This is a genomic window from Nocardia violaceofusca NBRC 14427 (assembly GCF_963869435.1).
GTDB lineage: Bacteria > Actinomycetota > Actinomycetes > Mycobacteriales > Mycobacteriaceae > Nocardia > Nocardia aobensis.
Genome location: NZ_CAWMPM010000026.1, coordinates 56931 through 111263, shown reverse-complemented (window position 1 = coordinate 111263; position 54333 = coordinate 56931). Strand labels below are relative to the sequence as shown.

Genomic DNA, 54333 nt, shown 5'->3' with positions numbered 1-54333 from the left:
GTGCCTCGGCCCGCTTGAGCTCCGCCGTGAGCTCGGCGAACGCGGCGCCGTCACCCTGGGTCGATTCATGGAACGTCGCGGCGAAGCAGAGGCCGACTTCGCTGGCCAGGGTGCACATCGCATCCTCCAGCTCGGCAGCGTGACCGTCGGCTAAGTCGTCACGCACGTATCCATAGATCAACGCTTCCACCCGAACCTCCGTTTGGATGTGTAAGGGACTCGCTGTTCTGTTGTGGATCACCTGCTTGTGGATCACCCGCTGTGGACGGGAAAACCGCCCGAATCGAGCATCCGTCATCTGCAAATGCAATTGCAGATGTCAATGACGGACAACCGCGTGCCCTATCGGGTCCACCGGCGTTAACTGGTGGGATACTACAGACGTGGCCGTGAGTGACGATCGACCCGTCTGGGCTGTCAGGATGCGCTCCGAACGAGACGCGCGGGGGTGGTCCCAAGCGGATGCCGTCCGCGCGATGCGCGCGAAGTCATCCCACAACCTGCCGACAGACAGTACCCTCCTACGCAATTGGCGCCGTTGGGAATCGGGTGAGTCGCGCCCGGACGATTTCTACGCGCCGATCATCGCCGCGGCGTTCGACACCGTCACCGCGGCGTTTTTCCCCAAGGCGCGCCCGAATCGGGACGACGAACTTTTGTCGTCAACGGGAATGGACACGCTCGAGTTCATCGGCCGGCTGCGGATGTCCGACATCTCTTCGGCCACACTGGATGCCATTCGCATCACCGCCGAGCGACTGTGCTGCGAATATCCCTTCGCCGACCCGCACGAACTGCATACCGAGGGCACCGCGTGGCTGCGGCGCATCACCTCGCTGCTGGACGGACGGCTGACCCTGGCTCAGCATCGCGAGGTGCTGGTCCTCGCCGGCTGGGTGGCGTTGCTGGTCGGCTGTGTCGACTACGACCTGGGCCGGCGCACCGCCGCGGAGGCGACCCGCCGCGCGGCGCTGTCGCTGGGCCAGGAGGCCGAACATCCCGAAATCGTCGGCTGGGGTGCGGAAATGGCGGCGTGGTTCGCCATCACCCAGGGCAATTATCGCGGTGCGATCGAGGTGGCCGAGTCCGCCCTCGACAACTGCCGTGGCATGGGTGTCGGCGTGCAGCTGGCGGCGCAGCAGGCCAAGGCCTGGGCGCGCATCGGTGATCGCGAGGCGATGGAACGCGCGCTCGAGCGCGGCCGAGATATCTTGCGGCAATTGGACAATCCAGTAAATCTGGACAACCACTTCGTGGTCGACGCGCAGAAATTCGATTTCTACGCCATGGATTGCTGCCGGGTCGCCGGTGACAACCGCCCGGCGGAAGCCTATGCCCGCCAGGTGATCCGCAGCGCCACGGGCCTCGACGGTTCGGTCCGCCAGCCGATGCGCGTCTCCGAGGCACAGCTGACCTTGGCCGTGGTGGCGGTCCGCGATCGCGATCTGGAGCTCGCCGTCGACGAGGCGATGCGCGCGTTCGAGGGCAAACGCCGCTCGCTGCCGTCGCTGCTGTGGATCGCGGGTGAGGCGGCGCGGGAGATGATCGAACGCTATCCGTCCGATCCCCGCACCCGCACCTATCTCGAGCAGTTGCGGGTCCTGTCGATGAGCTGAGCGGATTGCGTTGCGCCGCTGAATTGCGTTGCTGAATTGCACAGGGCCGCCGGGGTTGTACGCTGCGACGAATGGACTTCAGTCTGCGCAGCTGCTCGTGGCACGGGCACGCGACCTACGCCCCCGACGAAGCGGAACTCGCTGCGCGCCTGCATGTTTCGACGGCCGCGGGCGAGGCTTGGCGGTGTCTGCGCTGCGGGAATTTCGTGATCGGCGAGCCGCGGGGGCGCGGCCCGGCCGATGCGGCGCCCGAGGTGCCGCGTGGGCGGCTGCTGCGCGACCGGCTGATCATGCGGCTGCTGGCCGCCGAGCGTGTGGTGCGCGGACTGGTGTTCGTGGTGCTCGCCGCCGGGGTGTTCAAGGTACGCAATTCGCAGGAGCAGTTGCATGCCGCCTTCGATCGGGAGCTGCCGCTGATCCGCCCACTCGCCGACCAGATCGGCTGGAATCCCGACAATTCCAAGATCGTCGCGTTCATCGAGAAGGGCTGGACGCTCTCGCCGGCCGTGCTCACCTGGATCGCGGTGGGGTTGCTGGCCTATGCCGTCATCGAATTCGTGGAGGCCGTGGGCCTGTGGTATGTGCAGCGCTGGGGCGAGTACTTCGCGGTGATCGCCACCTCGCTGTTCCTGCCGCTGGAAATCTACGAACTCACCGAGCGCATCACCGTCATCCGCGCCGGCGCGCTGGTGATCAACGTCGCCGCGGTGCTCTGGTTGCTGTGGTCCAAGCGGTTGTTCGGCCTCAACGGCGGTGGCGCCGCCTACCACCGCGAGCACAGTGAGGAGAGCCTGCTGACCGTGGAACGCTCCGCGGTCGCCACCGAAGCGGGGTGACGGCACGCCGAGGCCCGGGTGCGCCGCCGCGGTGCACGGGCAGGTATTACGCTCGTGCCGGTGACCGAGTCCGCTGACCGATTGCTGCCCGCCGAACCCGCACTGTTCGACGGCGTCTCCCCCACCCGGAGCGAGACCGTGATCGAGGGCGCGGACCGGCTGCGGTTGTTCTCCTTCGCCACCGCCGACAAACGCAACGACTATCTGTGGGTGCTGCGCGCGTTCGACCATGCCCGCGCTGCCTATGTGGTGCTGCTGCACGCCTCCGATGTGGCCGACACCCTGGCCCGGATGCCGGATGCCCCGCATCCCACCGCCACCGAGATCGGTCCGCTGCTCGAGCAGTTGCACACCTGGGGTGTGCTGGAACGCAGTTACGACGGCACCCGCGCGGCGACGCTCGCCGAATATCGCAACCGGCACTACGTCTATCAGTTCTCGCAGGCCGGATTTCAGGCGTACCGGGCGGTGAACGAGGTACTGGGCGCGCGCCTGGACGAGGCCTCGCTCTCGCGGCTGGTGCTTCCGGAACTGCTGGCCGATCTGCAGGCGCTGGCGCAGGCCAATCGCGACGGTGACGCCGAACGGGTGTATCGGATCCTGAAGCGGCTCGACACCGCGCTGTCCGAATTGGCCGACCGCGCGGCGCATTTCTACCTGACCCTCGGCGATCTGGTCCGCACGACCGAGGCCACGCCGGAAGCCTTTCTGGCACACAAGGATGCGCTGCTGGCGCATATGCGCGAATTCAGTATGGATCTGGCCCGCTACGCGCCCCGGCTGGCGGCCGCGATCGCCGAGGTCGACGACACCGGCGCCGAGTCGCTGATCAGCCGGGCCGCGTCCTGTGACGAGCGGGTGTTGCTGGACGTCGCTGCGCGCGAGGCCGATTGGCGGGCCCGTTGGCAGGGCCTGCGCGGATGGTTCGTCGCGGTCCGCGATCGCAGCGCGCCCGACCCCGGCGCCGAATCCGCGCCGGCGACCGAGGCCGAACGGTTGCGGGAGGCGACCATGAGCGCGATCGCCGCTGTGCTGTCGCTGCTGCGCCGCGTGACCGAAACGCGCAAGGGCGGGGTGAGCCGGGAGTCGGCGCTGCGGCATCTGGCCGGCTGGTTCGCCGCCGCGCCCACCACCGACAGTGCGCACGCCCTGTTCGACGTCGTGTTCGGATTGGGCAAACCGCGGCATCTGTCGATGGAACATCCCGACTCCGACATCATCCCCGCACACCGATCCTGGTGGGAGGCAGCGCCGCTGGAGATCGCGCGCACGCTCGCCGAAACCGGCCGCCAGCCCACTCCGGGCACGCCCGCGCGGCTGGTGCGCAACGATGCCGGGGTGCGGCGGCTGCGCCAGGCCCAGCTGGAGACGCAGCGGGCCCGCGCGGCGGCCGCGATGTCGCTGGCCGCCGCCGATGTGCACGACCGGGTGCTGGACGAACGCGAGACCGAGGTCCTGTTGCGACTGCTCGACGCCGCCTCCACGGCGTGGGTGCCGGTGAGCGGCCGGGTGAGCACGACCGGCTCCGACAGCGGCGTCACACTGACGGTCCGCGAACATCCCGGCTCCACGGTGGTGCGCACCGCCCAGGGTCTGCTGTATCTGGATCACCGCCGGCTCGAGGTGCGCGAGAACTCCCGCGCCCGTACCGCCTCCGGGCGGTCGTGATGCACGCGAAAACCATCGACCCGCTGGCGTTGGACAGCTACCAGCGCGCCGCGCGGGTCCTGCTGGCCAATCATCTGGTGACCCGGACCTTCCCGGATCGCATTGCGCTGCCGCTGATTCGGCGCTGGGCCACCGAACTGCGCGAGGACATGGCGGAGTTGCTCGGTTACCGGCTCGAGGTCACCGAGACGACGGCGCGGCTGTTCCCGATCCCGGACCGGCTCGACACCGGCCGTCCGGCCCGCACTCCCGCCGATCGTGTCTTCGACCGTCGCCGCTACGCGTATCTGTCACTCGCGCTCGCCGCGCTCGGTCGCGCCGGTGATCAGATCACGCTGTCGGAGTTGGCCGATCAGGTCGCCGCCTATGCGATGCGGGTGGAGGGGCTGGAACTGTCGACCGAACGGGCCGCCGACCGGGATGCGTTCGTGGACGCGGTGGCGTGGCTGGCCGCCCGCGGCGCGTTGTCGCTCGCCGACGGCGACGCCGGTGGCTGGGCGGCCGACCCGGAAGCGGGCGAGGCGCTCTACGACATCGACCGCTCGGTGGTGTTCGCGATCTTCCGGCCGCCGCGCGCCTTGCAGCACCTGCACAGCGTGCGCACCCTCCTGTCCGACGAGACCGACTCCGCCGCAACAACTTCCGTGCCGTCGCGGGCCGCGGCCGCGCGCCGGGTGCGGCGGGCGCTGATCGAACTGCCGGTCGTCTACACCGAAACCCTCGGTGCGGCCGGGCAATCCGCGCTGGGCAGCGAGAAGATCGTGGCGGAGGTGGAGTTGCTGACCGGGCTGCGCGCCGAACGCCGCGGTGAGGGTGTGGCCCTGATCGACACCTCCGGCCGGTTCTCCGATGTGCGGTTCCCCAGCACCGGAACGCTCGCGCAGGTGGCGCTGCTGCTGATCGGCGAGATCGCCGACCGGGTCCTCGACATCGACGATCCGCTACCCCGGCAACCGCGTCCGCCCGCCGCCACCGGTACGGCCGACGGTCTCGATGCCGCCATTCCGGCGGCGACCGTCTTCGCGCCGCTGGTCACGGCGCCGCAGGAGCCCGTCGACGCGGAAGATCCGGCCGGCGACGAGGAAGGCCGTGCGCCGGTCACTCATCCGTTCGTCGACGACGACTGGATTCGCGCGACGGTGCACGCCCTCGCCGAACGGTACGGTTCGACCTTCGCCGCCCAATGGCAGGCCGATGTGGGTGGGCTCACCACCGAGGTGGTCGGTCTGCTGGCTCGGTTGTCCCTCGTGGAGACGGTCGACGGCGGCGTCCTGGCCCTGCCCGCGCTCGCCCGCTACCGGGGTGCGGTGGTCACCGTGCGCACGCGGGCCGAATCCGAATTGTTCGCCTCGGCACGATCGCTGGGCGCGCACGCCACCGGGGAACCGGCGACCACACCGGCCGGCGCCGCGCGATCCAGTACCTCAGGAAAGGGGACGGAGTAACCCATGGACCTCATTCACGGTGGTGTCCGCTTCATTCCCACCCGCGCCGGGATCGTCAATCTGTGGGACTACCGGGATCAGGAATTCTGCTTCGCGGACGGACGGCTCGTGCTGCGCGGGCCGAACGGCTCCGGTAAGACCAAGGCGCTGGAGGTGTTGTTCCCCTTCGTCTTCGACGGCCGCATCGAGCCGCGCCGGTTGAATCCGTTCGCCGGTGAAGAGCGCACGATGAAGTCGAATCTGCTCTACCGCAAACAGGATTCGGCCTACTCCTACGTCTGGATGGAATTCGCGCGCGGGCGCTGGTCGGAGCCCGAGGTGGTGACCGTCGGCATCGGTATGCGCGCCACCCGCTCCTCGGACAAGGTGACACGGTGGTATTTCGTCGCCGACGGCCGGGTGGGCGTGGACTTCTCGCTGATCGGTCCCGACGATCGGCCCTTCACCCGCAAACAGCTGGCCGAGCAGATCGGCACCGACGCGATCGTGGACCGCCCGGTCGACTATCGCGCCGCGATCGACGCGCGCATGTTCGGCCTCGGCGTGCAGCGCTACGACCAGTTGATCAATCTGATTCTGACCCTGCGCCGCCCGCAGCTGGCCAAGAACCTCGATCCGCGCGGACTGTCGCAGGCGCTGACCGACGGCCTGCGCCCGCTCGACGATCAGCTGATCCTCGACGCCGCCCGCTCGTTCAGCGATATGGAGGAGGTCGGCCGCACGCTCGAGGGGTTGGTCGCCGCCGACTCCGCGACCCGTACCTTCGTCGACGTCTATCGCAAATACCTTGCGGTGCAGGCGAAGTCGGATGTGGATCAGGTGCGCTCCCGGTTGGACGCGGTGACCCACGGCAGCACCGCGCTGTTCGCGGCCGCGGCACTGCGGCAGCGTCGCGAGTCCGAGCGCACGGCGGCCGAGCATCGCGGCGAGGAGGCCGATCGCGCCTACGAGCAGGCCCTCACCGATCGGGAGACGCTGCAGCGTTCCAGCGCCTACGAGGGTAAGCAGCAGCTCGACGATCTGGCCGATGCGGTGCGGCGGCTGGAGACCTCGGCGGCGGTCCACCGCGACAAGGCGACCAAGGCCCAGCAGGCGGCCGACCAGCGCGGCGACGAATACGAACGCGCCACCGCCGCGGTCACCACCGCCGCCGCGGCCCTGGCCCGCGGCGAGGAAGAACTGCGCGCGGCCGCCGAGGAAGCCGGAATCGCCTGGGCCGCGCTGCCGGAACAGGCCCGTACCGGACAGCTCACCACCACCGTGCGCAGTCACGCCGAGGAACGCGACGCCGATGTGCGCGCGGTGCGCCAGGCGATGACGGTGGCCGATGCCGCCGCGGCCGACCGCACCCGCGCGGAACGAGCCGTGGAACGCGCGAGCCGCCACCGCGATACCGCCACCGCCGAACTGGCCGAAGCGGAGGCCGCGGTGGCGCTGGCGCGCGCCGATACCGCCGCCTCCCTGCGCAATTGGTGGGACACCTACAGCGACCTGCACTCCCCTGTAGCCGCCGGATTGTTCGAGGCGCTCGACGCCGCGCTCGCCGAGGCCGGCGGTGACGATGCGCCGCCGCTGCCGCAGGTGCTGGCCGAGCACGGTGAATCGCTCACCGAAACGCTGCGGGACCGCCGCCGGCAGGCGCGCGCGGCCGCGGATCAGGCGCGCGACCGGGCCGCGGCGCTGCGTGCCGAACAGCAGCGGGTCGGGGCCGAACAGGACGACGCGCCCCCGGCACCGCAGAGCCGCACCGGTTCCCGGGCGATGCGTGCCGGTGCACCGCTGTGGCGGCTGGTGCGCTTCGCCGACGACGTCGACGCCGAGCGTGCTGCCGGGATCGAGGCCGCGCTACAAGCCGCGGGCTTGCTCGACGCCTGGGTGGGAGCGAACGACGAAGCGCAGCAGACTGATTCGGACATCGTGCTGACCCCGCTGCCGCCCACCGCACGACCCGGCGGTCCCACCCTCACGCAGGTGCTGGTCGTCGAGGACGGTGTCGGCGACGATTCCGATGCGCCGATCGCCGCGGTCTCGCGTACCCATCTCGCCGACATCCTGGCCTCGATCGCACTGAGCGACAACCACTCCCCTGCGTCCGAGAATCTGGTCGCCGTCGGCGGCGACGGCGGCTTCCGGCAGGGCGTGCAGCTCGGGCGCTACCACAAGCCGCAGGCGGAGTTCATCGGCGCCACCGCCCGGGCGCGGCGCCGAGAACGGCGCCTGGCCGATCTGGCCGAGGAGATCGCCGCCGCAGAACAGGCCGAGCAGAGCGCCCGCGCGGACGCCGACGAGGCCTCCGGCGAGTTGGCCCGGCTGGCGGCCGCCGCGAAGGAATTGCCGCGCAGCAGTGCGGTGATCGCGGCGCTGCGTTCGGTGTCGGAGGCGGCGGGTGTGCTGCGCTCGCATACCGAGGCGGTGGCGCAGGCCGAACACGATCTGGACCAGGCAGTCTCGGCGTTCACCGCGGCCGACAAGAAGGTGCGCGCGGTCGCCGCCGCCCGCAACGCACCTCGCGATCCCGCGGAACTGGACGCGCTCGCCGCGGCGGTCCGCCATTTCGAGAACACCGGCACCGCGCTGCTGCGGCTGCGCGGCGACCAGCAGCGCGAGGCCGAACGCGCCCGTGAGGCGAACGACCGACTCGCCGAATCCCGGGATCTGGCCGAGGCTTTCGCCGAGGAGGCGGAGGCCGCCCGCGCCGGTTACGAGGAGCAGCTGCGCAAACTCGAGACGCTGCGCGAGGCGTTGGGCGCCGACGCCGCCGATATCGACCGCGAACTCGAGCAGGCCCGCGAGCGCATCGACGCCGCCCGCGCCGAACAGCGCGCCGCCCGCAAGGCCGCCGCCGAGGCGATCGAAGCGGTCGGGTCGGCCGAGGGCGCCTATCGCGCCGCCCACGAGTCGCTCGGCACCGCGCTGACCGAATTGCTCACCGACGTCCGCCACCTCGCCCCCTACGCGCGGCCCGATCTGCTCTCGCTGCTGGGTGCGCCCACCGAGAGCCGGTGGCCGAGTTCACCGGCGGCCTGGTCGACCGCCGATCAGCTGCTGTATCGCATCGAATCCGGCGGGCCGGAGGGTGCGACCGCCGTCCTGCCCGTCGAGGTGCAGGAGTTGTTCGACAACCTCTGCGCCGCCACCGCTTCCGTGCGCGCCGGGGAGTCCGCCCGCAAGTCGACCCGCAGCGCGGTCACCGCGGCGCTGCAGGAATTCGACGCCGCACTGGCCTCCGCTCGCCAGGACTACCGCCTGCAATGGGATGCCGCCGACGGCTTGACCGTGGTGCAGGTGCACGACGACAACGGAATGGCGGCGCTGGCCGATTTCGCCGACCGCATCGCCGCGGCCCGCGCCGATCAGGAACTGCTGCTGACCGATGCCGAACGGCGCATTCTCGAGGATGCGCTGCTGACCGGCCTTGCCCAGCAGATTCACGAACGCACTTGCGACGCCCGCGATCTCATCGCCCGGATGGGCGCCGAGATGAAGCAGCGACGCATGTCCTCGGGTAACACCATCGGTGTGCACTGGGTGCTGGCCGACAATCTGTCGGAGTCGGCGCGCGCGGTGTGCAAGCTGCTCGACCGGGCGGCCGCCGACCTCGGTCCCGGCGAATTAGCTACGGTGCGTGCGCATTTCGCAGCCGAGATTCGGGCGGCGCGGGCGGCGCATCCGGAACGGTCCTATCCGGAGATCCTGGCCACCACCCTGGACTACCGCACGTGGCGGGTGTTCTCGTTCACCCTGGTGACCGCCGACGGCTCCGAGGATCGGCTCACCGTGGCACGGCACAGCGCGCTCTCGGGTGGCGAACAGTCGGTGTCGCTGCATCTTCCGCTGTTCGCCGCCGCGCACGTGATGCTGGATTCGGCCGATCCGCAGGCGCCGCGGCTGCTCGCGCTGGACGAGGCGTTCGCCGGCGTCGACGACAACGGTCGCAGCGAATTGCTCGGCCTGTCGGTCGATTTCGATCTGGACCTGTTCATGACCGGCTACGACCTGTGGATCACCTACGATCACGTGCCCGCGTGCGCGCATTACGATCTCGCGCATTCGGCGGCCGAGAACACCGTGAGCGCGACGCTGCTGGTGTGGGATTCCTCGGCGCTGCTGGCCGAGCACGACGGCTCCGACCTGACCACCGCCCTGGGCTCCCCCAACCGGCGCCGCACCCCGCACACCGTCGAGGGCGGCATCACCTTCGACGAGGCACTGGAACCGACCAGCTGAGCGTGACCCGTTGCGCGCCGGGCACATTGGACCCGGCGGCGCTCAGCGGTCGCCGAATGTGACCGAGAGCGAATCCCGGTCGCCGGGTGCGACCACGACGGTCAGCGGCGGATCGGGAATCGGCCGGTCGGAGGCGGCGTAGCCGACCCAGCCGGTGCCGACGAAGACCGCGATGAGCAGTGCGGTGGGCAGTTCCGGCAGCAGCCATCCACACGGGATCGAGGCCAGGCCGGTCTCGGGGATCAGCTGGACCGTGGGTATCTCCGGTCCGGTCTCGCTGTGCACCGCATTGCCACGTATCGCACCGCTCCGCCGTACCGGAACCCGCCCTCGCACCCGAACCTCCATCGCTTCGAGCGTCCCGGCCCGTCTGCCGGGAAACCGCCAGACATTTACAGTGCCCCATCCGCGAGTGCGCCACACCGGTATTGGACAGGACAATCGGCGTGTCTCCGAAAGTTTGCTGAATACCGGTTGGTAGCTATCCGATTCGCGAGTTTCGCGCTATCGGTGCGGCCGAACGCTCGCGTCGGGCCACCGGGGCGGGCAGGCGCCGCCGGGGAGGGTCTGCAACTCGAAGTGCCACCACTCGTTGTCGAACGGCCTGCAGAGCCCCCACCGGTTCCCGTTGTCCTGCAGCCACTGTGCGCCCTGCTGCGGGCCGACGTCGATCGCCTTACCGGTCACGTGCGTGGATTCGTCCGGCGGCAGCACCCACCGCCGCGCGGCGTCGGGGCCGCCGTAGGTGGCGATGCCCTGCTCCCACAGCTGTTCCTGCTCGTCGCGGGTGCGGTGACCGGACACGATCTCGAGCGGCACGCCCTGCTGATGGGCTTGGCGTTCGGCCATCGTGTAGGCGGCGGCCAGCAGCGGATCCAGTCCTTCGGTGCCGGCGGCGAATGCGGTGTGGGTGGGTTCGGCCAGACCCGGTCCCGCGGCTCCGGCCAGAGCCACACCGAACACCACGGCTGTACCAGCAAGTCCTCGCAGCATGAAACCGATCGTAACCAGCGCCGATCCGCACACCGCGCAACCGGGTGCCGGCCCGCCGTCGCGCCCGCGAGCCGCCGGGAACACCACCGCCTGACATTCCGGGTGGCTGCGTCGTCGTAGAGGACGTACCAGTTTTCAGCCATCCAGGAGTTCCGGAAATGACCAGAATCGGCATCATCCTCGGCAGTACCCGCCCCAACCGCAACGGTGCGCAGGTCGCGCAGTGGGTTCTGGACTCGGCAGCGCGTCGCGGCGATGCAGAGTTCGAACTGATCGATCTGCGCGACCACCCGCTCCCGCATCTGGACGAGCCGGTGCCGCCGATGTTCGGTCCCTCGGTGCACGCGCACACCCGGGCCTGGGCCGAGCGGGTCGCCCAGTTCGACGGTTTCGTGCTGGTGACGCCCGAATACAACGGGGGTATGCCCGGGGTGCTGAAGAACGCCCTCGACCATGTGTTCGCGGAGTGGGTCGACAAGTCGGTCGGATTCGTCTCCTACGGCGCGAACGGCGGCGCCCGCGCGGTCGTGCAGCTGCGGGCGGTCTGCAGCTCGCTGGGCATGGCCGATGTGGGCTATCAGGTATCGATCTCGGTGCTCACCGATTTCGAGAACCACACCACGTTCATCCCGCGTGATCATCATGCCGCCGCGTTGGACAAGACACTGGACCAAGTCATCGCGTGGAGCACCGCGCTGGCCCCGCTGCGGGCCGGCGCCGAAACCACTCTCGCCAATTCCTGAGGAGCCGAACATGTCCGTATCCAACGACTTTCAGTCCCGCGCCGACCGCATTGCCTCCGATGAAGCCGAGATCCGCCGACAGATCGACCGGGTGATCGAGGGATTGCGCGCCAAGGATCTCGACGCGGTGCGCCGGGCCTACGCGACAGACGTCGTGTCCTTCGATGTCGAGCCGCCACTCCAGCACGTCGGGATCGCGGCCAAACTCGACAACTGGGCCAAGGTGTTCCTGTTCTTCGAGGAGGTGAACTACGACATTCGCGATCTGACGTTCACCGTGGGCGAGGACGTGGCATTCGGGCACGCGTTCGCGCGACTGCACGGCACGATGAAGAACGGGGTGGCCAACAGCGGTATGTGGGTCCGGGTCACCTACGGAATGCGAAAGATCGACGGCATCTGGCTGATCGCGCACGACCAGGTGTCGGTACCGTTCGACATCGCCAGCGGCACCGGCGTCGTCGACCTCGAGCCCTGACAGGGCTTGCGCGGTGTCAGCCGGAGGAAACGGCTTCCTCGTAGGCGCGCAGCGTCGTGATGACCAGGGCCCGCTGCTCCGCGGTCAGCGGGCCCAGCGCGGCGCGCCACCCCCGGTCCGCACCGCCGAGCCAGTCCGCCACGGCCGTTCGGTGCGCGTCGGCGATCGCGACGAGGGTGCGCCGCCGGTCGTTGTCGTCGGGGCGGCGTTCCAGGACCCCTTGGCGGCTGAGGTCGCCGATCATCAGGCTCACGGTGGTCGGCGCCACCTCCAGTCGCCTGGCCAGTTCGTTGACCGTGAGCGGCCCGTCGAACAGCACGTACGTCAACAACGACAGATGGCGCGGTGCCAGATCGAACGATCGCAGCGCCTCGGGCACCGGCAGGCGTTTCGCCCGGCCGACCAGTCGCGGCATGAGCAGCACCATCGCCCGGACGCCCTCGTCCAGGGACAGCCCCTCGTGCTCCGTTGACATACCTTTCTCCCTCAAATATCTTTGCTTTCAAAGCTAAATTGCCGAACAGGCCCATCGTCCCACGTCGACACGCTGTCACTTCCTTCCGGAGGAGAAACGATGACCGATCCCGCCGCCCGCCTTCGCGCATTGACGATCGGATTGCATCCACGAGCGCTGGACTACAGTCGTTTTCCCGATCTGGACGAGGAGCAACTCACAGCCAGGGTCGACGCCGCCAACGCCGCCCTTCGGGACACCGAATTCGACATCACACCGTGCCTGGTCTCCGCCTCACCCGACGAAGCCGAGAACGAGATCCGCGCGGCGCTGGCGAACCGATCGTTCGACCTCGTCATGGTGGGCGGGGCGGTGCGAGCCGTCCCCGAGCACACCCTGCTGTTCGAACGCGTCGTCAATCTCGTCGCGGAGGCAGCGCCGGGAATTCGCTTCTGCTTCAACACCTCACCCGAAACCACTCTCGACGCCCTCCGCAGAGCAGCCGCATTCGCCTGAATCCGCTGTCCAGGAGACCGCGGCTACCGTCACAGGCAGTCGTAGACGGCGGTGACCAGGTCGTAGGCGCGCCGGTCACCGGCGAGCCAATCGCGGCGCAGATTCGGAACGAAGGCGATCGCGACCCGGTTGTCGACATCGCCCATGCCGATCGAGCCGCCCGCGCCGGGATGCCCGAACGCGGTGGGGGTCGCGGTTTCCGGCAGCACGAAATTCTGCGACGGCAGCATGTATCCCCAGCCGAGCGCCGTCTCGAGTCGCAGCACCGCGTCCACTCCGCGCACCCGCTCCCGCGTGGCCTCCGCGAGGACCGCCCGCGGCAGCAGCGTTCCCGCGACGAGGTCGCGATAGAAGCCGGCGAGAGCGCGGGCGGTGACGACCAGACCCGATGCCGGCCACCCGCCCGCCAGCACATCCGAATTGTTGTATGCGGCAGCCGGATTGGATGAGGAGCGCATCAGCAGCGAATCCGGATCGCGATAGGCCTCCACCAGGCGGGCCGCCGTGGCCGCATCGATCGGCCCGCTGTCGTCCGTCCACACCATCTCGGCAGCGGGCGGGCGGGCCAGGCGCGCCGCCTGCGCGGCCTCCTCGGCGGAGACACCGATGCGCAGATCCGCGCCGAAGTGGCCGCGCACATACTCGCCGACCGTCGAATCAGTGTGGCGGCGAACGAATTCGCCCACGAGCCAGCCGAACGTCAGTGCGTGATAACCATGTTCGCCACCCGGCCGCCAGATCGGGCGCTGCGCCGCGAGAACGCGCGCCATCAGTTCCGGATCGGCGGCCTCGGCCACCGTGATCGGCCGCTCGAAGACGGGCAGCCCGGCCCGGTGGGTCAGCATGTCGGTGAGTGTCGTGGATTCCTTACCGGCGACGGCGTATTCGGGCCACCACCGCGCGACCGGCTCGTCCGGGTCGATGCCGACGTCCTGCGCGACGGCGAGGGCCGCCGTCGCGGTGAGCGCCTTCGTGCACGAGAAGACCACGCAGGCCGTGTCCTGCTCCCACGGTCGCCCGGTGCGTTCGTCCGCGACGCCGCCCCACAGATCCACCACGGGACGCCCGTCCACGCACACCGCCACCGAGGCGCCCAGATCACGCCCCTCGGCCAGGTTGGCCGAGAACACCTCCCGGACCGCCTCGAAGGCCGGATCCACCCATCCCCGCACGCCGGTCATGCCGAAATTAGAACACGTTACAGAGATCGTGGCCGGTGTTCACCGTCGAACGTCGGCGCGCCGGGCGAAATGCACGGCGGCGTGTCGCCCTGCCGTGCGTTCGAATCACCCGATAGCGTGCGAAGCGGTCGTGGGCTCTGTCGACCCGAGGACGAGGAGGCAGTCATGGCTCTTCCGCTGACCGCGAACGCTCTGGTGCCGCTGGCCGCTGCACTGGGGGCGAGCGCGCTGGTCGCAGTCGCCTCCCTGGCGCCGGGACGGACGCGAAGGATCCCCGCGCAGGCCGACGAGGTGACCCGGCTGCGCATGGTGCGCCAAGGCGGGGTCGCACCCAGCGGCCGGCACCGCGCGAAACGGTCCCGGTGGGGTGCGGCCACATCGACGTTCTAGTACGGATCACGAATCGAGCCATTGTTCGATCGCGTCCAGTTCGGCTGCACAGAAGACCTCCTCCCCGCTTTCCTTGTCCAGCAGTTTCCATTCCGGTTGCGGACGGACGCTGCGGAGGAGAACGTAGCCGATGGTTTCGGCGCGCGCGGTGAGCTCGCCAATTCGTTCCGTCATCGGATCTGCCTGCGCTGCTGCGGTATTCGCCTCGCGGTCACTCATCGTCTTCGCTCCTGAGGGTGTTCCGGCGGGTGGAATCGGGCCGAATGCGGCCGGCCGCGACCAGCGCGGCGAAAGCCTCCCGCTTGCGCGGGCAGTCGTGATCACGATGGATCTGCATCCAGTGGTGGGCCTCGGCCGTGGTGAAGGATCCGGCGGGCGGGGCACAGCTCCAGTCCGTGAGCCGCGCGATCGGTGGCCCGGGGTTCGCGCCGTTCCGTCGCTCGCCGTGCCCCGTACGTGGAGGATCATCGCTCGGCCAGAAGCACCCGACGGCGAGCAGCACGACGCCGCACCCCGACAGCACCGTGACGACGCTCGACAGGGCGGTCCAGGTTCCCATCGTTCACCGGTCACGAATGACGTTCGGGTGCATGCGATTTGCCAGTTCCGCCAACCCTGCGAGCACCTGCTGGAACGTCTCGATCGGCACAGCGTTATGACGTGGCGAAGCGGAAACACCCCTGCCTACCGGGAATTCGATGCCGCGCCGATGCGCACGCTCGCGCGGGCTCAACCGCGACGGCTCGATCCGCCGGAGATGCACCAGGGTCCGATAGGCCACCTGTTTCCACGCGCACTGTTCGATACGGCAGCATCGGTGCTGCTGCATCAGATCGTGAGCCAGTTCGATCCGCGTCAGATCGCAGATACCGGGTAGAACGAGGAGAGCATCCTCGTCGATCGGTGAGTACGGCACCGGTTGCATCTCCTTCGATAATGTTGGGCTGGAAGGCAATTCACGACTGACGCTCGCCGGGCCGGTACGACTCGGCTATCATGTGCGATAGCCGTGGCACAGGGGGCGCACTCCACCTGTAGCCGCACTAGCGATTCGTCAGGTTCCTCTGTTGATGTCGACCGCAGTAGCGGTCATGGTTTCGCGTCGGTCGTGGTCGCAGCACCAGAACACCATCGACCGGCCTGGTCCGCGTGCGCGACATGAAATCCCACCGGAAGTGCCGCAAAACGCCAGGACGGATTACAGGAATCCAGAGGCACCATTTCACTTCGCAATGAAACAGAAAGGGGGCATTCGATGGCCGAACCCGGGGAACCGCTGTCCCTGCCGAAACGCCAGCTCGGCTACTACCTCAGGCAGGCCCGGGAGGAAACGGGCATGAGCCTGGCCGAGGCGGCGGCACATATCGGACGCTCGGCACCCACGTTGATGCGTATCGAGAAGGGACTCACCCAGAAGCTGTCGATTCCCGAGATCGAGGCGTACTGCCGGTTGTACGAGTTCGATCAGGAGAAGATCGAGGCGATGAAAGGCCTTGCCCAGCAGGCCGATACAGAGAACTGGTGGCACGAATACGACGACCTGATCCCTGCCGACTTCGATATCTATGTGGGGTTGGAAACGGGAGCACAGGAGGTCGCCACGTACCAACCAGACCTGATTCCCGGTCTGCTGCAGCTCCCCGACTACGCCCGAGCACTGATGCGCAGCGCGCTGCCCGACGCTCCCGAGGAGGAAATCGACCGTCGCCTTCGGCTGAAGTTGCGGCGACAGCTTCTCATCACCCGTAAGGCGCGTCCCGCCGGACTTCAGGCGGTGATTCACGAGGGTGCGCTCCGGAGAATCATCGGAAACGCCAAAGTCATGGGCTCTCAGATTCGCCACGTCGCGGACATGAGCACCCGCGCGAACGTCGAGGTCCGAGTCCTTCCATTCAGCTCTGGAGTCCCCCTGGGTGATCCGGTCGGCGCCTTCGTCGTTCTGCGGTTCAACGATCGCGCACGGACTGTCGTCTATGTTGAAACCTTCACCGGCAACCTGTATTTGGAGAAATCGGCTACCGTCCGCCGGTACGCTGGAGTATTCGAGGAGATGCAGCTCGCCTCCCTGGATGCGACGGCCAGCAGGGCCTTGTTGCGGCAGGTAGCGAAGGAGTATTTGCGATGACGGTTGATCTATCCGGCGCGGAATGGTTCAAGAGCAGCCGAAGCACCGCCACAAGAGAATGCGTCGAAGTCGCATTCCTCGACGGCAGCATGGTCGGCATCCGCGATTCGAAAGACCCAGGTGGCCCCGCCCTCGCCTTCACCCCCGGCGAGTGGGACGCCTTCACCGACACCCTGCGCAACGGTGGGCTCGATCGGCCGTTCGCATAGACGAGACCGCGACATGAAGTGAACATCGACCCATCCCGAACACGGTCGTTCAAAAGCCCCGCGAGCGTTGCAACGAAGGATCGGGTCGAGGTCGTATTTCTGGAAGGCGGCCGGGTCGGCATCCGCGATTCGAAGAATCCGGACGGCCCGGCCCTCATCTTCGCTTCCGCCGAGTGGACGCCTTCACGGTCACCGCGCGGTTCCCCATGTGGTCCGCCCCGAGCTGACTTTCGACCACACTCACCAGAAAGAGACGCGTCATGACAGAAATCCATCCCGACGAGGCCGCCCTGCGCAGGCTCTATGAGCACATTTCGGGACGAACTGATCGACATCGTGGCCAGCGATCGCATCGGGGTCGCTATTGTTCGCCATCACCTCGAACGTGACGGCGGGAAGCTGAGCTACGTCCTGGCCCAGGTGTACCGTTTCGACAACGGAAAGCTCGTCGAGTATCGGGAGTATCCGGAGCCGGCCTTTTACCAAGCGTGGCGATGAGTTCGACTCAGATCTGTTGGGCGGCGCTGCGATTCGCAGGGTCGGCCGACTCCGGATACCTGACCACCCGCTACGACCCTACTGGGGAAGTATCCGGTCCCCCGACGTGAGCGAGGTGAAATGAAAATGAACCGGCGTCAGCGTTGGACGGCTGACGCGATACCGGATCAATCGGGGCGCACTGTCGTTGTAACAGGCGCTAATTCGGGTATCGGGTACGAGATCGCCGCTGCTCTCGCGCGTCGCGGAGCCCGCACGGTGCTCGCCGTGCGAGACATCGGCGCGGGAACCGAAGCTGCCGCCAGAATCGCCGACTCTCAACTCGGCGCTACCGTCAGCGTGCAGCAGCTCGATCTCGCATCCATGCGATCTGTCAGATCCGCGGCCGCCGAACTGCGCGCAAGCTACCCCCGCATCGACCTGTTGATCAACAACGCGGGGCTGGTCGCGTTTACGAAGGGATCCACCGAGGAGGGCTTCGAACTCCACTTCGGCGTGTGTCACCTCGGACACTTCGCGCTGACAGGCTTGCTCTTGGATACGCTGATGCACACACCCGGAGCCCGAATCGTGACCGTGAGCAGTTTCGGCCACCGCATGGCTGGTGACGGCATCGACTTCGCCGACCCACACTGGCAACGGCGTCCCTACGAGTGGGTACACGCCTACGGCCAGGCCAAGCTCGCCAACCTGCTCTTCACATACGAACTCCAACGTCGGCTGGCTGCGGCCTCAGGTACGAACGCCATCGCCGTGGCAGCGCACCCGGGCACGACGAAGACACGACTCGTCAGGGACGCCCCGATATCCATACGGCTGCAGAACAGACTGCTCGGCAGCTTGCGTCAAGGCGCTGCGATGGGAGCGCTGCCGATATTGCGCGCCGCAACGGATCCCGCAGTTGTGGGCGGCCAGTACTTCGGGCCCGGAGGACTGGGCGAACTACGAGGTCATCCCCGGATCGTCAGTTCGTCTGCCACCTCCCACGATGCCCTGCTTCAGCGCAGATTATGGGAGATGTCCGAGGACCTCACCGGTGTTCGGTATTCCGTATGACCACCGACGAAGCAGTATCCGAAGTCTTTCGGGGGACGGAAGCTCACATGTCGATGGAGAACCACCAACCGCAAGTGGTGTCTGAACCCGCAGCGCCACATCGGCTCTCGAAGCGATACATCGGGCCGTCGTTCCGATCATCGCTTCCGCCCACAATGACACGCTGTTCATCGCTCGCCGCTGTGTCGACGCCCATCCCGGCGTCGTTATCGACCCGACAGGCAACTGCACCCGCAAACAAGTCCGCGCAGCCGCTAGGTCGACCAGGCCAGCGAGTTGGCCGGGCGGCTCACAGTCGGCGAATCCGCCCAGGCCTACGCGCCGGAGCCGCCATGAACCTCGAAAGGTACTGGGCAGGATGGCGATTCACTGCAGGCGAGCAGATCCTCGCACCCGGCGGCCAGCGCGGCGCGCAGGGTGCCGCGGACCGCGCCGAGTTCGGCCAGCTTGGCATCGACCTCCGCGAGCTTGGCGTGTACACGGGTGCGCAAGCCGGCGTCGCGGCGGTGATGCCCGGTGCCGGAGAGCAGGTCGGCGACCTCGTCGAGGCTGAATCCGAGCCGCTGGGCCGCCTTGATCATCCGCAGCACCGTCACCGCCTCCTCCGGATACAGGCGGTGCCCGCCGAGGGTGCGCTGCGGTTCGGCCAGCAGGCCGCGGCGTTCGTAGTAGCGCAGGGTCTGGGTGTTCACTCCGGCCGCGGCCGCGAGCTCGCCGGTGCGCAGCGCGGTCACCGTGCACCGCCGGTGGCGCGGGCGGCGAATGCGTCGAGCACCGCCGTATAGGCCGGTGACACACCGATACTCAGCACCGGCCCTTCTTCGGTGGCGTCGAAGTCGAACACGAAGAACGCACAGCAGCTGGTCTCCCGCGCCGCGAGGTCCCGGGCGCGCGGCTCGGCGTCGGAGGCGAGAATCAGTTCGAGCCGATGCGGGTGCGGTCGACGGACAGCACGGACCGCATCAGCGAAGAACCGATCGAACTCGGTCACGCGGATCGGCTGCTCGACCGTGGGCAGGGTGCAGGCCGAGGGCACCCAGTCGTTCCGAGCCGGCGAAATCGTCATGGATCGACGGTAAACCTGTACCCCGGTACCGGATGCAACCTCTGGATTCACCCGAACACGACCACGGATGAATTCATGATTTTCTGTATACAGATTTCGATGTACCGTATGGGTATGCAGACCTTGCCCGTGGCCCATACCGATGCGCTGGCTCGTTTCGGGCACGCTCTGTCGGATGCGACCCGCACCCGGATTCTGCTGAGCCTGCGTACCGGCCCGGCCTATCCGTCGGAGATGGCCGAGCAGATCGGAGTCTCCCGGCAGATTCTGTCCAATCACCTCGCGTGCCTGCGCGGATGCGGCTTGGTCGTGGCGGTGCCCGAAGGCAGGCGTAGCCGTTACGAACTCGCCGACCGACGCATCGCCGCCGCCCTCGAGGACCTGCTCGGGCTGGTGCTCGCGGTCGATCCGGCCTGCTGCCCCGCCGCCGAGACCGAAGGCTGCTGCTGATGTCACAGTCGCTGGGCATGCCGGGCACACCGTCGGCCGTGGCGGTCGGTCCGTCGTCGCAGCGGCGCGCAGTGCTGGCGCGGCGGATCCGCTGGTTCGTGGCCGCGACCGTCTCCTACAACGTCATCGAGGCGATCATCGCCCTCACCGAGGGCAGCCGGGCGTCGTCGACGGCCCTGATCGGGTTCGGACTCGACTCGGTGATCGAGGTGTCCTCCGCCGCCGCGGTGGCGTGGCAATTCGCCGGACCGACCCCAGAGGCCCGGGAGAAGATCGCGCTGCGCATCATCGCGTTCTCGTTCTTCGCTCTCGCGCTCTACGTCACCGTCGACTCGATCCGCGGCCTGCTCGGACTCGGTGAAGCGCGCCACTCCCCCATCGGAATAGGTTTGGCCGCAATCAGTTTGGTGATCATGCCGGTGCTGTCGGCCGCGCAGCGCCGCGCCGGTCGCGAACTGGGTTCTGCCAGCGCGGTCGCCGACTCCAAACAAACCCTGCTCTGCACCTACCTATCCGCGGTACTGCTCGTCGGCTTACTGCTCAACGCCCTGTTCGGATGGTCGCGGGCCGATCCGATCGCCGCACTGGTCATCGCCCTGATCGCTGTGAAGGAGGGCGTGAACGCCTGGCGCGGCGACACCTGCTGCCCCACCCCGGACGCCCTCGGCGCACCGCAGGCCGGCCACTGTGACTGCTGCGACCACGGGCAACCCTGATCGCGTCGGTAGGTGGCCGCACGTCGGCGCGAAAAGCTGTTGCCGGGCAGCCGGGACCACTGCTACCTTTCCGGAAGCCGTGCAAGAGAACGAGGAGGTGGTACCCGTGAACGCAGTATCGACATGGGTGCTCCCCTCCGGGGTCACGGTCGGGCGATAGGTCGTCCGGGAGCGCCGCGCGAAAGCACTCCCGAAAGGCACGACCATGCACTTCATCTCCGAACAGCGTCTCGGCGACGACGTCCTCGAACGCGAGTTCACCCTCGGCGAGATCCCCGGCATTCTGTGGACACCCGTATCCGCCTCCGCACCGACACCGCTGATCCTGCTCGGCCATCCCGGCGGACTGGACAAGATGTATCCGCGTCTGGCGGGCCGGGCTCGGCACGCGGTGGCGGAAGGCTATGCCGCGGCCACCATCGAACTTCCCGGCAGCGGTGACCGGCCTCGTTCTGCCGACGCCGAGCAGGCCCGCGCCGACCTGCGCCGGGTCGTCCAGGCCGGCGAACCGGTCGACGACGAGATCGTGGACCGGCTCATCCTTCCGCTTGCCGACAAGGCGGTACCGGAATGGCGGGCCACCCTGGACGCACTCCTGTCACTGCCCGGGATCAGCGGCCCGGTCGGCTTCTCGGGAGGGGTGATCGGCATCGCAGTCCGGCTGGCGGTCGTCGAGCCGCGCATCGCGGCCGCCGTCCTGTTCGCCGGAAGTTACGTGCCCCGCAGCATGTTCGACGAGGCCCGGCAGCTCACCATCCCGCTGCTGGTCCTGCTGCAGTGGGACGACGAAGGAAACGACCGGCAGCAGGCCCTGGACCTGTTCGACGCCTTCGGCTCGAAGGAGAAGACGCTGCACGCCAATATGGGCGGGCACACCGGCGTCCCGCAGTTCGAGGGAGACGACGGAAGTCGTTTCTTCGCACGGCATTTGCAGTGAGAGCGGGCGGTCCGGCCGGCAGCGGCGAGGAGCTGCCGGCCGGACCGTCGATCAGTTCTCGAGCCGGGTTCGGACGACATCGTCGATGGTGCGCGTCAAACGCGGCGCCGCCTCGCCGATGTCGTGAGCCGACAAGGCCTGGTTGACAATCAGCCAATCCTCGATGTCGTCACCGCGGACATACTTGCGGAAACAGTTGTAGATCGCGTAGTAGGCGAACTCGACCGGATCGGGAAAGACGAGATCATCGTCCTGCATCGCGCAAATGGGTTCGAGATATCGGTCGGCAACACCCGCGAGATCCACACCGGCCCGAGCGGAGCGAAGGGCATCAGCCGGAAGCCCGATTTCCACCAGATGCCGCATCCCGACAACCGAGTCGCGATAGCGCAGCTCGCGGGGCTCTCCCCGGACGTAATCGCCCCAAATCGACAGCGCATCCTCGCACAGCGACAGATGAACCTCTCGTCTGTGCTCAGCTCCCAGCTGGAAGAAGAGATCGCTCGGCGTCATGAGCAACACTCTGCCAAGCCGCGCGCAGGGATACCGGTCACTCGGTGCAGATGGGGTGTCCTCGTAATAAGAAGCGCGCATGCCAAATTACCGCAACCGAACGATCGAGCGGTGTCGTTCTCGGTCTTGGTCATTTGACCTCGAGCGAGGTTGAGGTTCGAAGATGGTGGCATGACAACCTCAAACCTCGGTCGGCCCGAGGACATCGCTGCCATCCACGCCGTCGTGGCCTCGGTCGCCAAGGCTCAGCGCGCCGAGGACGCAGACGGCTTCCTCGCCCTGTTCCATCCCGACGCCATCTGGACCACCGGCGGCGGCAGATTCCTCAATGGGCTGAACGAGATCTCCGAATTCACCCGCGCCGTACTGCCCGGCGCCACCGAGGACGGCTACGCCACCTACGAGCCCTTCTTCATTCGCTTCATCCGACCGGACGTAGCCGTGGTCAAGGTCCGCCAGCAGTACTTCAACCACGCCGACGAACTCCAGGCCCAGGGCTCGCCGCTCTACGGCATGACCAAGGAAGAAGGCCGCTGGCTGCTCACCTTTTGCCAGAACACCCCCGTCGCCGACCACTGACGGACGTGACCGACCGCCTGCGGAGCGGGTCGGTACGAACCGCGAGATCGACTGTGGCACAGAATGTTCTCCAGTACTCATTAATCGCGTAACGGCGACCAGCGCGCTGAATCCACTCCGTGACGGCAGCCAGGCCGAGGCCGGTACCGCCGACACCGCCGCCCATCCGGCGTGACGGTGGTCGACATCGACTGCGCCGCTTACGATTCCGTCGACCGCTCGCTGCTGGTGGACTACTGGGCCGAGGAGTTCGCCGCGACCGGCACGGTGCCGCAGTTGGTGCAGCGCCTGCCGCCGGTACGACGCCGCATGCGGTGCCCGGGGTCGGGATGGCGTGCCCAGATCACTCGCAGTAGTAGACGTACCGCTACCGCGACCACAGTAGGTAGCACACGAACCAGTCAGGATCCCGAGCCTGATCGACGCGGCCGTTCACCGATCCTGTCCTGCGGGGATGCGTATGCAGAGTGTGTGGCGTGGAGGCACGTGATCCGAGTGGGGTCATCGGGCCGGTTGAGAGCGTGCTGCTGCACAATCACGGGGCTATGAATTTATTGTTTTCGATCGTTCCGCTGGCGGTGGTGGACTCCGCGAACGTCCTTGCGTTACTTGCGGTTTCCTTTGCATGGATATCGAGCGCATCGCGGTGGGCATATGCGAGGACAGCCGTGTCGTTCATGATCGGTGGGATCTGCGGGCTGGCGCTTACCCTGGTGTTCTCGTTCACGGTGATCCTGCAACTTGTGCACCGGGCCCTCAACTCTCTGTCTCCGGAGGCTGTTGCCGCGATCGTGGTGGTCATCGCGCTACTGGTCATCGCTGTGGCGGTGCATGGATTCGTCCGCCCACCGATGTCGCTGCCGGTGCATCACGATCTGCACCCGGTCGCAGCCAGCGCGCTCGGTCTGATCACCTGGACGGCCCAGTCGCTGACCTCGGCACCGTTCTACGGGGCCATCGCCGTCATGGCCAACGAGACCATCGCCTCGCGGCTGGGACTGTCCACGGTCTTTGTCGTGATCGCGGTTGCGCCCGTCACCGCACTCACGATCGCGCTCTTACTCTGTCCCACCACCGCCGGACACCGCATGCTCGGCTACCTGCAGGCAGCGCTGCCCATGACATCTCGGGTCCTCGCGGCAATCCTCATCGTCGCCGCCGTTGCCGCAGCCGCGATCGGGCTTACGATCATCCTCAGATAGCTGCGCGGGATCGGACGCCCATCAACGGGGCGGAGGGCTCGGCCCCCTTGACGGGGGCATCCCGGCCGGCCGGGAAACTCTCAGGCGCCCCAGACGGGCGCCTCAGGCGTATCTGCAGGAAGTACGCGACCTGAGCAGTGCCAACACGTGTAAAACAGGACTATTCATAGGGATTACGCATAACTGCTGTGTGGCGTGGTCTAGGCTGCGATTTGCTCGACGGATCTGTCCCACCGCCCGCCGACACCGAAAGGCACACACAGTGGTTCGTGGAAGACTTTTCGCTTCGATACTCGCGTTGACCGCCGCTGTACTGGTCAATGCAGCCGGACCGGCCAGCGCAACGACCAGCATATGGATCGGGAGAGCGTTCCCAGACGCACACGGCGACTACAGCTGGTGGGTCGTCGCCGAGATCAGCTACGTCTGCGAACCCGGCCAGGCCAACGCCCTGTGGGTCAAGGTCGAGTCCGAACAGTTCAAAAGCCCGGAAGGCCAACCCGTCCGCATGAAAGACGAGGCTCTGGATCGGGTGACCTGTGACGGCGAATCTCGGCAGGCGAAGGTCAGGGTGCCATTGGGCCACGACTACGGCGAGGGCCCGAAGCGCGCAGATGCTCACGACGGCGACGGCAATGAACTCATGACGCATTACTACGATGGCCATGCGGTCGAGATCACCGCCGCGTTCGCCTACCTGCCGCCTGACGCCGAGGACATGAGCCAGGTCGAGATCCATAAGGACACCACCGAGAACCAGACCCTGACTCTGACTCAGGAATAGCCCTCGGCCCGCCCCGGTCCGCACCGCTGCGTGCGATCCTGGAACGTGAGAACCGGCCAGATACCGCTGGCCGGTTCTCGTTGTGTTCGCGACGTGCCCGTTGCCCCGATCCGCACCGCAGCCGAAACCTCCCCTCAGGCCGCAGCCGCGGATCCTGCCCCCATCGCACGACGATGGTCCTCCGGATTGGTTGGCTGACAAGCCTTTACAGCGCATACGCGCCTCTGACGTGCCAGGATGAAGCGCATGACTCCGGTTCCCGAAGGCCATGCAGTTCCCGCCGATCCGACCCCGGTGAGCGGCTACGACAGCATCTCCGAGGGGTACGCGGCAGAAAACGAGACCGGCCTCCTGCACGCGTACTACAACCGGCCCGCGATCCTGGAACTCGCCGGGGAGGTGTCCGGGCGGCGAATCCTCGACGTCGGCTGCGGCCCGGGCCTACTGTTCGCCGCGCTGCGTGACCGCGGCGCGGTCGTGACCGGCATCGACGCGAGTACCCGGATGCTGGAGCAGGCCCGGCAGCACCTCGGCGCAGACGCGGATCTGCGAGTCGCCGACCTGGCCGACCCGTTGCCCTTTTCCGATGGCGAGTTCGACGACGTCGTCGCGTCTCTGGTGTTGCATTACCTGCGGGATTGGGGACCGGCTCTCGCCGAGTTGCGACGCGTGCTGGTCCCGGGCGGCAGGCTCATCGTCTCGGTCGAGCATCCTTTCGCCAACTTCCTCGGACAGCGGTTGGCCGGAGACTCGGCCGACTATTTCCAGACCCGCAACCGGATCGACGAATGGACCATGGGCGGCCAGACCGCCCGACTGAGTTTCTGGGACCGGCCGTTACACGCGATGACCGACGCCTTCACCGCGGCCGGCTTCCGCATCGGGGTCATCAGCGAACCGCCGGCCCTGCCCGCCGCTCGCGATCTGATCCCCGAGGTGCTCGGCGAGAGCACCGACAACAGATTCCTGTGCTTCCTGTTCTTCGTCCTGCACGCCGACTGACACTCGCATTCAGTCGTGAGCCGCGAAGGCAGGATGGTGCAACGACCAGCCGACCCGTTCGATGTGAAGGAGGCGACCTGAGATGACCGGACGCCCATTGTCCGTCGAGGAATGCGACCGACTCTGGAAAGCCTGGACGCCCAGCGAAGTCGCCGAACGACTGTCGGGCACCCCGACAGCCTGGTATGTGGCGGCCGGGTGGGCGCTGGACCTGTTCGTCGGCGGTCTCGAACGTGCGCACTCCGATCTCGAAATCGGTATTCCCCGTGAGCGATTCGACGAAATCGCGGACGCGTTCCCTGGCTACGAATGGGACGTCGTCGGCGACGGGCACGCCTGGCCATACCCGGAGGAAGCCGGCAACCACCATCAGACGTGGCTGCGAGAGCCGGCGACCGGGCTCTATCGCCTCGACGTATTCCGCGAGCCACATTGCGGCGGCCGATGGGTGTGCCGCCGCGACGCCTCGATCACCCTGTCCCACGACGAGCTGATTCTCCACACCGCCGACGGCATCCCTTACGTGATCCCCGAGGTCGTGCTCCTGTTCAAGGCGAAAGCCCGGCGAGCCAAGGACGAGGCCGACTTCCTGCACGCACTCTCCGCGATGGACACCTCACGGCGTTCCCGATTGTCCGGATGGCTGTCGCGAGTGCACCCCGGCCATCCCTGGTTGGAAACCCTCGCGAATTACGGCGCCCTCGAGCCGAATGATCACGTATCAAAAACAGAGTATTTATGAGACGGTCGGGCGATCGTGGGCGGTTGTGAGATTCCGGTAGACAGTTGCGCGGGATACACCCAGGGTCGCGGCGATCTCGTCGACAGTGTATTCGCCGGAATCCCGCATGTGCCGCGCGGACTCGACCATTTCCGGGGTCATCGCGCCCGGGCGGCCGCGGGCGGTCCGGGGTCGTGAGGTGGTGACGGGCCGCTCCGGTGTACGCGTGGTGTCACGAGGCGGCGGCCCACCCAGCAGTCGGTGCACGCCGTCGAGAATCGCTGCGCGCAACTGTTTTTCGGGTTGGTCGGCGAAGAACACCACCGGATCGCTCAGCGCCGCGTAGATCTGCGCGGCCCGTACCCGCGCGGTGAAATCGGCGTCGGGGCCGGCGAGTAGGTCCTGCGCGGTCAGGGCGATGTCGCGCAGCCGCCGATAGGTCGCGGTATCGGCCGACAGTGCCTGGTCCTGCATGTGGATCCGCAGCACTGACCGATGCCGGAGCCAGGTATCGAGGAGCCCTTCTGCCACCGCCCACCGTCGTGCATCCGCATTCCCGATGGACCGGACGGATTCGAGCATGGCCTCGGTGTCTGCCAGCAACGGTTCGACCAGAGCGACGACGATGTCGATCTTGCTCGAAAAGTGATAGAGCACAGCAGTTTTGGTCAGACCGACCTGCTCGGAGATTTCCCGCACGGATACCGCGTGGTAGCCACGTTCGGCGAACATCTCCAGCGCGGTGCGCAGGATTCGAGTACGCGAATCGTCAGTCACGGTTCCGAATTCTACCCCTTGACTGACCGGCGGTCAGCGACCTATCGTGGGATCACTGACCAATGGTCAGTAATTGTGAAACAAGGAGGACGCGATGAAGAACGAGCGGATTCTCATTTCCGGTGCCGGTATCGCCGGCCAGGTGTTGGCGTACTGGCTTGCGCGACACGGATTCCGGCCCACGGTGGTCGAACGAGCAGCCGGGCTGCGGACCGGCGGCCAAGGGGTGGATATCCGCGATCAGGCGATCGAGGTGGCCGACAAGATGGGAATCATGGCGCGGGTGCGGGATGCCGCGGCCGACGTCGCGGGAATGAGGTTCGTCCGCGCCGACGGACGCGACCTCGCCCGGATCGACATGCAGGGAATCAAGGACAAGTACGGCAGCACCGAGGCGGAGATCATGCGTGGCGATCTCGTCCGGATCCTGCACGACATCACCGAGGACAACGTGGAGTACATCTTCGGTGACTCCATCCGCGGACTCGCGCAGGACGACGGCGGTGTCACCGTCACCTTCGAACACGCGCCGATGCGACGGTTCGACCTGGTGATCGGCGCAGACGGCCTGCACTCGACGGTCCGGCGACTGGCCTTCGGCCCGGAGTCCGACTACGTCCGCCACATGGATCACTACTTCGCCTTCGGAAACACCGACTCGGCGCTGGGACCCGATCGATGGATGACGGTCTTCAATACTCCCGGACACTTCGCCGGGATCTACCGCTCGGGCAACCACCCTCAGGCCAAGGCGTATCTCATGTTCCGCAGTCCGCGGCGGGATATCGATCCGCGCGACCAGGAGGCGGCGCGGGCGCTGCTCGCCACCGAGTTCCGTGGCGAAAACGCCTGGCACGTACCGGAATTGCTGAAGGGTGTACTCGCCGATCCGGACGCCTACATCGACACCCTCGGCCAGGTCCGCATGCGGTCATGGTCGATCGACAGGGTCGCGCTGGTGGGCGACGCCGCCTACTGCGCGTCTCCGGCCTCCGGCGCCGGGGCCGAACTGGCGTTGACCGGGGCCTACCGGCTCGCCGGTGAGCTCGCGGCCGCCGCCGGTGACCATCGCCGCGCCTTCCGTCGGTACGAGCAGGCCCACCGACCATTGGTCGACCGCAAACAGGAGATCGGCCCCAACCTGCGACTGATGGCGCCGAAATCACGGGCGGGCATTGCGGTGCGCAATCTCATCACCCGCCTGCCGCTCCTGGAATCGATGGCCGGAATGGAACGCATCATGGCGCCCAAGGCCACCGAGCAGCTACCCGACTACGACCTGCCCGCAGCTTCGATCGCGAAATGAACCTGATTCGACTACCGACCAGGCGACCGACTACACGGTTCGGCCGAAATCAGGAATCGTTGTCCTTGCGAAGTTCGTCCGGCGGTTTGTTCTCGGTGATCTGCTCGTCGACCGAGTCGGCGAAGGCGGTACCGGCGACCATGCCGTCGGTTCCGGGTACGACGACGCTCGCGCGTGCACCCGGCTCGTAGATCTCGTCCAGCCTTTCGGCTTCCTTCTTCGCCTGCTCGCGGGTTTTTTCATCCGGTTCGGGTGCGACCGTCTCGGCGGGCTTCGTGGTTGACTCCGATGTGTTCTCCGTCATACCGCAGTGGTTCCCGCCCATCCCGCTCTTACACGAGCTCTGCGATCATCGAGGGTCGGCGTTCGACATCGGGGCCGGTGGGAGGAAACACGAATGACCACGATGCGGCGGTTCTGGATCGAATTCGATCCGGACGAGAACTACGACGCCCGATTCCGGCGGGGTGCCGGCGTGACCGGCGTCGACGCGCGGGATTGCCTGTCGATGGTTGCGGCCCAGTTCCCCGACGGAGTACTGCCGACCGTGCACCGGATTACCGTCGACATCTCGCTGGCAGAACCGCTGCCGGGGAATCCCCGCTTTCTCGGAGTCCCGGCGTGGCGTGGCGTGTGGTACCCACCCGCGAATCTTGCGACCGGGCCGACTCACGACATCGACCGACGCGGTGCTCCCGCCGTCTACTTGACGCCGGTCACGGCTTCACGAGGCCGAGTGCGGGCCGGCGAGACCCCTCACAAGACATTCACGTGGTGGGACGAGATCCCCCACATCGATGGACTGCACTGGGCGCTGGTCGGCATGCACTGCGCTGAGCACCGAGACGGAATGCGGCAAATTGCCTCAGCGCTGCGTGACGCCTGCGCCGCGGATCCGACCCTGGCGCTGTTGGTGCGCGACGCGCTCGACTACATGATCGCGTGGCGACCGACGCCGGACGAATGGTTCGATCCCACCAGAATCAGGTTCGCCGATCAGGAGGCACTCGGCGAGTACCTGCGAGCCTTCCGCGACTACCTGCTCGGAGATCGCGCGGAGCCGATCTCGGTCTCCCCTACTGCTCGACCTTGCGACTGGTGAATTCGAAGGATCCGCCGTCGATGCCCCAGGAGATGATCCGTTCGGGGTGGATGCGGATGACGGCGCGTTCCTGGGGCGGGAACGGGGGCTCCTCGTCGTCGAGTGCGACGGCCGTGCCGCGCACCTCGATGCCGCGAATTTCGTACGGCTCCAACGAAACCTGTTGGTCCACGACGAACGACACGCGGCTGCCCGCCTCGACGTTGCGGTACTTTCGGCTGGCGCGCATCCGCATACCTCCGATGTCGATGGTGCCGTCGGCGTTCACCCGATAGTTGGTCGGATTGTTCTGCACGACGCCGTCGGGCGACACCGTGGCCAGACGACCGATCCCGGCCTCGGCGAGGAACTTCTGTTCGTTGATGGTGAAGGTCATGTCGATCACTCCTCGGTGAAGTCGAAATCAGGTGTGCCCCCGGCGATCAGCCGGAAGTGGCGGTGGCGCCGAGCGCGGATCTTTCGACCGCTCGTGCCGAAATCTATCAGCGCTAGCGACTAGAGCGAAGGTAGCATGCCTGCCGATAGATTGTCTAGTGCCGCTAGGTTTTCGATCAGGGCAGTCGATCGCGCTCGCATACACGGCGATCTCGGCGGCACCGATGAATTTTCTGTGCCCCCGCCGTCGACACCTCTGGATACACCGACCGCACTGGGCCCGGTCCAGCGCGGGAAATGCACAGGGAGGCAACGATGGACACCGACAGACCCGAGCATGAATCCACCCGGTCAGTGATCGACACGAGCCAGCAGGGGGCGCAGTGAGCCGCACGAGAGTATTGGTGGCGGGCGCGAGTATCGCGGGGCCCGCGCTGGCCCACTGGCTCGTCCGGCGGGGCGCCGAGGTGACCGTGGTCGAGCGAGCCCCCGAGCTGCGTCCCGGCGGGCAGGCCGTGGACGCGCGTGGCGTGACCAAGGAGGTCATCCGGCGGATGGGGCTCGACGCCGCGGTGCGCGCGGCGCGCACCGAGTCCGCCGGTGCGTACACCGTGGACGCGGACGGCGCGGTGCTGGAGACCTTCCGCGCGGACGACGACGGCGGCGACGGGTACATCACCGAGATCGAGATCCTGCGCGGCGACCTGTCCCGGGTGCTCTACGACGACACCCGCGACGATGTCGAGTACCTGTTCGGCGATCGGATCGCCGAGCTCACCCAGGACGCGGACGGGGTCGACGTCGTCTTCGCGAGCGGCGCGCGGCGGCGCTTCGACCTGGTGATCGGGGCGGACGGACTGCACTCGGCACTGCGCGCGATGGTCTTCGGCCCGCGCGAACAGTTCATCCGTCACCTCGGGCAGGCGCTGGCTTTCTACAGTGTGCCCAACGAATTCGGCATCGACCGCTGGCTGATCGACTTCCAGGAGTCCGGGCGGTCCGCCGGCCTGCGCCCCATCCCGGACACCACCCACGCGATGGCGATGTTCTCCTTCCCCGCCGCCGACCTCGACGTCGATTACCGCGACGTCGAGGCCCAGAAGCGTCTGCTCCGCGACCGGATGGCCGGCATGGGCTGGCTGACCCCACGCATCCTCGGGCACCTGGACGACACCCCGGACTTCTACCTCGACCAGGTCGCCCAGGTGGTGATGGATCGCTGGTCGAGCGGACGAGTGGGGTTGCTCGGCGACGCCGCGTTCAGCTCGTCGCCGCTGTCCGGGCAGGGCACCGGGCTGGCCCTGGTTGGCGCCTACCTGCTGGCCGGTGAGCTGGCGGCCGCCGACTGGGACCCGGAAGTCGGATTCGCCCGCTACGAGGAACAGATGCGCCCGTACGTCGAGGCCAACCAGGAGATCGGCCGATTGCACGCGCGCAGCCGCGAGGTCCCCGGACCCGACTCCGAGCCGAGCCCCGATTTCACCGGCGAATGGTTCACCGAGCTGCTCGACCGTGCGCTCAACGGCGTCGAACTGCCCGACTACACGGGAGTGCCCGACTCCAGGGCCACGGCCGCGCCTGCGACCGGCTCATCAGCCGGACTCAGGTAGACCCCGCCGAGCCGAGTGCATCCACCGCCCACTCTCCTGTGCCGGAGGACCGGTTGGTCTCGGTGCTCGGACCGAAAGTGGACGAACAGACGCACAGCGCCGCGAGAGGCGGACCCCGAGTCAGAACATTCCGTTCGGGATCTGATCGGGTTCCGGGACGGGCTGGACGACATCCCAATGCTCGACGATCCGCCCGTCCTCGAGCCGCCAGATGTCCACGACGGCGGCATCGGGCTCATCACCGCCGGGAGACATACGGTAATGCAGCACTACGTAGTCGTCCTCGGCGATGACCCGCACGAGTTCGAGAGTTGCGCCGGCGACCGGGGCGGTGGTGATGAACTCGATGAATTCGTCACGCCCGCTCGGGTTTCCGGGGCTGTGCTCGATGAAGTTCTCGTGCAGCAGGGTGCGGAGTACGTGGATGTTTCCTGCCGCGAACTCTCGGAATCCGTCGACGACGAGTTGCTTGTTGGTTCTGTCCATGTGACGACTGTCGCGGACATGCGCGGGGTGCGTCGATTACATGGGGTGTAATGGCGGCCGCGCGCGGTGACCGAGCAGACTCTGGGCATGACGAGCGACCGGACGATCGGAGAACTGCTGCGCGAATGGCGCCACCGCAGTCGCTCGAGTCAGCTGGACCTGGCGATTCAGGCGGAGGTGTCGCCGCGCCACATCAGCTTCGTCGAGACGGGACGCACGATTCCCAGCAGCGCGATGGTCCTTCATCTGGCCGAGCAGCTTCGGGTGCCCTTGCGGGAACGCAATCGGCTGCTGGTCGCCGCCGGGCATGCGCCGGTGTTCCGGGAGCATCCGCTGCACGATCCTGATCTGGCCCGAGTGCGCGAGACGGTCCAGCAGGTGTTGCTGGGGCACGAACCCTATCCGGCGCTCGCGGTGGATCGTCGATGGAATCTGTTGTCGGCCAACAGCGCCGTCGACGTCTTTCTGCAAGGAGCCGATCCGGCGCTGCTGAAGCCGCCGATCAACATGATGCGGGTGGGGCTGCATCCGGATGGGCTGGCGCCGAGACTCCGCAACCTGGAACAAGTGCGCGGGTACCTGCTCCCCCGGCTCGCCCACCAGGCCGCGCGCACGGGAGATCCGCATCTGCACGCGTTGTACGAGGAACTGGCGGAGTTCGGCCCCGCACACGAACCTCCGCCTCCCGACCCCACCGACATCGCACTGCCCATCCGGATCGCGCATCGCGGGACCGAGCTGTGCTTGGTCAACACGGTGACGACGTTCGGCGCGGCCTTCGATATCACGCTCGACGAGATCGCCATCGAAGCCTATTTCCCCGCCGATCTCGCGACCCGCCGGTTCTTCCGGGCGAGCGGAACGTCCGACGTTTCGCCGTAGCCGGTCCTGTCCGAGACTCGGACCCGACTGCAGATGCCGGCTGGTACCCTCGCCTCGTGCCTGTGATCGTCGCCACCATCACCCCGAAGCCCGACAAATTCGACGAGGTCGCGGAAGTTCTCACCCGCCTCATCCCGGAAGTCCACACCGAAGACGGATGCGAGCTCTACGCCCTGCACCGGGGCAAGGACCGTTTCGTGTTCGTCGAGAAGTGGCGGGACATGGCAGCGCTGGGTGCCCACGGCGGCTCACCGAACCTCAAAGCCTTGAACGAAGGACTCCAAGGGCTGGTAACCGGCACGCTGGACGTCCAAGTCCTCGAAGCCGTCCCGGCGGGCGACCCGGACAAGGGCGCCCTCTAGTTCCGTTAAGCCGCGGGTAACTGCCCGGGCCGCTGTCGACAGCGGCCCGGGCAGTTGCTCAGACCCGCTCTTTCGAGCGCGTCCGCACGCGCAGCGCGATCGGCTTCTGGGTCTCGGCGAAGAAGTCGTTGCCCTTGTCGTCGACCACGATGAAGGCGGGGAAGTCTTCGACATCGATCTTCCAGACCGCTTCCATGCCGAGTTCCGGATATTCGAGGACCTCGACGTTCTTGATGCAGTCCAGGGCCAGGCGGGCGGCGGGGCCGCCGATGGAGCCGAGGTAGAAACCGCCGTGCTCCTTGCACGCCTTGGTCACCTGCGCCGAGCGGTTGCCCTTGGCGAGCATGACGAACGACCCGCCGGCGGCCTGGAACTGGTCGACATAGGAGTCCATGCGGCCCGCGGTGGTCGGGCCGAACGAACCCGACGCGTAACCCTCGGGGGTCTTGGCGGGACCGGCGTAGTAGACGGCCATATCGCGCAGGTACTGCGGCATCGGCTCGCCGGCGTCGAGGCGCTCCTTGATCTTGGCGTGCGCGATGTCGCGGGCCACCACCAGCGGACCGGTGAGCGAGAGCCGCGTCTTCACCGGATACTTCGACAGTTCGGCGCGGATCTCCGACATCGGCCGGTTGAGGTCGACCTTCACCACGTCACCGCCGAGGATCTCGTCGGTCTGTTCCGGAAGGTACTGCGCCGGTTCGCGTTCCAGCTGCTCGAGGAACACGCCCTCGGGGGTGATCTTGGCCAGCGCCTGCCGGTCGGCCGAACACGACACCGCGATCGCGACCGGGCAGCTCGCACCGTGGCGCGGCAGGCGGATCACACGCACGTCGTGGCAGAAGTACTTGCCGCCGAATTGTGCGCCGATACCGAAGGATTGGGTCAGCTTGAAGACCTCCTCCTCCAGCTCCAGATCCCGGAAGCCGTGCGCGGCCATCGAACCTTCGGTCGGCATGGCGTCGAGATAGTGCGCGGAGGCGTATTTCGCTGTCTTCAGGGCGAATTCGGCGCTGGTGCCGCCGATGACCACGGCCAGGTGGTACGGCGGGCAGGCGGCGGTGCCCAGCGAGCGGATCTTCTCGTCGAGGAATTCCAGCATCCGGGTGGGGTTCAGGATGGCCTTGGTTTCCTGGTAGAGGAACGACTTGTTCGCCGAGCCGCCGCCCTTGGCCATGAACAGGAACTTGTAGGCCGGATGCGTGGGATCGCCTGCGGTGGAATACAACTCGACCTGCGCCGGCAGGTTCGAGCCGGTGTTCTTCTCGTCCCACATGGTGATCGGCGCCAGCTGCGAATACCGCAGGTTCAGCTTGGTGTAGGCGTCGAACACACCGCGCGAGATCCATTCCGCGTCGTCGGCGCCGGTGAGCACACCCTCGGACTTCTTGCCCATCACGATCGCGGTACCGGTGTCCTGGCACATCGGCAGGATGCCACCGGCGGAGATGTTGACGTTCTTGAGCAGGTCCAGCGCGACGAAACGGTCGTTACCGGAGGACTCCGGATCGTCGATGATCTTGCGCAGCTGGGCCAGGTGCGCCGGGCGCAGATAGTGGCTGATGTCGTGCATCGCCTCGGCGGTCAGCATCCGCAGTACGTCGGGGTCGACCTGCAGGAACGTACGTCCGCCCGCTTCGAATGTGCTGACGCCCTCGGTGGTCAGCAACCGGTAAGGGGTCTCGTCGGCTCCGGTGGGAAGCAGATCCGAATAGCGGAACTCAGGCGCGGTCACGAATCGCACTCCTTGTGTGTCTGCGGGTGCACTCGGCCGGCGGGAGAACCGCTCGCGGCCGAAACAACGCTCCGACTCTAATCAGCACACCGCGTCACACCGAGGTCAGGCCAGCCTAATCTTCATTGCCGAGTACAACGGTTGCACCTTCAACGTGGTGGGTGTAGGTGTCGATCCGATACCGCGACTTCGGGTATCGCCGACAGCGGGAAGGCAATACCATGACCGACGCAGAACCCTGGAGAGGAATTGTGACCGAACCCCGTTGGCTCGACGATCTCGAAACGCGAGCGTGGCTCGGCTTCGTCTTCACCCGTGATCTCATCGCCGCCGCCGTCGGCCGCGACTCCCTGCGCGCCTCGAATCTCACCTACGTCGAGTACACGGTGCTGGCCCGGCTGGCCGACGCCACCGACCACCGGCGCAGCTTCGCCGAACTCGCGTCGGTGCTGGAATGGTCGCAGAGCCGGCTCTCCCACCAGATCACCCGCATGGAGAAGCGCGGGCTAGTCGCCCGCGAGGCCATCCCCGACGACGCCCGCCGCACCGCCGCCGTTCTCACAACGAAGGGCGCGGAAGTGCTGGCCACCGCCGCTCCCGCCCACGTCGAGAGCGTGCGGCGGCATATGATCGACGTCCTCGACCGCGACCAGCTGGCCGCACTCGCCGACATCTACGACACGTTGCTGACCCATCATCGCGCGCCGGATCCGGGCGGCGAGGCCTGCATCGACCACAGCGGCGCCGTGCCGCGCGAGCCCAGTCCGCAGCCGGGCTGATGGGGTGGCCGAGCACACACCTTCGCGACATGTTTCGATTGTTCGCCAGCGGGTATCGAGTGAGACTAGGCTCGACTGCGGCTTCTCGACGGCAGCCACGCGCGAGCGACCCCGACGAACCGACCTCCCTTAGGAAAGGGGCACGAGTTTTCATGTCCGACGTGTCCATCGGCCTCTCTCCGGATTCGATACCGGCGGGTCCGGTCGAGAATCTGCTGCCGCAACTGGTCGAACATCTGCGACAGAATCGCACTGAGCTACGTGAGGAATGGGCTCGTCGTATCGGGGACGCCGCACTGCTGACCGCGATGACCCCGGAGGAGATCTTCTCCGAGGCCACTTCCATCTACGACAACTACGTCGAGGCGCTGCAAACCGGTAGCGTCGAGGCGCTGCAGGCCTACGCCCGCGACCTGTCCGAACGCATCATCCCGCGAGGCGTCGAAACCGACGAGGTCGTCGGCATCGTGCTGCTGCTGCGAGATGTGCTCGCGCGCAGCCTGTTCGAGAAGTACCAGTCCGACTTCGAACTGCTCAAGCGGGTACTGGATGCCTACGAGCCCGCGGCCAACCGGATCGCCAACACCGTGGCCATTTCGTTCGTGCAGGAGCGCGAGCGCGTCATCCGCCAGCAGCAGGAAGCCATCCGCGAGCTGTCGACGCCGGTGCTGCAGGTGCGCGAGCAGCTGCTGATTCTGCCGATCATCGGCGTGCTCGACAGCCAGCGCGCCCGCCAGCTCACCGAACAGCTGCTGCGCGCGATCCGCGCCAATCGCGCCAAGGTGGTCGTCATCGACATCACCGGTGTTCCGATGATCGACTCCACGGTGGCCAACCACCTCGTGCAGACCGTCGACGCGTCGAATCTGATGGGTGCCAACGTCATCATCACCGGCCTCTCGTCGGAGATCGCGCTCGCGCTGGTCACCATCGGCCTCGATCTGACGAAGATGAACGCGGTCGGTGACCTACAGGGTGGTATCGAGGAGGCCGAGCGACTGCTCGGCTACGAGATCTCGAGACTTACCGACCGCGACGGACGGTAGTCAAGGCCCCCTCATGCCGGTACCCATTCTGAAGCAGGGCACCTACCTGATCGCGTCCGTGCAATCGGCGCTCACCGACGCCGATACCGAACGCCTGCAGGACGACTTGATGACCTATGTCAGCAAGTATCGTGCCCAGGGAATCATCGTCGACGTCACGGCGATCGACGTCATGGACTCCTTCGCCGCCCGCTCCCTGCGTACCATCGCGCACATGACCAAACTGCGGGGTGCGGAGACGGTCATCGTCGGTCTGCAGCCCGAAGTGGCGTTCGCGATGGTCCAGCTAGGCCTGACCTTCGAGGGCATGCATACGGCTCTGGACCTCGAGGAGGGGCTGGCCTGGCTCAACAGACAGCTGCCCAACGGCCGGCGAAGCGGTCGGTGATCGTGGCCTCCGACAACATGGTGATAGCGGTGAAGGTGTCGGGCGACATCGTGACCGCGCGACAGGCAGGGCGGGAGCTGGCTGCCGAGCTGGGTTTCACGTTGACCGACATCACCATGATTTCCACGGCCATCTCCGAGATCGCCCGCAATATCACGAGTTACGCCGGAACCGGTGAGATCCGGGTCGCGGTGCAGGAGCGCGACGGCCGCCGCGCCCTGGTCGTACAGGCCCAGGACCAGGGGCCGGGTATCCGGGACATCCCCCGGGCGCTGGAAGACGGCTACTCCACCGGCCGCGGACTCGGGCTGGGGTTACCCGGCGCGCGACGGCTGATGGACGGATTGATCGTGGAGTCGGCGCCCGGACAGGGAACGCTGGTGGAGATGTGGAAGTGGGTACCCACCGGTGCATGAGGACGGATCGGTCGGCACTGTCGAATGGGCGGTGGCGGGCCGGGCCCTGCCGGGTCAGCGCGTCTCCGGGGACCGGTCGGTGGTACTCGACGCCGGCGACGGTTCGGTGCTGTTCGCGGTGCTCGACGGACTGGGACACGGGGCCGCGGCAGCCGATGCCGCCGACCGGGCCGCGCAGGTACTCGCCGACAATCGCGCCGAACCGCTCGACGTGCTGATGGTGCTGTGTCATCGCGCGATGGCCGACACCCGGGGTGCGGCGGTCTCGCTGGTGCTGTTCACCGGTGACGACGAACTGCACTGGCTCGGGGTCGGCAACGTCGAATCCCGGGTGGTCGCCGTCGGCCCCGGCAAGCCCGCGGTCCGCGCGACGGCGCTGCTGACCGGCGGGATCGTCGGCTATCTGCTGCCGCCGAATCTGCAGACCCAGACCGTGGCGATCCGGCCCGGCGATGTGCTGGTGATGTCGACCGACGGCATCGTCAGTGATTTCGTCGACACCCTGGATCTGGCGCAGCCGACCACCGATATCGCCGACGACATCCTGCGCCATTACGTCAAGGACACCGACGACGCGCTGGTGCTGGCCGCGCGCCACCGCGGTCCGATCGCGGGTGCCTCGTGAGCCGGCCGGGCCGGCCGACGAGCGCACCCCGGGTGCGGCGATGAGCGCGGTACTGGCCGCGTTCCGCGAGGCGTATGCGAATGCGCTTCGGCTGCACATGGATTCACCCACCCAGAACACGCTCGCCGAAGGGTACGAACTCGGCCGGCGCGCACTGGTCGAGGGTGTGAGCATTCTGGATCTCACCGAGCACCACTTCCGGCTGCTCGACGAACAGGGTCTGATCGCCGGCCCCGCGGCGCAGCAACTCGACGGTGACGCCGCGCAGCGCGCGCAGGCGGCGCTGGAATTCCTGCTGCAAACCCTCGCCGCGCTCGATGTCGCTACCCGCGGGTTTCTCGACAGCACCCGCAGCTACGAATTGCAGCGGCTGCGCGCCGAGGATCTCGAGGGCCGCGACGCCTTCCGCACCGCACTGGTGGAGTCGCTGCAGGACGGCTTCTTCGTCGCCGCCGACGACGGAACCATCACCGAGGTCAACTCGGCCTTCGGCGCGCTGACCGGATACGGGCCCGACTCCGTCCCCTACCCGCTGCCGCATCCGTGGACCGACGACGAATCGGCCACGCACTATCCGGCGCTGGGCACCGAGGCCGCCCGATTCGTGATGCCGGCCCGCCATCGCGACGGGCGGCGGGTGTGGCTGGCGGTGAGTACGTCGTCGCTGCGCAATCCGGAAGACGACGAGCGGCTCTTCGTCGGCACCATCCGCGACGTGACCGCCGAACACGACGCCCAGGCCCGCGACCAGGCGGTATCGCTGCTGGCCACCGCAGTGGGCGCCGCCACCACGGTGGCCGAGGTGCTGTCGGTGGGGCTCGAGGAACTGCGCCGGGCCATCGGCGCGGAAACCGCCGTGGTGTCGATGTGGGCCAATCGCCAGACCGCACCCGAGTTGTACATCTCGGGCCCGGTGGCCGGCGGCGACGCCGTCTCCCGGCAGGTGATCGACGCGCGGGCGCGGGCGCTGCTGGACCGCACCCGGATGCGGCCGCATCGCGCCATGTTCGCCATCCCCGAAGGCGCGTCGAGTTCCGAGGGCATCGTGGCGCCGCTGGGTGAAACCGGTGACGCCGCACTGTGGGTGCGCTTCGCCGCCCCGCGCGCGATCAGCTCGGGTGACTGGGCGCTGTTCTCGCTGCTGGTCGGCCACCTCAGCCTGGCCGTGCAGCGCGCCCGCAACTTCGACCAGGCCCGCTCGACCTCGCTGACGTTGCAGCGGGCCATGCTGGGGCCGCTGGAACTGCCGCCGGGATTCGCGGTGCACTACGAACCGGCACTCCCCCCGCTCGAGATCGGCGGCGACTGGTACGACGTGGTGCAGCTGCGCGACGGCACCCTGGGCATCGTGGTCGGCGACTGCGTCGGCCGCGGCCTGTCGGCGGCGGTGGTGATGGGCCAATTGCGCACCGCGGCACAGGCTTTGCTGCTGCGCGGCGCCGGTCCCGCCCAGCTGCTGGCCGAACTGGACGCGGTGGCCGCCCGCATCCCCGGCGCCATGTGCACGACGGTCTGCGCCGCCATCCTCGATCCCGCGCGCGGGCTGGTGCGGTACTCCAGTGCCGGGCATATGCCGCCCGTGCTGGCATCGCCCGGGCAGACCGGCCGGCTGCTCGAAGGCGGGCGCGCGGTACCGCTGGCCACCTTCGACACCCCGAATCGGCCCGAGGCGACCACCGCGATCGAACCCGGTTCGACGCTGGTGTTGTTCACCGACGGCCTGGTCGAGCAGCGCGGCATCGACATCGATATCCGGTTCGATCAGATCGCCGACGAATTGTCCGGCGCCGCAACACATCTGCCGCGCGAGGTGGCCGACGCGGTGCTGTCGCGGCTGCGCCCCGACGCCGGCTACGACGACGATATCGCGATGGTGGTCTACCGCCAGCCACCGCAACCACTGCACCTGGACATCCCCGCCGAACCCGCACGGCTGTCGGGTGTGCGCCGCGCCCTGACATCGTGGCTGTCCGCGGCCGCCGTCGGCCACGACCTCGCCGCCGATCTGGTCGCCGCCGCCAACGAGGCCTGCACGAACAGCATCGAGCACGCCTACACCCCCGGCGCTTCCGGCCACGTGACACTCACCGCCGCCCATGTGCGCGGCGCGGTATGTCTCGAGATCGTCGACACCGGGACGTGGCGGCCGCCGCCCGAGGATCCGGGCACCCGCGGGCGCGGGCTGTCCATGATGCGCGCCCTCGCCGACGATGTGGAGATCGAGCAGACCGATGCCGGCACGCGGGTGCGGTTGACCACGAAACTGCCGTTGGTGACGTTCTCGGCGGCGAGCAGGGTCTGAGCTCAGTCCGTCGCCGGTAGCGCGTTTCGCGTCTCGATTCCGAGGAGGCCGAGGGCGAAATCGGCGTACTCGGTGGCGATCTGCTCGGGAGTCGCGGGCCCGTCGAGCCGGAACCACTGCGGCAACGACGTGCACATCGTGGCGATCGCCCGGCCGGCGACACGCGCGTGCGCGGCGGGCAGGTTCGCCTCGGCCAGGGCGGTGTCGATGTCCGCGTCGAGCAGATACTGAATCTCGTTGCGGGATGCGGTGATTCGCCGGCGGTTGTCCGGTGTGAGACTGCGCATCTCACTCGCGCCGATGAAGGCCAGCTCGCGGCGGTGGGTGTGGAACAGGGCGAGGGCCTCGACCACGCGGATCACACGGTCGCGGCCACCGATCGCCTCGCCGCGTGCCGCCCTTGTGCGCCAGTGCAATTCGTCCATGGTGAGGTCGAGCGCGCGGACGAGAAGTTCCTGTTTGTCGCGGTAGTGGTGATAGACGCCGGGCACGCTCATCCGGGCGCGGTGGGCGATCGACCGCATGGTCGCGCCGTGATATCCGGTCTCGACGAAGGAATCGATGGCGGCGGCCAGGACCGGATCGATGTCCAGCGGCGGGAATTCGCGCCAGGCGCGGGCGATGTCGCGCTCGGGCGCACCGCTCGTTCGCAGGCGCCGACGCGCCGGCCGCGACGCGGGAGATTCGTCGATCAGCCAGGCGACCGTGGTGTCGAGCGCCGCGGCCAAGGCACGCAGCCGGGCGATCGAGACGCCGGTCTTGTCGTTCTCGACCGCGCTGAGGGTGGCCGGACTGACGCCGATCCGTTCCGCGGTCGCGCGCAGCGACAGCCCGGCATCGGTTCTCGCCTGCCGCACCCGGCTGCCCACACCGTGTCGATCCTGCTCCGCACCACCCATGATGTTCAGAATACCTGAACAGCGATGCTGCGCGAAGAACACCGAATTGACAGGCGTTATCTTGCCATGCGAGTCTGCATGACAGGTGATTGCCGAGCGATCGTTCGGCGACTGAGATCGAGGAGTGGACGTGACGATCGAGCTGTCCCTGCCGCCCGAGGTACACGAACTGACCGAACGTACCCGCGACTTCATCCGCGATCGGGTACTGCCGCTCGAGGATGCGCACGACGGCGATATCACCGCGGCCGGTGGCGACACGTTCCGCGTCGAACTGCAGCAGGCCGCGCGCGACGCGGGTGTCTTCGCGCCGCACGCGCCGGTCGAATACGGCGGCCACGGTCTCGGAATGTCGGACCGCGCGCCCGTCTTCGAGGAGGCCGGCTATTCGCTGTTCGGGCCGACGGCGCTGAATATCGCCGCGCCCGACGAGGGCAATGTGCACATGCTCGCCCATATCGCGAACCCGGAGCAGAAGCAGCAGTTTCTCGCGCCGCTCGCGCACGGCGATGTGCGGTCCGCCTTCGCGATGACCGAACCGGCGCCCGGTGCGGGCTCCGATCCGTCGGCGCTGGCCACCCGCGCGGTCCGGGCCGAGGGCGGATGGCGGATCAACGGCCGCAAGTGGTTCATCACCGGCGCCGACGGCGCGGGCTTCTTCATCATCATGGCCCGCACCTCGGGAGAGCCGGGTCAGCGCGGCGGCGCGACCATGTTCCTGGCGCCGGCCGACACTCCCGGCATCCGGGTCGGACGCCACCTCGACACGCTGGATCGCTCGATGGTCGGCGGGCACTGCGAGGTCTTCTTCGAGGACCTGCTGGTGCCGGACGCGGCCGTTCTCGGCGAGGTCGACCGCGGCTTCGAATACGCCCAGGTCCGTCTCGGCCCGGCCCGCATGACGCATGTGATGCGCTGGCTCGGCGCCGCCCGCCGCGGACACGACGTCGCGGTCGCGCACGTGGCCCGGCGCGAGGGTTTCGGTTCGCGCCTCGGCGACCTCGGCATGGTGCAGAAGATGATCGCCGACAACGAGATCGATATCGCCGCCACGCGCGCGCTGCTGACCCGCGCGTGCTGGGAACTCGACCGCGGCGAGCCGGCCGCCAACGCCACCTCGATCGCGAAAACCTTTGCCGCCGAAGCCATTTTCCGGATCGTGGACCGCAGTATGCAGATGTGCGGCGGCCTCGGCGTGTCCGGCGATCTGCCGCTGGCGCGGCTGTCGCGCGAGGTGCGGCCCTTCCGCATCTACGACGGACCGTCCGAGGTCCATCGGTGGGCGATCGCCAAGCGTGCGGTCGGCGCCGCGAAGCGCGCATTGCGAGAAGCCGAATGAGCCTGCCCGGAATGGATGTCGCCGCGCTCGAGCGGTTCCTGCGGGAACAGGGCGTCGGCGTGCGCGGTGAACTGCGCGTGGACCTGATCAGCGGCGGCCGGTCGAATCTGACCTTCGTCGCCTCCGACGAGGTGTCGCGGTGGGTGGTGCGCCGCCCGCCGGTCGCGGGGCTCACCCCGTCCGCGCACGATATGGCCCGCGAGTTCACGGTGACCCACGCCTTGCGCGAATCGGCGGTGCCCGTGGCGAAGACGGTCGCCTTCGACGCCGACGGCGCCGTACTCGGCGCGCCGATGACCGTCGTGGAGTTCGTCGACGGCACCGTGATCCGCGATCAGGACGATCTCGCCGCACTCACCGACACCCAGATCGATGCCGCCGTCGACGAACTGGTCCGGGTACTGGCCGAGCTGCATGCCGTGGATCCGGTCGCGGTCGGACTCGAAAAGTTCGGTCGCCCGGACGGATTCGTGACCCGGCAGGTCAATTTGTGGGCCTCGCAATGGGAACGGGTGAAGACCCGCGAACTTCCCGACGTCACGACCCTGCACGCCGCGCTGGCCGAGGCTGTGCCGGACCGGTCGGCCGCCTCGATCGTGCACGGCGACTTCCGCATCGACAACACCATTCTCGATGCGCACGATCCCGGCCGGGTCCGCGCCGTCGTCGACTGGGAGCTGTCCACCCTCGGCGATCCGCTCACCGATGTGGCGTTGATGTGCGTGTACCGGGCACCGATCTTCGATCTGGTGCTCGGTTCGCCGGCAGCGTGGACCAGCCACCGCATGCCCGGCGCCGACGATCTCGCCCAGGCCTACGCCACGGCCTCGGGCCGCGATCTCGGTGAGTGGGGTTTCTATCTCGCCCTGGCCAATTTCAAGCTCGGCGTCATCGGTGAGGGCATCACCCACCGCGCGCTGCGGGGCTCGGATGCCGGCTCCGCCGCCGAACGCGCGGCCGAGGCGACACCGGAGTTCATGGCCGCCGGCCTGCGCGCACTGAAAGGAGTCCGGAAGTGACCGGAAATCGTAAGTCCGCCCTGATCAGCGGAGCGTCCCGCGGAATCGGGCTCGGCATCGCGAACCGCCTTGCCGAACAGGGCTATTCGCTCACCGTCACCGCCCGCGATGCCGCACGCCTCGACGAGGTCGCCGCGCAACTGCGGTCGGCCGGCGCGACGGACGTCGTCGCCGTGGCCGCCGACATGTCCGATACCGACGGCGTCGACCGGGTGGTGGCCGAGCACGCGAACCGGTTCGGCACCCTGTCGGCGCTGATCCTCAACGCGGGCGTCGGCACCGCCGGTCCGCTCGCCGACACCTCGATGCGGCGCTTCGACAAAACCCTCGCGGTCAATCTGCGTGCGCCGCTGCAACTCATCCAGGGCGTGCTGCCGATGCTGCGCGCCGCCGCCGCGGCCGCACCGGACCGCGGCGCGAAAGTGATTGCGCTGTCGTCGATCACGGGCGTCTACGCCGAAGCCGGACTCGCCGTCTACGGCGCCGCCAAGGCAGCGCTCATCTCCCTGATCGCCACCCTCAACGCCGAGGAATCCGGTTACGGCATCAGCGCCACCACCCTCGCTCCCGGCTATGTCGACACCGATATGAGCGCCTGGATCCACGACCGCATCCCGCCGGAGCAGATGCTCGCCGTCGGCGACATCATCGAAATGGTCGATGCCCTGCTGCGGTTGTCGTCGCGGGCGGTGGTGCCGAACATCGTGCTCTCTCGCGCGGGCACCGACGCCTACCGCGCATAGCGACCTCCCTGCCGCCGGATTCCGATCCGGCGGCAGAATTCGACGGATGGAGCGGACTTTCGAGGAATTGCTCGACGACGCCGCGGCGGCACCGGTGCACGGCTGGGGTTTCGAGTGGCTGGACGGGCGGGCCACCGAACAGCGGCCGTCGTGGGGTTATCAGCGATCGATGAGCGCGCGTCTGGCGACCGCGACGGCGGCACTCGACCTCGAAACCGGCGGCGGTGAAGTGTGCTCGCCGAGGCCGACACGTTCCCGCCGACGATGGCGGCGACCGAATCGTGGCCGCCGAACGCCGCCGCGGCGACCGCGCGGTTGCATCCCCGCGGGGCCGTGGTGGTCGCCACCGCCGAGGACGCCCCGCTCCCGTTCGCCGACGCCGCCTTCGATCTCGTGACCAGCCGGCATCCGGCCGTGGTCCGGTGGCACGAGATTGCCCGAGTGTTGCGGCCCGGCGGCACCTACTTCGCGCAGCACGTCGGACCCGCGAGCGCCTTCGAACTGATCGAATACTTCCTCGGACCGCAACCCGAGGCCCGGCGCCTACGCCACCACGACGACGAAGCCGCCGCCGCGCGCGCCGCGGGACTGCGGATCGCCGATCTGCGCCACGAACGACTGCGGATGGAATTCTTCGATATCGGAGCGGTCGTGTACCTCCTGCGCAAGGTGATCTGGCTCGTCCCCGGTTTCACCGTCGATCGCTATCACGACCGGCTGCGTGAACTGGACGACCGGATCCGGCGGGAGGGGTCGTTCGTCGCTCACTCCGCACGCACGCTGTTCGACGCCGTCAAGTCCTGAGCCGGCGGGGCTATCGGCCTTCACCGGCACGGTTCCGACTGTTAGCTGTGAATGTGCTGTGGCCCACTCGAGAAGGGCGACATTTCGCGCGGCGACGCACCCGCACTCGCCGTCACCAACGGGAGTTCGCTCCACCCCGGGAGCGGACACGATGCGGCGATACAGATGACCTCATTGCCCTTTCCGGGGCGACGCCGCCGCTCACAAGATCAACAGAAAACGGGCCTTGACGTCGAGGATGCCCCGGCAGACTCCAGCAAACAGCACCGGACGAGCGAAGGCGTCAACCCCCGGACAGGGGTTTGCCCGCTTTCGCGGTCGGGAAATACCTTCTGAGTTTGCTAGGTATTCGCGGGTCTGTCCGCGAGAGGTACAGCGGCGGAACCGATCGGCGGGCGCACACCACGTCGCCGGTGGTTCCGGATTGCGGACGACGCGAGGAGGACTGCCATGACTTTTCTGGCCCTCGGCTTTCTGCGCACGGAGGTCTCCCACCTGCACCAGGAATGGGATGCGGCGCAAATCCGTTGTCTGGCAAGACGTCTGGGCTACACGCTTTCGGAAACGGTCGCCTTCGGCGATCGCACCGACAACCCGGTTCAGTTCCTGATCGGTGCGGCGATCACCCAGGATGCCGAGGCGGTGATCGTGCCCAGCATCGAGCACTTCCCCGGCGGCATCGTGCCCGCCGAACTCATCGAGGTCACCGATGTGATCACCGTGCGGCCGGAACGCACCTACGCGCGCTGGCCGCTCGGGGAGCCACCCGGCACGGGCGCGAACTGATCCGTCACGACCGCTTGCGCCGCAGCAGCCAGACCGTGGCGAGCGCTCCCGCCGCGGTGACGCCGATCGCCGGCAGCGGAATCTGCTTGACGACCTGCGCGGCCCGGTCCGCATTGTCCTGAGCGGACCGGGCACCCCGATGCAGCCGCTCGCGGGTGCGGCCGGGCACGTCGAGCTTGTCGCTGAGCGCCTGCACGGTGCGGCCCAGCTCCTCGCGCGTCAGATCGCGGTCGTAACGCAACGCTTCCGGATCGGAAGGGATGTTCATCGCCGAGTCCTCTCCTTGATGACGGCCACGTCTTCCCGGACGTTCGCGGCGGCCTGCTCGGGTATCGGCGGACTCCCCTTGCGGATGCTCGTCCGCCCGAGGAGACCGAAGACGCCGGCGACCACGGCCAGCGCTGCGGCCACGATCAACGCGGACGCCCATACGGGCAGCACCAGGGCCAAGGCCGTGATCGCGGCCGCGACCAGGGCGCCGAGGACGGCCAGCCCCAGCACGGCGGCCGCGCCGAGCATCCCCGCACCGGCTCCCAGCCGCTTGGCCTTGCCCTGTGCCTCGACGACCGCCAGTTTCGCCTCTTCGCGCACCAGCCGGCTCAATTGCTCCGTGGTCGTGCCGACCAATTCGGCCACCGACGCCGTCTCCGGCGCTCGGCCGTTCTCGATATGCGACATCTGACCAACCACTCCTCCGGGCACCGATCGAATCGGGCGAACTCGCCCCGCCCGCGAGCGAACCGCCTCTCCGGTTATTGCCCGCGATACCCGCGAAATCGGTGGCGACACCTCCTCCGGTGCGCGCGGGCGACGAATGTCGCGTGCGGCGGGCGGTTAACTCTTTGCGCCGGAAAGCAATTGCCCGGCCGGAGAGAGCCACGAGTACCCAGCAGGTAGATTGACAACCGTGACCAATACTTCCGGAGACGCGTATCCCCTCGCCGACGCGATGACCACCTCGGTCAGCGTGCACGACGATGCGACCGTGCTCACGGTGGCCGGCGAGGTCGACCTGGCGACCGCTCCCGCACTGGAGAGTGCGATCGAGGCGACCCTCGGCGGTAAACCCGCGGCACTGATCATCGACTTGTTGCAGGTGAGTTTCCTGGCCTCGGCCGGAATGGCCGCGCTGGTGGCCGCCCATCAGCGGGCCGGTTCCGCGACGCGCATCGTCCTGGTCGCCGAGGGACCGGCCACCAGCAGACAGCTCAAACTGACCAATCTCGATCAGGTGTTCGCCCTGCATCCCACCCTCGACGCCGCGCTCGCGGCGCTGCATCAGGGCTGAGCCGAGACGGCCGGCAGACCGGGAACGGGCTGCCGGCCGGACCGATCAGACCAGCTCGCGCAGCTGTTCGATCAGCTTGACCCGTTCCCCCGCGGTCGCGGCGAGCGGTACCACGTTCAGCACCGTGACACCGGCCTCCCGGAACGCCGCCACCCGCTCCTTGACGAAGCTCGCCGAACCGATCAGCGAGATGTCACGCACCAGTTCGTCGGGCACGACCTTGGCGGCCTCGTCCTTCTTACCGGCCAGATACAGCTCCTGAATACGGTCGGCCTCGGCGCCGTACCCGTACTGCGTGGCCAGCGAATGGTAGAAGTTCTTGCCCTTGGCGCCCATACCGCCGATGTAGAGCGCCAGATGCGGTTTCACGAACTCCCGCAGCGGCTCCACGTTGTCGCCGATCGCCAGCGCCGGTCCGGCGTAGATGTCGAGGTCGCCGAGTTCCGGATCGCGTTTCGCGGTGCCGGCGGCCAGCGCCTCACCCCACACGTCGCGGGCCTTCTCCGGCAGGAAGAAGATCGGCTGCCAGCCCTCGGCCAGTTCCGCGGCCAACTGCACGTTCTTCGGCCCCAGCGCGGCCAGCAGCACCGGGATGCGATCACGCACCGGGTGGTTGATCAGCTTGAGCGGCTTGCCCAGCCCGGTGCCGCGTTCGGCGGGCAGCGGGATCGTGTAGTACTTGCCCTGATACTCCAGGCGTTCGCGCCGCCACACCTTGCGGCAGATCTCCACGACCTCGCGCGTGCGGCCGATCGGCGCGTCGTAGGGCACGCCGTGGAACCCTTCGATGACCTGCGGACCCGAGGCGCCCAGGCCGAGGACGTAGCGGCCGTCGGAGACGTAGTCCAGACCCGCCGCGGTCATCGCGGTCAGCGTGGGCGTTCGGGTGTAGAGCTGCAGAATGCCCGAGGCCAGCTGCACCCGCTCGGTCTTGGCCGCCAGATAGCCCAGTCCGCTCACCGCGTCGTAGGAGTAGGCCTCGGGCACGAAGACGATGTCCAGGCCGGCTTGTTCCAGGTCGGCGACCTCGGCCGCGACCTCCTTGAAGCCCCCCGCATAGTTGATGCCCAACCCGATCCGCATCTTATGCAACTCCGTTCATATGCAACTAGTTGCAGTGAGGTTATCGCACTGCACCACCCGTCACAAACCGCGATCCGCGACCACGGCCGGGGTGGCCTCGGGTTCCATCCTGCACACCGCCCGCACGCCGTCCGCGACAGGGCGGCGCGGCCCGCTCGATGACCGGTCGCGCGGCCCGGTACGGTTATCGGCGTACCGCACGCCGATTCCTCGAAACGGGAGGCCCCGCAGCATGTCTCAGGACACCGCATCGTCGCCGGACACCACGACGTTCGGAGAGTCGACGATCGGCCGCTACCTGGACGATCTCGCAGCCAAGATCCCCGCCCCCGGCGGCGGTGCGGTCGCGGCGCTGCACGCCGCCCAGGGAGCCGCCCTGGTGGCGATGGTCGCCCGCTACACCACCCGCGCCAAGGACGCCGACAACCGCCCGGCGATCGATCGGATCATCGCGGCGGCCGACGCCGCCCGGGAACGCGCGCTGGCCCTGGCCGACGCCGACGCCACCGCCTTCACCGCCGTCGGCGCCGCCTACAAACTGCCCAAGGACACCGACGAGCAGATCGCGGCCCGCAAGGAGGCGATCGCCTCGGCACTGCTGCAGGCCGCGCGAGTGCCGGCCGCGGTGGTCGCCGAAGCCGACGAGGTGCTCTCACTGGCCGCGGATCTGCTGCCGATCGGCAATCCGAACGTGGTCACCGACATCGGCGCCGCCGCCGATGCCGCCCGCGCCGCCGCCGCCAGTTCACAGTTGAATATCGCCATCAACGTCGGCTCGCTCGGCGACCACGAGGCCGAGGAGTTCGCGCCCACGCTGCAGCGCATCGACGAGATCTTCGCCCGCGCGGACGCGCTGCACACAGACGTTCTCGCTGCCGTCGTCGGCTGATCGCACTACCACACCCCCTCGGCTAAACCTGGTTTGCCACACCGTAACTGTCGTTACGAAGCGAAAACTATTCCGGCGACCATGATCATCCGGAACTAGGATCGAGGTCCTGATACGCAAACCACCTGAGGGGGTGGAGCCATGAGGAACATGATGCGTCATTTGTTCCTGGCGACAGTCATCGCAGTACTGGCCGCAGTCACCACGGGCACCGCGGCAGCGGTGCTGGCCACACCACAGACCACATCCGTGGCCTCGATTTCACCGGGCAACGGCGCCGTCGTCGGAATCGCCCATCCGATCACCGTCCGATTCACCGCACCCGTCACCGATCGCGCCCGCGCCGAACGGTCCGTGCACGTCGGCGCGCAGACCGGTTCGTTCTCGTGGACCAACGACAGGGAACTGGTCTGGAACTCCACCGGATACCTGCCGGCCGATGCGCGATTCACCGTGACCGCGGGCAACGCCCGGTCCGAATTCCGGACCGACGGGGGGACCAGCGCCGATGCCGACATGTCGGCGCACACGTTCACCGTGTTCATTCCCGGACAGGCGCCGCGGGTCATGCCGGCCTCGATGGGTAAGCCCGGACGCGAGACCCCGGTCGGCACCTTCCCCGTGATGGAGAAGGACCGCACCATCATCTTCGACTCGCGCACCATCGGCATTCCGCTCGACGACCCGGAGGGCTACTACCTGACCGGCGAATTCGCCGAACGGCTCACCTCGGGCGGCGTCTTCGTGCATTCGGCGCCGTGGTCGGTCGGCCAGCAGGGTAATTCCAACGTCAGCCACGGCTGCATCAACCTGGCCCCCGCCGACGCCGAGTGGTACTACGACAACGTGAGTGTGGGCGATCCGGTGACCACCCACTGGTGATCAGCGCGTCGCTTCGGCCGCCTCCACCACGTGCCGCATCAGCAGCGCGGTGGTGACCGGTCCGACACCGCCGGGCACCGGACTCAGTGCCGCTGCCCGGCCTTCCACCGAGCCGGCGTCGACATCGCCGACGATGCCACCGTCGGGTCCCTCGTTGGTCCCCACGTCGATGACCACCGCGCCCTCGCGCACGTGATCCCCACCGATCAGTCCGGCTCGCCCGGCCGCCGCGACCACGATATCGGCGGCCGAGGTGACCGCCGGCAGGTCGGTGGTCCGCGAATGGCACACCGTCACCGTCGCGTTCTCCGCCAGCAGCAGCTGCGCCAAAGGTTTGCCGACCACGTTCGAACGGCCGACAACCGCCACATGCCGGCCCGACAGCGCGATGTCGTGATGCTTGGCCAGCTCCACCACCGCCTGTGAGGTGGCCGGCGGGAATCCGGGCAGTCCCGCGGCCAGCAGTCCCAGCGACAGCGGGCTGACGCCGTCGACGTCCTTGGCCGCGGCGATGGCCGAGCTGACGTCGTTGAGTTCCACACCGGCAGGCAGCGGCGTCTGCAACATCACCGCGTGCACCGCCGGATCCTCGCTGAGTTTCGCCAGCGCGTCACGAATCTCCGCCGCACTCGCCTGCGCACCGAGATCATTTGTCTCGCAGTCGATTCCGAGGCGCCCGGCCGCGCGCTGCAATGAGTTGACATACCACCCGCTGGCCGGATCGTCGTTGGCCACCACCAGCACCAGACGGGGGGCGGCCCCGGCTTCGGCCAGCGCGGCGGCGCGGTTCTTCGTCTCGGCGTTGAGGTCGGCGGCGAGTTGTTTCCCGGTCAGCGGTAAGGTGTCCACCCGGCCACCCTATCGGGCCGCGCACCAGCGCGGACGGCCGCCGCCACCCGCGCGAATGCCGACTCGAGCGGGAGTAAATCCGGGGCCTTCACCGAATCGGGTCGTATGGTGGGCACGGCTGTGCCCATGCCCCACCCCACCCACGCGGGATCCCGCTCGCCCGGAAAGGTGACGACTGCAGTGAACATCGCCAGACGTGTGAAACATCTTCTCGTCGCGGCCTCGGCGGCCGCGCTGCTGGCCGGACCGCTCACCACGACGGCCACGGCCGCCGACGGACCGGCGCCGCTCTACAACTCGGCGCAGGAGAACTTCGTCAACGGCAACGACGCCGCAGGTCTCGCCGACCTGCGCTCGCTGCTGGACAGCACCCCCGACGACGCGCAGGCGCTGGCCCTGCAGGGCATCTGGTCGGACTACACCGGCGATCTGCTCACCCGTGAGGCCGCGTTCAACCGGCTGGCGGCCATCGACCCCGGCATGGCTCAGGGGGCCCGCGACCTCATCGGCGCCATCGGCGCGGCCGTGGGCACTCTGCCCAATCCGCTCCCGGCGCTGGTCGGCCCGCAGACCGGCATCGTCGTGCTCGGCTACGGGCTGCTACCCGACGGCAGTCTGCGCCCCGAACTGGTCAACCGGCTCACCGCCGCGTGGTTGCAGGCGATCGCGGCGCCGATGTCGCCGATCGTGGTAACCGGCGGCAACCCGCAGAACGGCGTGCCGGAGGCGGCGGCGATGGCGGGCTGGCTGATCGGCCACGGCATTCCGGCCTCCCGCGTGCTGGTCGAGGACCGCGCCAATTCGACCGTGCAGAACGCGCTGTTCAGCACCCAGATGCTGCGAGACGCCGGCGCGACCAGTGCGGTCGTGGTGACCTCACCGAACCACATCCGCCGCGCGGTGGCCGATTTCATCGTCGCCGGCACCCGCGTGGTCGGGGCGATGACCTCGCTCGACCAGCTGGTGTCGCAGCTGCCGCCGCCGAGCAAGACCGCTCAGCGCGGCATCTATCTCGACGCGACCCGCACCTTCCTGCTGCCGGCGGCCCGCTGACCGGTGCTCGCGCACGAAGAATTGTGGTTGACGCCGTGCCGACAATGATGGGGTGATCGACCCCGAATCCGAAGAATCCGGCACCGACGCGATCGTGGCGGATCTGCGCCGCGCCGGATGCGTCTTCGCCGAGGAGGAAGCGGCCTTGCTCCGGCAGGCCGCCTCCTCACCCGGCGAACTGTCCGCACTCCTCGCCCGCCGCATCGAAGGCATACCGCTCGAATATCTGGTGGGCTGGGCCGACTTTCGCGGTGTCCGGGTGGCGCTCGACCCCGGCGTCTTCGTGCCGCGGCAGCGCACCGCGTTCCTGATCGACGAGGCGCTCGAACGCACCGCCGCCCGGCCGGGTGATCGGCGCACCGTGGTCGACATGTGTTGTGGCTCCGGCGCATTGGGCCTGGCGGCGACGACCGCACTGCGCGCCGGTGGGGTGGACGTCGAGCTGCTCGCCGCCGATATCGACACCGTCGCGGTGGCGTGTGCGCGGCGCAATCTGGAACCGCTGGGCGCGCAGGTGTTCCAGGGCGACCTGTTCGCCGCCCTGCCCGGCGAACTGATCGGACGCGTGGATCTGCTCCTGGCCAACACCCCGTATGTGCCGACGGCGATGATCGCCCGGATGCCGCCGGAAGCCCGCGACCACGAACCCCGCACCGCCCTCGACGGCGGCGAGGACGGGCTCGACGTGCTGCGCCGCGTGGCCGATGCCGCCGGGCGGTGGCTGACGGTCGGCGGCTGGATGCTGGTCGAGATCGGCACCGCCCAGATCGACGCCGCGACCGCGATCGTCGCGGCAGCGGGGCTGCGGCCCGCGATCGCGGAATCGCCCGATTACGGCGCGACCGTGGTGTGCGGAACCAGAACACACGCCGGCTGAGCGGCCGGAGCTAGCTGCCGATGCCGCGGCGGAGGTCGTCGGCCGTGCGCAACCGCGCCCGCACCTCCGCCATATCCGCCTCGAGCGCACCGAGATCCGGTCGGGTGGCCGCCGTGGCATAGTCGGCGACACCCGCCTCGACCGCCGCGACGGCACGTTCGGCCTGTGCCCGCTGCGCGGTGCGCGCGTCGGGATGCAGCATCGAGATCGCGACCAGGTGGTCGTCGAGAGCCAGTGCCGACTGCTCCAGATCGGCCCGGAGGGTGACCGTTGCCGCCGTGTCGTATGCGGTCACCACGCGCAACGCCGTCATCGCATCGCGCAGGCGGCGGTGCAGGCGGGCCTCGGGGTCGTGCGATCGCGCCCACGCCGACGGTGCGCGGGTGGCCGTGCCCGGCACCACCTGGTTCTCGGCGGCGATACGGCGGCGCTGATGCGCCAGGGCCACCGCGCCGGCCGCGATCGCCCCGCCCACGATCACCAGGAAGGCCGGCACGAGCAGTAGCAGCACGAACATGTCAGCTCCCGTGATGAACGACGGTGGTGTGGCCGGTGCTGTGATGGTGGGTTCCGCCGCCGTGCCACATCGAGAAGGCGACGACCGCGCCGATGATGAGCAGCGTCACGACCGTGACGAAGGCGGCGAGTTTGACCTTGCTCCACGGCCGCTGCCCGACGACCTCACCGGTCAGGCCGTTGATGTAGACCCGGAACGGGGTGTTCGCGTAGACCACGGTCAGCAGCCAGATCGGCAGCAGAATGTGCTTGTACGCCAGCGAATTCCAGCTCGACCGCAGATCGTGGACGCGCTGGCGGTCGCCGCCGATGTCCGCGCGCACGGTCTGCTCGATGACCTTCTCCATCCGGGTGCGGGCGACCGGGAACATCTGCTCGGCGTCGCGATCGTAGGTGCGGGCCAGATGCCCGGCGACGTACTCCGGCGAATAGCCGGTGGCCTCCGCGACCGGCCAGGGTTCGAGTTCGGCCACGCGTGCGCTGTCGTCGATGTCGTTGGCGAGGATCGGCAGATCGTCGAATCGGTTGCCGACCTCACCCATCGCCGGATACCAGCGAATTTCGGTGCGGCTCTTCAGCTCTCCGTCGTCCCAGTAACGTTCGGTGTACTCTTCGCCGCGTTCACCGCGATACCACGTGTGCACGTCGGCGTCGTAGGTGAAGTAGGCGTGGTAGACGCTGGCGAGCGAACCGAGCCGCTTGTACTTCTT

Annotated in this window: 65 protein-coding genes and 1 pseudogene (2 of these 66 running past the window's edge); 43 read left to right on the top strand and 23 right to left on the bottom strand. The window is 67.8% G+C overall.

Annotated elements, in window-relative coordinates; genetic code table 11:
• Positions 1-190 carry the 5' portion of a hypothetical protein gene (locus tag AC5592_RS22140; RefSeq protein WP_036501858.1) on the bottom strand. 116 nt of this gene lie to the left of the window's left edge, so only the first 190 of its 306 coding nucleotides appear in the window; its start codon is at positions 188-190; the stop codon falls past the left edge of the window.
• Between the two features lie 286 nt (positions 191-476).
• On the opposite strand from AC5592_RS22140, the gene AC5592_RS22135 reads away from it, so the two are divergent.
• From AC5592_RS22135 to AC5592_RS22115, 5 genes are all read left to right on the top strand, one after another.
• Complete coding sequence (locus tag AC5592_RS22135; RefSeq protein ID WP_063065356.1) at positions 477-1616, top strand: NsdA family TPR-like regulatory protein; 1140 nt, start codon at positions 477-479, stop codon at positions 1614-1616.
• Between the two features lie 71 nt (positions 1617-1687).
• A complete protein-coding gene (locus AC5592_RS22130; RefSeq protein ID WP_036501861.1) occupies positions 1688-2452 on the top strand; it encodes a DUF2127 domain-containing protein in 765 nt (254 codons plus the stop codon).
• 159 nt (positions 2453-2611) lie between these two features.
• Positions 2612-4120 carry a TIGR02677 family protein gene (locus AC5592_RS22125; protein WP_084507018.1) on the top strand — a complete coding sequence of 503 codons (1509 nt, stop codon included), beginning with the start codon at positions 2612-2614 and terminating at the stop codon, positions 4118-4120.
• The gene (locus AC5592_RS22120) at positions 4120-5565 is read left to right on the top strand and encodes a TIGR02678 family protein (RefSeq protein WP_063065315.1); all 1446 of its coding nucleotides are present in this window, start codon (positions 4120-4122) and stop codon (positions 5563-5565) included. The genes AC5592_RS22125 and AC5592_RS22120 overlap by 1 nt, the downstream gene beginning before the upstream one ends.
• A gap of 3 nt (positions 5566-5568) precedes the next feature.
• A complete protein-coding gene (locus AC5592_RS22115) occupies positions 5569-9792 on the top strand; it encodes a TIGR02680 family protein (RefSeq protein ID WP_063065314.1) in 4224 nt (1407 codons plus the stop codon).
• 42 nt (positions 9793-9834) lie between these two features.
• On the opposite strand, the gene AC5592_RS22110 is transcribed toward AC5592_RS22115, so the two are convergent.
• On the bottom strand, positions 9835-10077 hold the full coding sequence (locus AC5592_RS22110; RefSeq protein ID WP_036501865.1) for a hypothetical protein: 243 nt from the start codon (positions 10075-10077) through the stop codon (positions 9835-9837).
• A 219-nt stretch (positions 10078-10296) separates the two neighbouring features.
• Complete coding sequence (locus AC5592_RS22105; RefSeq protein WP_036501868.1) at positions 10297-10785, bottom strand: M15 family metallopeptidase; 489 nt, start codon at positions 10783-10785, stop codon at positions 10297-10299.
• Between the two features lie 158 nt (positions 10786-10943).
• On the opposite strand from AC5592_RS22105, the gene AC5592_RS22100 reads away from it, so the two are divergent.
• Positions 10944-11528 (top strand): NADPH-dependent FMN reductase, encoded by a 585-nt coding sequence (locus AC5592_RS22100; protein WP_036501870.1) that lies wholly within the window; start codon positions 10944-10946, stop codon positions 11526-11528.
• Positions 11529-11538: 10 nt separating this feature from the next.
• On the top strand, positions 11539-12006 hold the full coding sequence (locus tag AC5592_RS22095) for a YybH family protein (protein WP_063065312.1): 468 nt from the start codon (positions 11539-11541) through the stop codon (positions 12004-12006).
• A gap of 16 nt (positions 12007-12022) precedes the next feature.
• On the opposite strand, the gene AC5592_RS22090 is transcribed toward AC5592_RS22095, so the two are convergent.
• A complete protein-coding gene (locus AC5592_RS22090; protein ID WP_084507002.1) occupies positions 12023-12481 on the bottom strand; it encodes a MarR family transcriptional regulator in 459 nt (152 codons plus the stop codon).
• A 99-nt stretch (positions 12482-12580) separates the two neighbouring features.
• Between AC5592_RS22090 and AC5592_RS22085 the strand changes: the two genes are divergently transcribed.
• Positions 12581-12976 (top strand): hypothetical protein, encoded by a 396-nt coding sequence (locus tag AC5592_RS22085; RefSeq protein WP_063065311.1) that lies wholly within the window; start codon positions 12581-12583, stop codon positions 12974-12976.
• A 29-nt stretch (positions 12977-13005) separates the two neighbouring features.
• On the opposite strand, the gene AC5592_RS22080 is transcribed toward AC5592_RS22085, so the two are convergent.
• A complete protein-coding gene (locus tag AC5592_RS22080; RefSeq protein WP_063065310.1) occupies positions 13006-14157 on the bottom strand; it encodes a serine hydrolase domain-containing protein in 1152 nt (383 codons plus the stop codon).
• A 165-nt stretch (positions 14158-14322) separates the two neighbouring features.
• On the opposite strand from AC5592_RS22080, the gene AC5592_RS22075 reads away from it, so the two are divergent.
• Positions 14323-14547, top strand: coding sequence for a hypothetical protein (locus AC5592_RS22075; RefSeq protein WP_063065309.1), 225 nt, complete (start codon positions 14323-14325; stop codon positions 14545-14547).
• A 6-nt stretch (positions 14548-14553) separates the two neighbouring features.
• Here AC5592_RS22075 and AC5592_RS22070 read toward each other — a convergent pair whose 3' ends face one another.
• From AC5592_RS22070 to AC5592_RS22060, 3 genes are read right to left on the bottom strand one after another with little or no spacing between them, the layout of a single operon-like run.
• On the bottom strand, positions 14554-14766 hold the full coding sequence (locus AC5592_RS22070) for a hypothetical protein (protein ID WP_063065308.1): 213 nt from the start codon (positions 14764-14766) through the stop codon (positions 14554-14556).
• Positions 14759-15106, bottom strand: coding sequence for a hypothetical protein (locus AC5592_RS22065; RefSeq protein ID WP_063065307.1), 348 nt, complete (start codon positions 15104-15106; stop codon positions 14759-14761). Before AC5592_RS22065 ends, AC5592_RS22070 begins: the two co-directional genes overlap by 8 nt.
• Positions 15107-15109: 3 nt before the next feature.
• A complete protein-coding gene (locus tag AC5592_RS22060; protein ID WP_157122116.1) occupies positions 15110-15463 on the bottom strand; it encodes a hypothetical protein in 354 nt (117 codons plus the stop codon).
• A 339-nt stretch (positions 15464-15802) separates the two neighbouring features.
• Here AC5592_RS22060 and AC5592_RS22055 point away from each other — a divergent pair, with 339 nt between their 5' ends.
• The 5 genes from AC5592_RS22055 (at position 15803) to AC5592_RS22035 (ending at position 18435) form a co-directional block, all read left to right on the top strand.
• Complete coding sequence (locus AC5592_RS22055; RefSeq protein ID WP_063065305.1) at positions 15803-16672, top strand: helix-turn-helix domain-containing protein; 870 nt, start codon at positions 15803-15805, stop codon at positions 16670-16672.
• The gene (locus AC5592_RS22050; RefSeq protein ID WP_063065304.1) at positions 16669-16881 is read left to right on the top strand and encodes a DUF397 domain-containing protein; all 213 of its coding nucleotides are present in this window, start codon (positions 16669-16671) and stop codon (positions 16879-16881) included. The genes AC5592_RS22055 and AC5592_RS22050 overlap by 4 nt, the downstream gene beginning before the upstream one ends.
• 18 nt (positions 16882-16899) lie before the next feature.
• The gene (locus tag AC5592_RS22045) at positions 16900-17145 is read left to right on the top strand and encodes a DUF397 domain-containing protein (protein ID WP_084507000.1); all 246 of its coding nucleotides are present in this window, start codon (positions 16900-16902) and stop codon (positions 17143-17145) included.
• Positions 17146-17184: 39 nt separating this feature from the next.
• On the top strand, positions 17185-17379 hold the full coding sequence (locus AC5592_RS22040) for a nuclear transport factor 2-like protein (protein WP_063065303.1): 195 nt from the start codon (positions 17185-17187) through the stop codon (positions 17377-17379).
• Between the two features lie 120 nt (positions 17380-17499).
• Positions 17500-18435, top strand: a complete 936-nt coding sequence (locus AC5592_RS22035) for an oxidoreductase (RefSeq protein WP_036507947.1) — start codon at positions 17500-17502, stop codon at positions 18433-18435.
• A gap of 314 nt (positions 18436-18749) precedes the next feature.
• Here AC5592_RS22035 and AC5592_RS22030 read toward each other — a convergent pair whose 3' ends face one another.
• Positions 18750-19169, bottom strand: coding sequence for a MerR family transcriptional regulator (locus AC5592_RS22030; RefSeq protein ID WP_063065302.1), 420 nt, complete (start codon positions 19167-19169; stop codon positions 18750-18752).
• Positions 19166-19501 carry a hypothetical protein gene (locus tag AC5592_RS22025; protein WP_063065301.1) on the bottom strand — a complete coding sequence of 112 codons (336 nt, stop codon included), beginning with the start codon at positions 19499-19501 and terminating at the stop codon, positions 19166-19168. Before AC5592_RS22025 ends, AC5592_RS22030 begins: the two co-directional genes overlap by 4 nt.
• 114 nt (positions 19502-19615) lie before the next feature.
• On the opposite strand from AC5592_RS22025, the gene AC5592_RS22020 reads away from it, so the two are divergent.
• From AC5592_RS22020 to AC5592_RS22010, 3 genes are all read left to right on the top strand, one after another.
• Positions 19616-19951, top strand: coding sequence for an ArsR/SmtB family transcription factor (locus AC5592_RS22020; RefSeq protein WP_036507939.1), 336 nt, complete (start codon positions 19616-19618; stop codon positions 19949-19951).
• Positions 19951-20667, top strand: coding sequence for a cation efflux transmembrane domain-containing protein (locus tag AC5592_RS22015; RefSeq protein WP_063065300.1), 717 nt, complete (start codon positions 19951-19953; stop codon positions 20665-20667). The genes AC5592_RS22020 and AC5592_RS22015 overlap by 1 nt, the downstream gene beginning before the upstream one ends.
• Positions 20668-20872: 205 nt before the next feature.
• Entirely contained in the window at positions 20873-21604 is a 732-nt protein-coding gene (locus tag AC5592_RS22010) for a dienelactone hydrolase family protein (protein ID WP_063065299.1), read from the top strand.
• 51 nt (positions 21605-21655) lie between these two features.
• On the opposite strand, the gene AC5592_RS22005 is transcribed toward AC5592_RS22010, so the two are convergent.
• Complete coding sequence (locus tag AC5592_RS22005; RefSeq protein ID WP_063065298.1) at positions 21656-22117, bottom strand: hypothetical protein; 462 nt, start codon at positions 22115-22117, stop codon at positions 21656-21658.
• A 171-nt stretch (positions 22118-22288) separates the two neighbouring features.
• Between AC5592_RS22005 and AC5592_RS22000 the strand changes: the two genes are divergently transcribed.
• From AC5592_RS22000 to AC5592_RS21980, 5 genes are all read left to right on the top strand, one after another.
• Positions 22289-22696 carry an SgcJ/EcaC family oxidoreductase gene (locus AC5592_RS22000; RefSeq protein WP_036507932.1) on the top strand — a complete coding sequence of 136 codons (408 nt, stop codon included), beginning with the start codon at positions 22289-22291 and terminating at the stop codon, positions 22694-22696.
• 476 nt (positions 22697-23172) lie between these two features.
• The gene (locus AC5592_RS21995) at positions 23173-23898 is read left to right on the top strand and encodes a hypothetical protein (protein WP_157122113.1); all 726 of its coding nucleotides are present in this window, start codon (positions 23173-23175) and stop codon (positions 23896-23898) included.
• 298 nt (positions 23899-24196) lie between these two features.
• Complete coding sequence (locus AC5592_RS21990) at positions 24197-24682, top strand: hypothetical protein (protein WP_063065297.1); 486 nt, start codon at positions 24197-24199, stop codon at positions 24680-24682.
• A gap of 246 nt (positions 24683-24928) precedes the next feature.
• Entirely contained in the window at positions 24929-25684 is a 756-nt protein-coding gene (locus tag AC5592_RS21985; RefSeq protein WP_063065354.1) for a class I SAM-dependent methyltransferase, read from the top strand.
• An 82-nt stretch (positions 25685-25766) separates the two neighbouring features.
• Positions 25767-26426, top strand: coding sequence for a nucleotidyltransferase domain-containing protein (locus tag AC5592_RS21980; protein WP_063065296.1), 660 nt, complete (start codon positions 25767-25769; stop codon positions 26424-26426).
• Here the strand turns inward: AC5592_RS21980 and AC5592_RS21975 are convergent.
• Complete coding sequence (locus AC5592_RS21975) at positions 26421-27182, bottom strand: TetR family transcriptional regulator (RefSeq protein WP_063065295.1); 762 nt, start codon at positions 27180-27182, stop codon at positions 26421-26423. The two genes, AC5592_RS21980 and AC5592_RS21975, sit on opposite strands and share 6 nt — an antisense overlap.
• Positions 27183-27276: 94 nt before the next feature.
• Between AC5592_RS21975 and AC5592_RS21970 the strand changes: the two genes are divergently transcribed.
• Entirely contained in the window at positions 27277-28488 is a 1212-nt protein-coding gene (locus tag AC5592_RS21970; RefSeq protein WP_063065294.1) for an FAD-dependent monooxygenase, read from the top strand.
• Between the two features lie 49 nt (positions 28489-28537).
• Here AC5592_RS21970 and AC5592_RS21965 read toward each other — a convergent pair whose 3' ends face one another.
• Positions 28538-28792 (bottom strand): hypothetical protein, encoded by a 255-nt coding sequence (locus AC5592_RS21965; RefSeq protein ID WP_063065353.1) that lies wholly within the window; start codon positions 28790-28792, stop codon positions 28538-28540.
• 171 nt (positions 28793-28963) lie between these two features.
• Here AC5592_RS21965 and AC5592_RS21960 point away from each other — a divergent pair, with 171 nt between their 5' ends.
• Positions 28964-29590, top strand: a complete 627-nt coding sequence (locus tag AC5592_RS21960) for a hypothetical protein (RefSeq protein WP_157122110.1) — start codon at positions 28964-28966, stop codon at positions 29588-29590.
• On the opposite strand, the gene AC5592_RS21955 is transcribed toward AC5592_RS21960, so the two are convergent.
• Entirely contained in the window at positions 29565-29966 is a 402-nt protein-coding gene (locus tag AC5592_RS21955) for a PPOX class F420-dependent oxidoreductase (RefSeq protein ID WP_036501984.1), read from the bottom strand. The genes AC5592_RS21960 and AC5592_RS21955 overlap by 26 nt on opposite strands.
• Positions 29967-30348: 382 nt before the next feature.
• Here AC5592_RS21955 and AC5592_RS21950 point away from each other — a divergent pair, with 382 nt between their 5' ends.
• Positions 30349-31575: an FAD-dependent monooxygenase gene (locus AC5592_RS21950; RefSeq protein WP_063065292.1), complete on the top strand. Its 1227-nt coding sequence runs from the start codon at positions 30349-30351 to the stop codon at positions 31573-31575.
• 120 nt (positions 31576-31695) lie between these two features.
• Here the strand turns inward: AC5592_RS21950 and AC5592_RS21945 are convergent, their stop codons facing one another.
• On the bottom strand, positions 31696-32061 hold the full coding sequence (locus tag AC5592_RS21945; protein ID WP_063065291.1) for a nuclear transport factor 2 family protein: 366 nt from the start codon (positions 32059-32061) through the stop codon (positions 31696-31698).
• Between the two features lie 87 nt (positions 32062-32148).
• On the opposite strand from AC5592_RS21945, the gene AC5592_RS21940 reads away from it, so the two are divergent.
• Positions 32149-32943, top strand: a complete 795-nt coding sequence (locus tag AC5592_RS21940) for a helix-turn-helix domain-containing protein (protein WP_063065352.1) — start codon at positions 32149-32151, stop codon at positions 32941-32943.
• A gap of 56 nt (positions 32944-32999) precedes the next feature.
• Positions 33000-33305: a putative quinol monooxygenase gene (locus tag AC5592_RS21935; protein ID WP_036501917.1), complete on the top strand. Its 306-nt coding sequence runs from the start codon at positions 33000-33002 to the stop codon at positions 33303-33305.
• A gap of 58 nt (positions 33306-33363) precedes the next feature.
• Here the strand turns inward: AC5592_RS21935 and AC5592_RS21930 are convergent, their stop codons facing one another.
• Complete coding sequence (locus AC5592_RS21930; protein WP_051024658.1) at positions 33364-35040, bottom strand: fumarate hydratase; 1677 nt, start codon at positions 35038-35040, stop codon at positions 33364-33366.
• A 251-nt stretch (positions 35041-35291) separates the two neighbouring features.
• Between AC5592_RS21930 and AC5592_RS21925 the strand changes: the two genes are divergently transcribed.
• The 6 genes from AC5592_RS21925 to AC5592_RS21900 all read left to right on the top strand — a co-directional run bounded on the left by AC5592_RS21925 (position 35292) and on the right by AC5592_RS21900 (position 40596).
• On the top strand, positions 35292-35819 hold the full coding sequence (locus AC5592_RS21925) for a MarR family winged helix-turn-helix transcriptional regulator (protein WP_084506998.1): 528 nt from the start codon (positions 35292-35294) through the stop codon (positions 35817-35819).
• A gap of 152 nt (positions 35820-35971) precedes the next feature.
• Complete coding sequence (locus AC5592_RS21920; protein ID WP_030518330.1) at positions 35972-36865, top strand: STAS domain-containing protein; 894 nt, start codon at positions 35972-35974, stop codon at positions 36863-36865.
• 13 nt (positions 36866-36878) lie between these two features.
• Positions 36879-37253, top strand: a complete 375-nt coding sequence (locus AC5592_RS21915) for an STAS domain-containing protein (protein ID WP_030518329.1) — start codon at positions 36879-36881, stop codon at positions 37251-37253.
• A gap of 17 nt (positions 37254-37270) precedes the next feature.
• Positions 37271-37669 carry an ATP-binding protein gene (locus AC5592_RS21910; protein ID WP_174372303.1) on the top strand — a complete coding sequence of 133 codons (399 nt, stop codon included), beginning with the start codon at positions 37271-37273 and terminating at the stop codon, positions 37667-37669.
• The gene (locus AC5592_RS21905; protein WP_036501922.1) at positions 37662-38294 is read left to right on the top strand and encodes a SpoIIE family protein phosphatase; all 633 of its coding nucleotides are present in this window, start codon (positions 37662-37664) and stop codon (positions 38292-38294) included. Before AC5592_RS21910 ends, AC5592_RS21905 begins: the two co-directional genes overlap by 8 nt.
• Complete coding sequence (locus tag AC5592_RS21900; RefSeq protein WP_371507394.1) at positions 38284-40596, top strand: SpoIIE family protein phosphatase; 2313 nt, start codon at positions 38284-38286, stop codon at positions 40594-40596. The genes AC5592_RS21905 and AC5592_RS21900 overlap by 11 nt, the downstream gene beginning before the upstream one ends.
• A 2-nt stretch (positions 40597-40598) precedes the next feature.
• On the opposite strand, the gene AC5592_RS21895 is transcribed toward AC5592_RS21900, so the two are convergent.
• The gene (locus tag AC5592_RS21895; RefSeq protein ID WP_063065350.1) at positions 40599-41495 is read right to left on the bottom strand and encodes a TetR-type transcription factor C-terminal domain-containing protein; all 897 of its coding nucleotides are present in this window, start codon (positions 41493-41495) and stop codon (positions 40599-40601) included.
• A 130-nt stretch (positions 41496-41625) separates the two neighbouring features.
• On the opposite strand from AC5592_RS21895, the gene AC5592_RS21890 reads away from it, so the two are divergent.
• From AC5592_RS21890 to AC5592_RS21870, 5 genes and pseudogenes are all read left to right on the top strand, one after another.
• Positions 41626-42834, top strand: a complete 1209-nt coding sequence (locus tag AC5592_RS21890; RefSeq protein WP_063065349.1) for an acyl-CoA dehydrogenase family protein — start codon at positions 41626-41628, stop codon at positions 42832-42834.
• Positions 42831-43853 carry a phosphotransferase family protein gene (locus AC5592_RS21885; protein ID WP_063065290.1) on the top strand — a complete coding sequence of 341 codons (1023 nt, stop codon included), beginning with the start codon at positions 42831-42833 and terminating at the stop codon, positions 43851-43853. Before AC5592_RS21890 ends, AC5592_RS21885 begins: the two co-directional genes overlap by 4 nt.
• Entirely contained in the window at positions 43850-44596 is a 747-nt protein-coding gene (locus AC5592_RS21880; RefSeq protein ID WP_063065289.1) for an SDR family NAD(P)-dependent oxidoreductase, read from the top strand. Before AC5592_RS21885 ends, AC5592_RS21880 begins: the two co-directional genes overlap by 4 nt.
• A gap of 46 nt (positions 44597-44642) precedes the next feature.
• Positions 44643-45400: pseudogene (locus AC5592_RS21875) on the top strand (class I SAM-dependent methyltransferase).
• Between the two features lie 450 nt (positions 45401-45850).
• Positions 45851-46186: a hypothetical protein gene (locus tag AC5592_RS21870; RefSeq protein WP_063065288.1), complete on the top strand. Its 336-nt coding sequence runs from the start codon at positions 45851-45853 to the stop codon at positions 46184-46186.
• A 4-nt stretch (positions 46187-46190) separates the two neighbouring features.
• On the opposite strand, the gene AC5592_RS21865 is transcribed toward AC5592_RS21870, so the two are convergent.
• Positions 46191-46454 carry a DUF3618 domain-containing protein gene (locus AC5592_RS21865; RefSeq protein ID WP_063065287.1) on the bottom strand — a complete coding sequence of 88 codons (264 nt, stop codon included), beginning with the start codon at positions 46452-46454 and terminating at the stop codon, positions 46191-46193.
• On the bottom strand, positions 46451-46864 hold the full coding sequence (locus AC5592_RS21860; RefSeq protein WP_036501952.1) for a phage holin family protein: 414 nt from the start codon (positions 46862-46864) through the stop codon (positions 46451-46453). The genes AC5592_RS21865 and AC5592_RS21860 overlap by 4 nt, the downstream gene beginning before the upstream one ends.
• A gap of 271 nt (positions 46865-47135) precedes the next feature.
• On the opposite strand from AC5592_RS21860, the gene AC5592_RS21855 reads away from it, so the two are divergent.
• Positions 47136-47474: an STAS domain-containing protein gene (locus AC5592_RS21855; protein ID WP_036501953.1), complete on the top strand. Its 339-nt coding sequence runs from the start codon at positions 47136-47138 to the stop codon at positions 47472-47474.
• 45 nt (positions 47475-47519) lie between these two features.
• Here AC5592_RS21855 and AC5592_RS21850 read toward each other — a convergent pair whose 3' ends face one another.
• On the bottom strand, positions 47520-48557 hold the full coding sequence (locus tag AC5592_RS21850; protein WP_063065286.1) for an LLM class F420-dependent oxidoreductase: 1038 nt from the start codon (positions 48555-48557) through the stop codon (positions 47520-47522).
• Between the two features lie 232 nt (positions 48558-48789).
• Between AC5592_RS21850 and AC5592_RS21845 the strand changes: the two genes are divergently transcribed.
• Positions 48790-49446: a cyclodeaminase/cyclohydrolase family protein gene (locus tag AC5592_RS21845; protein ID WP_051024656.1), complete on the top strand. Its 657-nt coding sequence runs from the start codon at positions 48790-48792 to the stop codon at positions 49444-49446.
• A 150-nt stretch (positions 49447-49596) separates the two neighbouring features.
• Positions 49597-50328 (top strand): L,D-transpeptidase, encoded by a 732-nt coding sequence (locus tag AC5592_RS21840; protein WP_306304675.1) that lies wholly within the window; start codon positions 49597-49599, stop codon positions 50326-50328.
• Here AC5592_RS21840 and AC5592_RS21835 read toward each other — a convergent pair whose 3' ends face one another.
• Complete coding sequence (locus tag AC5592_RS21835; RefSeq protein ID WP_063065285.1) at positions 50329-51177, bottom strand: bifunctional 5,10-methylenetetrahydrofolate dehydrogenase/5,10-methenyltetrahydrofolate cyclohydrolase; 849 nt, start codon at positions 51175-51177, stop codon at positions 50329-50331.
• A gap of 180 nt (positions 51178-51357) precedes the next feature.
• Here AC5592_RS21835 and AC5592_RS21830 point away from each other — a divergent pair, with 180 nt between their 5' ends.
• Both AC5592_RS21830 and AC5592_RS21825 read left to right on the top strand, forming a co-directional pair.
• On the top strand, positions 51358-52230 hold the full coding sequence (locus AC5592_RS21830; RefSeq protein ID WP_063065284.1) for a YdcF family protein: 873 nt from the start codon (positions 51358-51360) through the stop codon (positions 52228-52230).
• 52 nt (positions 52231-52282) lie between these two features.
• Positions 52283-53107, top strand: coding sequence for a putative protein N(5)-glutamine methyltransferase (locus AC5592_RS21825; protein WP_084506994.1), 825 nt, complete (start codon positions 52283-52285; stop codon positions 53105-53107).
• Positions 53108-53117: 10 nt separating this feature from the next.
• Here the strand turns inward: AC5592_RS21825 and AC5592_RS21820 are convergent, their stop codons facing one another.
• Entirely contained in the window at positions 53118-53624 is a 507-nt protein-coding gene (locus AC5592_RS21820; RefSeq protein ID WP_063065283.1) for a hypothetical protein, read from the bottom strand.
• A 1-nt stretch (position 53625) separates the two neighbouring features.
• Positions 53626-54333, bottom strand: partial view of a TFIIB-type zinc ribbon-containing protein gene (locus tag AC5592_RS21815; RefSeq protein WP_198163909.1) — the 3' portion only. 429 nt of this gene lie beyond the right edge of the window; the window shows 708 of its 1137 coding nt (coding positions 430-1137); the start codon falls outside the window, past its right edge; it ends in the stop codon at positions 53626-53628.

Bases quoted from the DNA above. Each gene is read 5' to 3' on its own strand.
- AC5592_RS21985 (WP_063065354.1), top strand. From the start codon at position 24,929: ATGACTCCGGTTCCCGAAGGCCATGCAGTTCCCGCCGATCCGACCCCG.
- AC5592_RS21860 (WP_036501952.1), bottom strand. From the start codon at position 46,864: ATGTCGCATATCGAGAACGGCCGAGCGCCGGAGACGGCGTCGGTGGCC.
- AC5592_RS22100 (WP_036501870.1), top strand. From the start codon at position 10,944: ATGACCAGAATCGGCATCATCCTCGGCAGTACCCGCCCCAACCGCAAC.
- AC5592_RS21955 (WP_036501984.1), bottom strand. From the start codon at position 29,966: ATGACCTTCACCATCAACGAACAGAAGTTCCTCGCCGAGGCCGGGATC.
- AC5592_RS22135 (WP_063065356.1), top strand. From the start codon at position 477: ATGCGCGCGAAGTCATCCCACAACCTGCCGACAGACAGTACCCTCCTA.
- AC5592_RS22005 (WP_063065298.1), bottom strand. From the start codon at position 22,117: ATGACGCCGAGCGATCTCTTCTTCCAGCTGGGAGCTGAGCACAGACGA.
- AC5592_RS21855 (WP_036501953.1), top strand. From the start codon at position 47,136: ATGACCACCTCGGTCAGCGTGCACGACGATGCGACCGTGCTCACGGTG.
- AC5592_RS22050 (WP_063065304.1), top strand. From the start codon at position 16,669: ATGACGGTTGATCTATCCGGCGCGGAATGGTTCAAGAGCAGCCGAAGC.
- AC5592_RS22000 (WP_036507932.1), top strand. From the start codon at position 22,289: ATGACAACCTCAAACCTCGGTCGGCCCGAGGACATCGCTGCCATCCAC.
- AC5592_RS22085 (WP_063065311.1), top strand. From the start codon at position 12,581: ATGACCGATCCCGCCGCCCGCCTTCGCGCATTGACGATCGGATTGCAT.
- AC5592_RS21850 (WP_063065286.1), bottom strand. From the start codon at position 48,557: ATGCGGATCGGGTTGGGCATCAACTATGCGGGGGGCTTCAAGGAGGTC.
- AC5592_RS22075 (WP_063065309.1), top strand. From the start codon at position 14,323: ATGGCTCTTCCGCTGACCGCGAACGCTCTGGTGCCGCTGGCCGCTGCA.
- AC5592_RS22040 (WP_063065303.1), top strand. From the start codon at position 17,185: ATGAGCACATTTCGGGACGAACTGATCGACATCGTGGCCAGCGATCGC.
- AC5592_RS21940 (WP_063065352.1), top strand. From the start codon at position 32,149: ATGACGAGCGACCGGACGATCGGAGAACTGCTGCGCGAATGGCGCCAC.
- AC5592_RS22120 (WP_063065315.1), top strand. From the start codon at position 4,120: ATGCACGCGAAAACCATCGACCCGCTGGCGTTGGACAGCTACCAGCGC.
- AC5592_RS21840 (WP_306304675.1), top strand. From the start codon at position 49,597: ATGATGCGTCATTTGTTCCTGGCGACAGTCATCGCAGTACTGGCCGCA.
- AC5592_RS22080 (WP_063065310.1), bottom strand. From the start codon at position 14,157: ATGACCGGCGTGCGGGGATGGGTGGATCCGGCCTTCGAGGCGGTCCGG.
- AC5592_RS22130 (WP_036501861.1), top strand. From the start codon at position 1,688: ATGGACTTCAGTCTGCGCAGCTGCTCGTGGCACGGGCACGCGACCTAC.
- AC5592_RS21965 (WP_063065353.1), bottom strand. From the start codon at position 28,792: ATGACGGAGAACACATCGGAGTCAACCACGAAGCCCGCCGAGACGGTC.
- AC5592_RS22055 (WP_063065305.1), top strand. From the start codon at position 15,803: ATGGCCGAACCCGGGGAACCGCTGTCCCTGCCGAAACGCCAGCTCGGC.
- AC5592_RS21820 (WP_063065283.1), bottom strand. From the start codon at position 53,624: ATGTTCGTGCTGCTACTGCTCGTGCCGGCCTTCCTGGTGATCGTGGGC.
- AC5592_RS22025 (WP_063065301.1), bottom strand. From the start codon at position 19,501: ATGACGATTTCGCCGGCTCGGAACGACTGGGTGCCCTCGGCCTGCACC.
- AC5592_RS22035 (WP_036507947.1), top strand. From the start codon at position 17,500: ATGAAAATGAACCGGCGTCAGCGTTGGACGGCTGACGCGATACCGGAT.
- AC5592_RS21970 (WP_063065294.1), top strand. From the start codon at position 27,277: ATGAAGAACGAGCGGATTCTCATTTCCGGTGCCGGTATCGCCGGCCAG.
- AC5592_RS21895 (WP_063065350.1), bottom strand. From the start codon at position 41,495: ATGGGTGGTGCGGAGCAGGATCGACACGGTGTGGGCAGCCGGGTGCGG.
- AC5592_RS21870 (WP_063065288.1), top strand. From the start codon at position 45,851: ATGACTTTTCTGGCCCTCGGCTTTCTGCGCACGGAGGTCTCCCACCTG.
- AC5592_RS21845 (WP_051024656.1), top strand. From the start codon at position 48,790: ATGTCTCAGGACACCGCATCGTCGCCGGACACCACGACGTTCGGAGAG.
- AC5592_RS21945 (WP_063065291.1), bottom strand. From the start codon at position 32,061: ATGGACAGAACCAACAAGCAACTCGTCGTCGACGGATTCCGAGAGTTC.
- AC5592_RS22015 (WP_063065300.1), top strand. From the start codon at position 19,951: ATGTCACAGTCGCTGGGCATGCCGGGCACACCGTCGGCCGTGGCGGTC.
- AC5592_RS21980 (WP_063065296.1), top strand. From the start codon at position 25,767: ATGACCGGACGCCCATTGTCCGTCGAGGAATGCGACCGACTCTGGAAA.
- AC5592_RS22115 (WP_063065314.1), top strand. From the start codon at position 5,569: ATGGACCTCATTCACGGTGGTGTCCGCTTCATTCCCACCCGCGCCGGG.
- AC5592_RS22065 (WP_063065307.1), bottom strand. From the start codon at position 15,106: ATGGGAACCTGGACCGCCCTGTCGAGCGTCGTCACGGTGCTGTCGGGG.
- AC5592_RS22105 (WP_036501868.1), bottom strand. From the start codon at position 10,785: ATGCTGCGAGGACTTGCTGGTACAGCCGTGGTGTTCGGTGTGGCTCTG.
- AC5592_RS22095 (WP_063065312.1), top strand. From the start codon at position 11,539: ATGTCCGTATCCAACGACTTTCAGTCCCGCGCCGACCGCATTGCCTCC.
- AC5592_RS21915 (WP_030518329.1), top strand. From the start codon at position 36,879: ATGCCGGTACCCATTCTGAAGCAGGGCACCTACCTGATCGCGTCCGTG.
- AC5592_RS22090 (WP_084507002.1), bottom strand. From the start codon at position 12,481: ATGTCAACGGAGCACGAGGGGCTGTCCCTGGACGAGGGCGTCCGGGCG.
- AC5592_RS22070 (WP_063065308.1), bottom strand. From the start codon at position 14,766: ATGAGTGACCGCGAGGCGAATACCGCAGCAGCGCAGGCAGATCCGATG.
- AC5592_RS21865 (WP_063065287.1), bottom strand. From the start codon at position 46,454: ATGAACATCCCTTCCGATCCGGAAGCGTTGCGTTACGACCGCGATCTG.
- AC5592_RS22010 (WP_063065299.1), top strand. From the start codon at position 20,873: ATGCACTTCATCTCCGAACAGCGTCTCGGCGACGACGTCCTCGAACGC.
- AC5592_RS21885 (WP_063065290.1), top strand. From the start codon at position 42,831: ATGAGCCTGCCCGGAATGGATGTCGCCGCGCTCGAGCGGTTCCTGCGG.
- AC5592_RS22020 (WP_036507939.1), top strand. From the start codon at position 19,616: ATGCAGACCTTGCCCGTGGCCCATACCGATGCGCTGGCTCGTTTCGGG.
- AC5592_RS21920 (WP_030518330.1), top strand. From the start codon at position 35,972: ATGTCCGACGTGTCCATCGGCCTCTCTCCGGATTCGATACCGGCGGGT.
- AC5592_RS21910 (WP_174372303.1), top strand. From the start codon at position 37,271: ATGGTGATAGCGGTGAAGGTGTCGGGCGACATCGTGACCGCGCGACAG.